Below are 57,671 nucleotides of genomic sequence, written 5' to 3' on the forward strand. Positions count from 1 at the left end.
TTTCTGTCCGCGGTAGAGTGCACGGCTACGGTTTTGATGCCCAGTTCTTTACAGGCACGCAAAATACGTAACGCGATTTCTCCGCGGTTAGCTATGAGTACTTTATCTAACATATCGGCCGCCTGATTATTCGATGATGAACAGAGGCTGATCGAACTCTACCGGTTCCTGGTTTTCAACCAGAATAGCTTTAACAACACCCGCTTTGTCAGCTTCAATCTGGTTCATCATCTTCATTGCTTCGATGATACAAAGGGTATCGCCAACGTTTACAGACTGACCGACTTCAACGAATGACTTGGCAGTAGGAGAAGAAGCGCGGTAGAACGTACCAACCATCGGAGATTTAACCTGATGGCCAGTAGGCCCTTGCTCGGCAGCCGGTGCTTCAGCAACAGGCGCAGCGGCAGCAACAGGTGCTGCAACAGGTGCTGCTACAGGAGCAGACGCTGGTGCAGCATAGTTGTAAGCCATTGGTGCAGCAGCACCAGTAGGACCACGGTGGATGCGTACAGATTCCTCACCTTCAGTGATTTCCAGTTCGGCAATACCGGATTCTTCAACCAGTTCGATGAGTTTTTTAATTTTTCTGATATCCATTGTCATTTCTCGTTTTTAATTCAGTTTTTCAGGTTCAGGGCTGCCGTCAATGCGAGTTCATAACCAATGGCACCTAAGCCAAGGATGACACCTGCAGCAACGTCAGATAGATATGAATGATGGCGGAAAGGTTCCCTTGCATGCACATTAGACAAATGCACTTCAATGAAAGGGATGTTTACACTTAACAGTGCATCACGAAGGGCGACACTGGTATGTGTAAATGCCGCAGGATTGATGATGATAGCATCGACCTTTCCCATGGCATCATGAATGCGGTTGATCAATTCGTGTTCTGCGTTAGACTGGAAATGGCTCAGCGATGCACCTGCCGCGCTGGCTTTTTCTACCAGATTATCGACAATGTCCTGAAGCGTCTGGTAACCGTAGGTTTCCGGTTCACGCTTGCCCAACATATTCAGGTTGGGGCCATTAAGTAACAAAATTTCCATAAACTTGCTGCTATCTTTCTTAAAATGATTGCTTACAACGCATTTCAACAGAAAATAACTCTGCTTGCACGAATTTTGGACCATGAATTGTGGATTTCCACCAGGTTAACGGCAGATTATAGAGGATGAGATAGTTTTCGCAGCAAAATACTGGTCTAATCAGGGGAAATAGACGCAAGATTAGATGATAATCTATGGTTTTTTAACACTCTCTATACCAGCTAGACGCTTTTCCATTCTTCCGCGAACATTTGTTTGCACTTAATGTCGTCACCGGCACTTTATTCCCGGCAGCCACGTGTACCTACCTGGTTATTTGTTTCTGCGCATCTTGCCGGTACGGTTAATTTTGTTAGGGAAGATGCGATTAAGTCCCCGATGTTAGATCATATCTGCATAGTAGATCAAAGCCGTCGTCACGTGTTCAAGATGTATGGTTCATATGACGTCACTGAAGACTTCACTGTGGGCTTTAACTCTACGCTTTCAAGCGGTCGTCCGCTGTCTGCGTTTGGTCAGGGCTACCCGGATACAGATCCGAATGTATACGGCAGCTACGGCGATACGTTCTACATCTATCAGGGCTGTGCTGTAGAGGGTGATACCTGTGCACAGGAAGACAAGCTGTACCGCTATGCACCACGTGGCAGTGCAGGTCGTACACCGTGGACCTTCAAGGTTGACTTGTCAGCAGCTTACGCATTCTCTTACGAGGGTGTCGATATGCGTACGTTCATTAACATCTTCAATGTGTTAAATACACAGGAAGCGCTGGCACTGAATGAGCATTACGAGAGTAGTGAAGGTACAGTTAACCAGTGGTATGGCGCAGCTTACAGCTGGCAGGCTCCGCGCTCAGTAAGATTAACGTTCGAGGCGCGTTACTAAAATAACGTCTCACCCGGACCCGAAGCCCCTTCTCCCAAGGGGCTTTTTTTATGCTTGCGGTTTAGCGGGCTGTTCTGCTATTGATTGCCCAGTGCGCGGTTCACGTGGTCAGCAAATGCGTCTGCTCTCATAAACCCCGTTACCCTGGACTGATTGATTTCTTCACCGGCAGTATTGAAAAACAAAATAGTAGGTAATCCCAGTACATCAAACTCGTCCTGGAAAGCCAGGTTCACCGGCGTGTTCTCTGTGAGATCGATTTGCATCCATACCGTGTTTGAAAGCGCAGAGATGACCGCCTCATCGGGAAAGGTGTACTTCTCAAATTCTTTACAGGCCACACACCAGTCGGCGTACAGGTCGACCATCACCGTTTTGCCTTCGGCATTTGCAGCAGCCAGCTTCTGCTCAAAGTCATCCAGGTTTTTAACGACCATAAATTCCGGATGACCCGCATCATTCCCGTGCTGACCACTTTGTTGCGCAACCGGCGATGACGTGCCGCCAAACAGCGTGACATAACCGGTCATGGCGCTGGCGAATAAGCCCAGTGAAACAAGCAAGGTGCGTACACCCTTCATGAAAGACGGCTGTGTGGGCTGATTGACTACGCTATAGTAAGAGAAGGTAGCAAGACCCGTTAATGCCCATAGCAGATTAGTCCAGGACGAAGACCACAGGCGCTCGATAAACAGAATCGCTACGGCCAGCATCATAAAGCCGAAGCTCACCTTCACCACGTTCATCCAGTTACCGGCCTTCGGAAGCAGTTTTCCGCCAGTCATACCAAACAGAATAAGAGGAATACCCATTCCCAGGCTAAGTACGTACAGTGAAATGAAGCCCAATGTCATGTCGCCGGTTTGTGCGATAAACAATAAAATACCGGTAAGTGGTGCGGTGGTGCAGGGAGAAGCCACCAGACCGGACAGCACACCCATCACAAACACGCCGGCAAAATTGCCGCGTTTCTGATTATTGCTTACATCGTTAAGTTTACTCTGCCAGGACGACGGCAACTGAATTTCATACACGCCGAACATGGCCATAGCCAGCGCAATAAACAGCACAATAAACACGCCCAGAATGGCCGGGTGCTGAAGGGCTGCCTGGAACTGTACGCCCGCCGAAGCAACCACAAGACCTAAAATGGAGTAGGTGATCGCCATGCCCTGCACGTACACAAAGCTTAAGGTGAAGGCGCGGCTTAAGCTCATGCCTTTACCCTGACCCAGCACGATGCCGGATAAAATGGGGTACATGGGGAATACGCATGGAGTGAAGGCAAGGCCAATGCCCAGTGCCAGAAACAGTAATAGAGTCACAGGCAGATTGTCTTTGTCAGCCAGCCTTTCAGCCAGCCCGAACTGCTCAGATTTTACCGCTTCGCCGCTGGCTTCTGAAGACGAGCTGTCCTGCTCAGCGGGTTCTGCATTACCCACAGCAGACAGATAAATCACTTTTACGGTCGGGGGATAACACAGGCCGGCGTCAGCACACCCCTGGAAACGGACCTTCACCACGCCATCCTCTTTGGACTGGTTTACCGGAACGGTAAAGGAAACATTGTGGTAGTACACTTCGGTGAGACCAAAAAACTCATCTTCTTTTTCTTTGCCCTCAGGAAATACCGGCTCACCTAATTCGACGTCTTTCCCCACCAGTTTGAACTGGTGCTTATAAAGGTAGTAATCATCTGCAATAGTAAAGTTAAGGGTGAGTTCATCGTCGTTTTGCTGAAAATCAAACACGAAAGCGTCATCAACAGGCAGAAAGTCAGGCTCTTCCTGTTGCGGGAAGGCGTCTCCCTGATTGAAATCCGGAATTTGTGCTGAGGTCTGTGCGGGCAGCAATAAACACAGGCAAATAAACAGCAGGGACGAAAAATACTTCATAACAAGCTTATCCTTCAGAAAAAGCGCAATATCGCGGATGGTGGCTCAGCCGTCCCGATCCGGATACTGCATTATCAGGGTGCAACGGACATTTCCCATAACTGACCGTGGCAGTAGCGGTATTCTTTCAGATTTTTCTGTTCAGAACGAATCCCTTACCGTGAAAACTGTCGTACTCATAAGAAATAACTTGTGTTTAAAGTGAGCAACCCCACTTTACCCTTTCAGTTTGCTGGTAACAGTCTACGAAAATTTGTGCTGCAGCCGGCATTAAACTTAAGCAACGAGGTTTAGTTTTGCGACTTTTATTTTTGCTGTTCGCCATTATGCCCATTATCGAAATTGCCTTACTGGTAAAAGTTGGCGGCATCATCGGCGGATGGAACACCATTGGAATTGTGTTATTAACCGCCTTCATCGGCGCTTACTTTGTGAAGCGGGAAGGCATTCACACCTTACAGATAGCGCAGGAAAAAATGCAGCGCGGTGAAATGCCGGGCAAAGAAATGGTAGAGGGCCTGATGCTGGCCGTGGCCGGTGTGTTAATGGTAACGCCGGGCTTTATCACAGATATTTTCGGTATTTTACTGGTGTTGCCCGGTACCCGTCACCTTATCGCCGGATTTGTCAGCAAGCATATGAAGATGCGTGTGGTCACGGCAGGCTCGTTTCAGCAACAGGGACCTTTTGCCGGTGGCGCCGATCCATTCGGTCAGCGTCCTCAGGGTGGCCAGTACAATGCTGACGGCGATGTATTTGAAGGTCAGTACACCGACAAATCAGCCGGTGAAGATAAGCCCCGCCTTAAATAAGCTTCTGCGGCCGCACGCTCCGTCGTGTGGCCTGATTGTTCTGTTCTTCAATTATTTATCCCGCTCCCCCTGAGAAAAGTAAAAAAATTTGCATTTTTTTCACCAAATCCCCTTGAAGTTGTAGGGTGACTCCCCCATCTATCCACGCAGAACACGATTTGAAGGCAGGAGACTGCTTTCTTTATACAGTAAATGGCGTACACAAGACCGTACGTCCTTGTTAACTAACATTTAGATAGTTGGAATTTTCAGGAGACTTGAAAATGGCAATTCGTCCTTTACACGACCGCGTAATCCTTAAGCGCGCTGAGCAAGAAACTAAATCTGCCGGCGGCATCGTGCTTACCGGTTCTGCTGCAGAAAAATCTACCCGTGCGAAAGTTATCGCTGTGGGTAACGGCCGTATCCTTGAGAACGGTGAAGTTAAAGCTCTTGACGTAAAAGTTGGCGACACCGTTATTTTCAACGACGGTTACGGTGTAAAAACCGAGAAGCTGGAAGGTGAAGAAGTGCTTATCGTTAGCGAAAGCGACATTCTGGCAATCGTTGAGTAATAGACGTTTAACGTTTTAACCGTATTTAGAGGAATTTAAACATGGCAGCTAAAGAAGTACGTTTTGGTGATGACGCCCGCACGAAGATGCTGAAAGGCGTTAACATTCTTGCAAACGCAGTAAAAGTAACATTAGGTCCTAAGGGCCGTAACGTAGTACTGGATAAGTCATTCGGTGCCCCTACCATCACTAAAGATGGTGTATCTGTAGCCAAAGAAATCGAGCTGGAAGACAAGTTCGAGAACATGGGCGCGCAGATGGTTAAAGAAGTAGCGTCTAAAGCAAACGACGAAGCGGGTGACGGTACTACTACTGCAACTGTTCTGGCACAGGCTATCGTAACTGAAGGTCTGAAATCTGTTGCTGCAGGCATGAATCCGATGGATCTGAAGCGCGGTATCGATAAAGCTGTTGCTGCAGCTGTTGAAGAATTAAAAGCTCTGTCTACTGATTGTGCCGACAGCAAGTCTATCGCTCAGGTAGGTACTATCTCTGCTAACTCTGACTCAGAAGTGGGTCAAATCATTGCTGAAGCAATGGAAAAAGTAGGCAAAGAAGGTGTTATCACTGTTGAAGAAGGTCAGGCTCTGCAAAACGAGCTGGACGTAGTAGAAGGTATGCAATTCGACCGTGGTTACCTGTCTCCTTACTTCATCAACAACCAGGAAAATGGCACTGTTGAATTAGACAACCCGTTCATCCTGCTGGTTGACAAGAAAGTATCAAACATTCGCGAACTGTTGCCTACACTGGAAGGCGTTGCTAAAGCCGGTAAGCCTCTGCTGATCATCGCTGAAGATCTGGAAGGCGAAGCGCTGGCAACTCTGGTTGTTAACAACATGCGCGGTATCGTGAAAGTAGCTGCTGTTAAAGCACCTGGTTTCGGTGACCGTCGTAAAGCTATGCTGCAGGACATCGCAATCCTGACTGGCGGTACTGTTATCTCTGAAGAGATTGGTCTGGAGCTTGAAAAAGTTCAGCTGGAAGACTTAGGTACTGCGAAGCGTGTAGTTATAAATAAAGACAACACTACGGTTGTTGACGGTGCAGGTGACGAAGCCGCTATCGAAGGTCGTTGCGCTCAAATCCGTGGTCAAATCGAAGATTCTACTTCTGACTACGACAAAGAGAAGCTGCAGGAACGTCTGGCTAAACTGTCTGGCGGTGTTGCGGTGATCAAAGTAGGTGCTGCTACTGAAGTTGAAATGAAAGAGAAGAAAGACCGCGTTGAAGATGCACTGCACGCTACCCGCGCTGCGGTTCAGGAAGGCGTAGTCCCTGGTGGTGGTGTTGCTCTGGTTCGTGCAGCCGCTAAACTGGTAGACCTGACTGGCGAAAACGAAGACCAGACTCACGGTATCAAGCTGGCTCTGCGCGCGATGGAAGCGCCTCTGCGTCAGATCTCTATCAACTCTGGTGCAGAAGCATCGGTTGTTGTTAATGAAATCAAGAACGGCGAAGGTAACTACGGCTACAACGCAGGTAACGACACTTACGGCGACATGCTGGAAATGGGTATCCTTGACCCGACTAAAGTGACCCGTTCTGCGCTGCAATTCGCCTCTTCTATCGCCTCTCTGATGATCACCACAGAAGCGATGGTAGCTGAGCTGCCTAAAGAAGAAGCTGCTGGTGCACCTGATATGGGTGGTATGGGCGGAATGGGCGGCATGGGTGGAATGATGTAATCATTCTCCGCTTCAGCCACTCGTTGTAATTCAATGAGTTAGAAGCCTATTGAAACTAACTGTGGTACGATTTGTATCACGGTTAGTTTCACACTTTTCCCTTAATCTTTTCCCACGATATTCCATCAGCTTCCCAATAGCTGTCTTTTATTTCCTCTACCCTAAAAATTAAGCCCTGTGTTGCTCTTTGAGATTGCGGAACTTAATCGCAGGTTACTGCTTTATCACAAATTCATTTTTCACATCATTGCTGGAGCACCTTTTCATCCCGCACTAAATGAGTTTACAGAGCCGTAAACCGGACACTTTCATAGAAAATTGCTACCTGTTTGATTTGATGTTTTATCGAACACTAGAAAGCTGAAAAATTGGACTTCATAATAAAATATTCTTGAATTTGTAATTCATATGAGATAAAAAATTGTTATGTGGTGGTGGTATTGCCTCAGACAAAACTTCCGCATCTCAACTTTCTGCTCTCTGCGCTGATACCCGGCTGTAGCGTCGACGGGCCAAACCGATTTTCCGAACACACAACCCGGAGTTTTTATGACTATGAACACGGATGTAAGGCCGAATCGCCGCTTGACTAAGCTGGCGCTCACAATCAATCTTTCGTTATTCGCGAGTCTGGGCTCTGCTGGCGTATATGCGCAGGAAGCTGCCAGTGATGATGCAGCAAATGTTGAAGTGGTCAGCATCACAGGTACGCGAATCCCCAGAGCAGAGATAGTGGCTACCAGCCCTGTGACCTCCATTGATGAATTCCAGCTTCAGCTCGACCGTGCAGTAAACGTTGAAGACATTATTTTCAAACTGCCCCAGGCGCCGGGTGACGGTGCCAGTGGCAGTTCAGCCACCACCATCGACTTACGTGCATTGGGCCAGAACCGGACGCTTGTTCTGCTGGATGGTACCCGGGCAGTGCCTTTCGGCTTCCGTAATGCTGTAGACGTGAATGCTATTCCGGCCGGACTTATTAAGCGGGTAGACGTGCTGACCGGCGGCGCGGCAGCCGTATACGGCGCAGATGCCGTGTCTGGTGTGGTTAACTTTATTCTCGATGATAACTTCTCCGGGATGGAGTTCTCTACCAGCTACGAATTTCCCGATGGCGGCGCGGAGCAGTTCAATGCTGAAGCGGTATTTGGTGGCGATATACTCGATGGTAAAGGTCACCTGACTGGCTTTGTCAGCTACTCCGACCGGGATGCCCTGCTGGCCGGCGAGCGTGATTTTGCCATGCTCAACAGCACCAGTGTGGTTAACACCGGCGGTTATTACACCGATGTGGCCAGCGGCAACAGTTTCGGCATTGCCGATGACGGCAGCATCACCGGTGAGATGAACACCAACGATGTGACCGCAGCGTCGTACCTGGTATCGCCCATGACCCGTAAATCAACCGGCTTATTCTGGGACGTTGATCTGTATGACAATGTGACTTTCTACGGCCGCGCTATGTACTCCCGGGTTGAGGTAATGTCGGCAGGCAGTGTAGGTCAGACGCCGGTTTCCGTGAATGAGACGGTTACCCTGACCACGGACAACCCTTACATTACTGACGATATCGCCAGCCGCCTGACCTTTGATGACAATGGTGAGGCTCAGGTGACGGTGAACCGTAATTTGGGTCTTGGCCTTCAGCGCACCCGGACTATGCGTGACACGGTGCAGTTCCAGGCGGGCTTTAAGGGTGATATCACCGATTATCTGCGTTACGACGTTTATGCCCAGCATGGCAAAACTGAAGAAACCGATAAGGTTTACGGTAGCGGTTATGACACCAGTGCCTCGGGCAGCAGTACTTTTGCCGCCATCGCCAACACTGTAGATTTATTCGATCCGTCAGTAGCGCTCAGCAGTCTAGAGACCACTTTGATCTACCATGATCGCGAGCGCACGCAGAACGTTGCTGCTATCACCTTCTCCGGTGAATCAACGCCGCTGTTTGAATTGCCGGCAGGGCCGGTAAGCTACGCTATCGGCTATGAATATCGCCGCGAAGCCGGCGTGCAGATGCCGGGCGACGCGTTCCGCCTAGGCACCACTTTTTCATCCAGCAGTTCAGCAGAAATAGACGCCAGCTTCTACAGCAGAGAAACCTTTGCTGAGGTGCTGGTACCCCTGCTTGCCGACATGCCCTTCGTGCAGCAGCTTGATTTTGAAGGCGCATACCGCATCTCCAGCTATTCCAACACCGATGCTGACAACACTCACAAGCTGGGTCTGAACTGGACGGTGAATGATGACTGGCGTCTGCGCTGGACTCGTCAGTCCGCCTTCCGTGCGCCTAACCTTGGCGAATTCGCAGGGCCGGTTTCCGGATTGTCTCTGGCATTGTTTGACCCGTATAGCGACCAGTTTATCAGCCGTTTAGCGGGGCGTTTTGAGGGTGACCCCTGCTTGTTAGGTACCGGCGATGCCGACCAGTGTGCCCGCTACGGCGCACCGGCAGTGGGCACTGAGTGGGATTCCTCTACCGCGCTGTATACCTACGGTGGTAACCCGGATATCAAACCGGAGAAAGCGGATTCCACTACCATCGGTGTGGTTTATACACCGGAATACGTTGACGGCCTGGACGTGACCATTGACTGGTACAGCATTGAGATTAATGATGCTATCTGGGTTATTCAGCCAGCAGCGGCGCTGCAGAACTGTTATATCGATAACCCTGTTGCGGGCAACCCGTTGTGTGGCGCAGTGCTGCGTGATGAGGAAACTGGTTTTATCACTACGGCTCTGGTCAATGACTTCAACGTCAGTACCTTTATTCAGGAAGGTCTGGATATCTCTGCTCAGTATCAGTTTGCAGCGCCGGAAGCGATGGGTGGTGATTTTACCCTAAACTACTCAGCTAACCTGGTTACTGAAGCTAAGAAAAAGCTTGATCCGACCCTGCCATTTGAAGACTGTAAAGGCACCTACGGTACGGCCTGTACCGGTGACTACGCCAGCTCACTGCAGGCGGACTATAAGCATCGTCTGTCACTCGGCTGGGGGCTGGATGCCTGGAACGTGCAGGTCAGCTGGCGCCGGATTGGTGATGTGGACTATGCCAGCGACCGCAGTATCGGGATTTCCGCACAGAATTACATCGATGTGGCGGCCTCCTGGCAGGCAACCGGTGAACTGGAGCTGAGCGCCGGTGTGGACAACCTGTTCGACAAAGAGCCACCAGTTCCGTCTGCAGGCGCAACCCGCTTCAATACTGTCAGCGGTTATGATGTGGTGGGTCGTTCCATTGGGGTATCGTTGCGATATCGTCCGTCGCTGTAAGTCAATAGGTTGTCTCAACCGTTAAAAGGCGCGCCCAGGTGCGTCTTTTAACGTGTTGTGCGTTCCTCCCGCAAGCCTTCGCCTGAAAAAGGTCGCAGCCGATAGCATCAGCACCATGCCGATAATTGATACAAAATAGGCGCTGTCTATTAGAAAATGTACCCAGCTCACATCGCCTTCGAACCCACTTTTAAATAGTAATATCGCCACGCCTCCTGCATAGCCTGCTGCATCGGCAATGTAAATGAGGAATCCAGCATTGGCTCTCACATTGACCAAACAAACCAGTCGCTCAAAAACAATGCAGTTGAAAGGCACATAGGCCAAATAAATACTGACGGTCAGGCTTATCATCCAGCTAAGCCCTGAAAGTATACCTTGCTGGAAAAGCAACGAACTGACCCCCATGCCAACAAAGCCTGCAACAACCATGATGTGGTTCACCATTAACGCTCGAAAGTGATTGTTTATCCACATTACACAACCAAGGAGTATAAGCACAACCAAAGAGGCGTAGATTGAGGAAACTGCGAATATGCCCGGTGCATCTCCGTATCCCAATTCTTGCCATAACTCAGTGGCAAAATTGTCACTGAAGTCGCGAATAGCAGAAAGTAACATGTAGGCCAGAGTTAAGCAGGCAAGGCCGGTGAAGTAGTAACTGATTAATGTTAAGCGATCATGGTGGGACATGGGCTGGCGTTTGCGTCGTTCACCAATATCTCGTATTGACGGCGCTGGGGTGCTGGCCAGCCATCGAACGGACAAAAAAAGTGGCACAGTAAATAACAGACCGGTTGCTGCGGGCATCCAGTATTCGTTTACGCCAAGGTGGAGCATAATAAACAGTCCAGCCGATTTAACTACTCCCGTCGACACGATGAAGCTTACCGATAAAATGGCCGCAAGGATCTCTGTGGTGCGTCGACCTTCCAGGTAACTAAAAACGAGTCCCCAAATCATTCCTAGTGGTAGTCCGTTGAAGAACAGCGCCACCCATTTAACGTCATCCGGGAGAAGGGCGAATGTAATGAGCGCGACTTGCGATGCCATGACTAGCAAGAGAATAGCTTTGCCCCGGTGGGCTGTGCTCATTTCTGCAATAACGCGAATACCAATAAATTTTGATACTGCATACCCCACCACCTGAGCAATAATAAGCACGCTTTTAAAGTCTAGACCGAATAATTCTTCTGCTTGTGCGTAATTCGCCACCGTAAAGGGTTTACGAAAGGCATACATACAAAAATAGGTACTGAAGGCGGCAACAGCAGTACTTAAAATAAAGACGATCTGTTCCTTTTTCCAACGAGGAAAAATGCGCTCACACATAAAAAGCGACCCCTTCTTACATTTCTGACGACAGGGTAACGGTAAAGTGTGAACAATTTATTGAGCCAGTAATTATCCTGTGCAAATTACCTCTACTTGTGAAGACGCTAGTGCTTTAATTAATATGTTTGATGGCTGTTGTTCACAAATGAGCGTGTCGACTTGTTCAAGCTGCGCAAATTGAACGGTGCCCGCAGCGTCAAACTTTGAGGAATCTGTCAGTACGATCTTTTTTCTGGCAAGCGTGAGTAAGGCACGCTTAAATTCAGCTTCTTCCGTACTGAAGTCCAGCCATCCACCTTCTGCACTCACTCCGCCCGTTGATAAAAAAAGAATGTCTGGAAAGTGGCGTTGAGCCTGACAAATTGCATCGATACCAAATGCGGCTCGATAATCCATATTCACCACACCGCCAATAATTACCAGGTTGAAGTCGGGCTTACCGGCAATTTCTCCAGCGACTTCTAAAGAATTGGTAATAACAGTGAGGTTCTTTTGTTTTGCGAGTGATTTTGCCAGCCAAAAGCTGGTGGTGCCGCTGTCTATAAATATTGTCATTCCGTCAGTGATGCACATTGCCGCCCTCTCGCCAATTCGCTTTTTACTCTCGGCATTGCGATTTACACGTTGGTAATAGGGCGGTTCCAACTGAGACGCAGGTAATCTTACTCCGCCATGAATTTTCTCAACCCTGCCAGCCGATTCTAATTGGCGTATGTCGCGGCGAATGGTTTCTTCTGATACATCAAACTGACGTGATAGCGCAGTAACGGTAAGAGAACGGTGAAGTTCTACTAATTCTAGAATTGCTGTTTGCCGGTCTGTCATGGTGTTGTCTCGAGTTTTTATCGAAGATAAGTATATGCACTTCCTTGACGTACTCAAGTGAAAACCACATTAATCCACAAAATGTCACATCAATTCACACAAATTGTCACATTATTTCCTTACTCTCAGCCTCATCGACCTATCGGGCTTGTCTTGCCCGACGTTCGCTTTTCACATAAAACCACACACAAGGAAACGAAATGAAAAAGCTTAACTGCTTTGCCCTTTCACCATTAATGCTCGCAATGGCAGGTCCTTCAGTACTTGCAGAAGAAGCACCAGAAAAAGAAAAACAGCAAACCGAAGAGATCGTTGTCATTGGTCAGAAGCAAACCTTTGCATCTAATACCGTCTCGATGGACATGATTTCCCGCCGTCCAGCCAACGCTTCAGTGAATACTGTTGTGCAGGAGTTACCGGGCGTGATCGTTCAGGAAGCGGACACATTTGGGTCATCTGACTGGATGACCAACATTCGCATGCGTGGCTTTAATACCAGCAATGGACAAATTGGTACCACTTTAGATGGTTTACCAAATGGCGGCTCCGGCTACGGTGGTGGTAGCAAAGCGAATAAATTCATCGACGTATTCGATTTAGAAACCGTTGAGGTAAGTCAGGGAACTGCTGATATCAGTTCGCGCTCAAATGAGGCGCTAGGCGGTACGCTAAACTTCATCACAACTGATCCACTAATGGATGAAAATGTTAGTGTTTACTACATGGCCGGGGATCAGGATGCGCGCAAATATCGCTTCCGTTACGATTCAGGAGAGGTGTTTGAGAATACCTATTTCTTTATCAGTGGTTCATCTGCAGAAAACAAAGATGTGTGGGACAATGAAGCGGTTACTGAAAAAGATTATTTAACAGGAAAGCTTATTAGCGATATCAACGGCTATAACCTTACTGCCTTTGCCACTTTTAACGACTCTAACGAAAACGAATATGAGTATGTATCGCTGGAAGATTACTATGAAAACCCGCGTCATGATGCACTTCATGCTAACTGGACGGGCATTCCTGGACTAGATGAAAACAACAGAAATGGCTGGCGAGCACTACGAGAAAATAAATTTTACAGCCTGAAGTTAGACAAAGACTTTGGCGATTTCGCTTTTACTACATCTGCTTATTTCCATCGCATGGATGGTCGTGGTGATTGGATCCCGCCTTACGTCACTGATGTGGATGGCGATGGTACATTAGACGCCGAATTATCAGGAAATACCATTTACGGTGATTACGAAGGCGATGATATCTATTATGTCAATGCTGGTACCACTACACCAGGCACTTTGATTGATAGTTGTGAAGGACGTTATGGATTAAGTGCAGCACAAGATCCCAACTGTTATGAAGGCAATGTAGAGCCGGTGAGTTCGTATCGTACTTCAAACTATAGTAACCGTCGCTTCGGTTTAAATGGGGATATATCTTACGATTTCGTAACGGGTTCGGTGGCGCATACCGTGCGTGCGGGTATTTGGTATGAATATTACGATGCCGACGTTACACGACAATGGCACCTTATTAATAATCCTGAAACCAGTGTTGAATTTAGTCAGACTCCTTACTGGGTGCAATACAAAACAGAATCTAACACCAAAGAGCTCATGTATTACATTCAGGAAAACCTGGAAGTCGGGCCTTTGGCTGCCAGTGTCGGTGTGAAGCAATATCAGGTTGATACTCAAGTCGACCATTTCTACAACGATGATCGCACCGCGAATTTGGATAACACGTCAGACCCTCTGCTGTACGTTGGCGCGACATACACTACGCCCCTTGATGGTCTGGAAGTTTTTGCCGGTTACTCAGAAAACTACAAATCAATCACGCCGGGGATCATTGACTCGGGATTATCGAACAATGAATTGGGGACTATCGACCCTGAAACCTCCGACAATATTGAAGTGGGTTTTCGCTATAACAACCGCGACTTTAATGCTGCTGTGACCTTATACGACATCAAGTTTGATAACCGCATCGTACAACTGGATACCAGTGTGCTTGATGGCATAGACTACAAGGAAGAAGTGGATGGCTCGTACATAAATGCAGGTGGTCAGAAAAGCAGAGGTATGGAACTATTGGCTTCTTATCAGCTAACCGGAGCACTGCGGTTGTCTGGATCTTACACATATGACGATTCCGAATACCTGGGGACAGGGGATGCAGGTCTGGATGCTGACTCGGGCATTGTGGCGGGCAATCAGGTGTACGGTGGCCCTGAAACCTTCTACTCGTTAGCACTTGATTATATGGGCGATGCGATGAGTTCGGGTTTGTCATTAAGACATATCGGTGACCGGTTTATTAATTTTGAAAATAGTGCGTCCGCGCCAGCTTACGATGTTGTAGATGCATACATTGGCGCAGATTTTGTGAATGTAACGCCACAACTTAAAGAAGTGCATGTTCGCTTGAACGTTAATAACTTACTCGATCGCGAGTACATCATAGGCGTAGGCACGAACAGCGTTTATCCTGGATCTCCGCGCACAGTGTCCTTGACAGTTGGTGCAGACTTCTAATTTTTAGCATCAATGCTGTCATAAAGCATGACCACTATGCCCCTGTTTACCCCGCGGGGGCATATTTCTTCACTAATTATCAAGGTAATTTCATGGCCGACTTTACTCGCCGTCAGTTTATTGCCGCCGCTGGCGCCACCAGCTTGTTCGCTGCTTTTCCATCAATCGCACGGGCGTTGTCTATTCCTGCCAAGGTAAAAACCGGTACCATTATGGACGTAGAGCACGTTGTCATACTGATGCAGGAAAACCGGTCATTCGATCATTACTTTGGCACATTATCTGGTGTTCGAGGTTTTTCTGATCCGTATCCTGCCCCAGCCAAAAACTGGGAAAAACAGCAGAACAGGAATGTTTTTCTACAACGGAACACAACAAAAGAAGGGCCTGAATGGGTTACACCTTTTCCTCTAAATACCCGCCAGCATTTTGCTCACATGCGGGTACAAGGTACGCCGCACTCCTGGCCTGATGCACAAGATGCCTGGGACCATGGGCGCATGAGTCATTGGCCCGATGCCAAGTACTTACATGCTATGGGCTATTATGAGCGCGACGACATGCCGTTTCAATTTGCGCTGGCTGAGGCATTCACATTATGTGATGCGTACCACTGTTCATCGCAGACGGGTACTAACACAAACCGGCTATTTCTGTGGTCGGGAACGAACAATGGTGATGGTGATCAGGGTGGGCCCGCTATTGGTAATTCCCACGATAATTTGCCCGAAAATGGTGGGTATCCAGAAGCCTATACCTGGACAACTTACGTCGAACGACTGCAAGAAACTGGTATTAGCTGGACCATTTATCAAGACATGGCGGATAACTTTACTGATAATCCGTTGGTAGGATTTCACGCGTTTCAGGCCTCATATTCGGGCGCTGACGACAGTGAACCGGCGCTAGCACAGCGCGCACTCACCACAAGAGCGTTGGACCAACTACGCAAAGATGCCTCTAACGATAGTTTGCCTGAGGTCTCGTATATTATCGCTACAGCACAAGGGTCTGAGCATCCGGGTCCGTCAAGCCCGGCGCAGGGCGCTGCCTATATTGCAGATGTGCTGGATGCATTAACCGCAAACCCAGAGGTCTGGGCAAAAACTGCGTTATTTATCATGTTTGATGAAAACGATGGTTTTTTCGATCATATGCCTCCGCCGGCACCCCCTTCAAAAGAGCGCGATGGTACTTATGCCGGCCATTCTCAGGTTTCCACTGAAGGTGAGTACCATTTGCACTTTTCTCAAGCTGACAAAGATCTTGAGCGTGAGGATTTAATGGGTAACCCATACGGATTAGGCCCTCGTGTACCTGCATATGTTATATCGCCCTGGAGTCGGGGTGGCTTTGTATGTTCTGAGGTCATGGATCACACTTCTGTCATTCGTTTTCTTGAACAACGATTTGGTGTTAGAGAACCAAATATTTCGACGTGGCGACGAGCAGTTTGCGGTGATTTCACCAGTGCTTTCGATTTTGAAACGCCCAATAAATCGACACTTCCGACAATGCCAGATCCCAGAAGCGAAGCCCGCTTGGCTGCCGCACTTCCCGAGCGTACGGTGCCCATCATGCCGAAAGAATTTACAATACCAGTACAAGAAAAAGGCTTCCGTCCACAGCGGCCTAATCAGTACCGGCCTGCAGTATCACTCGGTGAGCAGGACAGTAATCTCCGCCTAACTTTTATGAATGAGGGAAGTAAAGCGATTGTTTTTCATCTTTACGATCGCTACAACTTAGATGCCGTGCCCAAGCGGTATACTATTGACCAGCATCAGCAGTTTACTGACACCATAGCGGCATCGGATGAACGTATTGATGTTCAGGTAATGGGACCAGAAGGCTTTCATCGTAGAATTAAGATGAAGAAGCAGCATTGGGCGCTATTTAGTCAACTCGTATTTGATGTGACGGCTGAAGATTGTGCAGTTACAGCGAAGGTTGACGGTATGACATTAACGCTGAATCATACTCAACCGTCAGCCCAGTCGCTTCCCCGGGACATGAAAGTGACTGTGCCGGTTGATAGCAACGGGCGGTACGATGTCACTGTATTTTTAGGTGGCAATAAAACTAGTTATATACAAATGGCGGGACGGCTTCCCGCCTGATAGTTCGGATCCAATATGCCCCAGTCTGAAATAGTCGTATTTGATTTAGATGGCACGCTCATCGACGCTGATTGTGCGCAGGAATGGTTGATATTTTTGCGGGAAAAGACATTTCCAGGAGCAGTTGAAGCCGAATTAAGTTGCGCTGCAATTATGAAAAACTACGACTCAGGTCGCATGGACATGCATGAATACATGCGTCATTGGGTAATGCCCATCAAAGGGATGTTGGTGTCAGACATTAATGACCTCGCCATAGAATTTGCTGAAACCTCCATTCGACAGCGACTCTTTCCTGAAGGCGTCGCGCGGGTTTCACATCACCGGAAGGCGGGGGATACGGTTTTACTTATTTCTGCAAGTCCTTCACTTATTGTTCACCCCATTGCTGCAATGCTTGGCATAGAACATGTCATCGGTTTAAACGTACACATTCAACACCAACAAATTCAAAGTATGTTGATTGAACCGCTTAGTTACAGAGCGGGTAAACTCACATGCTTACAAAAATGGCTCTCTCAACATGGCCTGACGGGCTCGTCGCTGACTTATGCCTACAGCGATTCTATTAACGACAGATCGCTACTTGAATTTGCGCATACGCCGATTGTAGTAAATGGTGATAGGCATATCGCTGGCCTCGCTGAGCAGAATGCATGGCGCCAAGTTCATTGGCAGGTCCCAGCATTGGATTAGCAACATTTATAGAGAAATACGAGCTACTTAGCGAGAGATAGCGGCTTATTAGTCGAAAGATTAAGTCTTGACACATCCTTTACATTTTTCTCGACCGTCCAAATAAAAGACGCTAAATTAGCCGAACTTTGTAGTTGTAGTATCTAAAGTTCAAGGATGAAAACATGAATAACGTTGTACGTGTCTTTTCTCTTTCTGCGTTGGCGCTGGCTGTGTCTGCATGCGGAGGCGGCGGTGGCTCTGACAGTACTTCCGGCGGTGGCACACAAACGCCTTCAAAAACCCCTGTACAGATCATTTCTGACGCACAATCTCATTCCAAATCACAGTTAACCACAGCTGCAAAAACGCAGGCTGATACCCGTTATAGTGGTGAGTCCGCCAAGGCAGAAATAGATATTGCCCTGGCTCAGCATGTGTACAGTGTATTGTTTGACGACAATATTCTCACCGTGCCCGATATCGGTGAACATGATATTGAAAATGAACTCAGCAGTGACGGTTCAATTAACAGTACTCTTCAGTGTGATGAAAGCGGCACTGTGAAATATACCGGTAAGTTTGATGATAACGGTACCGGTAAGTTGTCCATGGATTTCAGTGACTGTCAGTCTTACTACAACAGCTTTGCGTTGTCCGGAGTGGCGGCGGTTTCTATTGATGTCGTCACCGACAGCAAAATGGAATACACCCTGTATTTCTCCAATCTTAACTGGGAAGACGACGTCCCGGTGTCTATGTCAGGCCTGATCACCTTCAGTGATTCATTTTCAATGCAAACCGGTGTGACGACGTCGGTCAGTGAGCAATACGTGAGTGCTACGGTTGGCGATGAAAGCTATCTGATTGATGCCAGCATGACCACCAAAGATGACTGGGAGTCGCCAGAACTCAGGATTGAAGGCCGTGTCAGTGTGGGGTCTGAAGGTTATGTAGATGTGTCGCTGGATACTGACGAGCTGGATATGCCGTACTTTTACGGCAGTACCGTTGTGTTCAACGACGGTGAAGCACAGCTGAAGTTCTTGCAGGGTATGGTGATGTACACGCAGGATCTCGATAATGACGGCGAGGCGGATGCCGGTAAGTACTTTGAAAGTGTATACGGCTTCGTTACAACACCGGTAAGTGATACTGATTTATATAATCTCACTGAAATCTCTTTAACACCCTATGTAGAGTCGCCTTATCTGCAAAATTCTGAAGGGCTGTCTGTGGCACAGGAAATTGTTGTGCTGCCCGGTAACTATTATGACCTCGATACCCCGGATGAAGATCTGACGGTCAGTTACAACTGGTATCTGAACGGCAGGTTGCTTGAAGGCGTTCACGGTAACACCCTGCCCGCATACTCAGTGACGGTTGATCAGTGGCTTGAAGTGTCCATGGTGGTGTCTGACTCAATCAACACGGTGGAATCCTATCCCATCAGCATCTATGTGGAAGATACTCCTGCGGTTGTTACGGTTAGTAATGTGCCGGAAAACATCCGTGCTGGCGATACCATTACTTTCTCATTATCACTGACCGATGCAGATGTACCTGGTAATGAAAACCTGGCGGCACTGGCGAGCGCACCGGAGGGAGCAACGTTAGCTTCGGATGGTACTGTGACCTGGGTTGTACCGGACAATCAGCTTTTCAGTCAGATGGTGTATTCCTTCGGTGTGAGCAACAGTCAGAACCCGAATGACACCATTGAGGAATACTTTGATGTGACGGTGAACGCTGATGAAGCGCAGCCGTTGTTCCGTTCCGGCGTAGAAGTGCCTCACCGGAATAATTCCCAGTGGGTGGCCGATTTTGATGGCGACGGTAGCAATGAATTGTTGGGAACAGACAATGGCTCACGGGTATTTTTACTGACGCTGGTTGATGGTAAATATCAACAGAAATGGGCATATCCCTACGCGCTGTCTGATGAACAGAATATTCAGCAGGTATTGCCCGCAGATATGGACCAGGACGGTACACCTGAAATTTTAGTTATCACTGAAAAAACCTTCTGGCTGATTGATGATTTAACCAAAGATGCACGGGTTTTACTGGAAACCGACGATTATTTCAGTGAAGCGTTACTGGCTGATACCGACAACGACGGTGTGAATGAACTGATTTATTCTGTTAAGAATGCGGATTACGACGCCAGTGAAACAACCATTTTTGTGAGTGAGTTGGGAAGTGAGTTGGTTACAACACTCAGCTTCAGCACTAACAGCTTCCAGACAATCGCTGCCGGTAACGTGGATGCCGACAGTAATGTAGAGCTGATTATGAACACCGGTCTGGTGTACGACCTGACCACTGGTGCGAATGAATGGTTTTTCGGCTCCGGATTTGGTAGTTCATTTGTTACAGTTGGCGACCTCAACGGGAATGGTATCGATGAGATCATTGGTGCCGGTGCCTGGGATGCGCTTTACGTGTATTCCGCTGTTGATAAATCTCAGCTGGCGTCATTGTCGCTTGACGATACCTGCGATATGCATGCATACAATCTCTACGATGATGCGACAGATGAGATCGTGGTGAGTGATTGTCAGTGGGGCAATGTAACTGCGTACACTCTTAACGGCAGTAATCAGCTGGATACTGTATGGCAAGTCGGGCTGCAGGACCATGGTTCCTCATCGCTTACCATGGGTGATATCGACAACGACGGCAGTGCGGAAATCTTATGGGGTTCGGGCACCAGTAGTTCCGGTGCAGACCGCCTGATCACTGCGGACTACACTGCCGGTGGCGCAACGGTAAAAGAAAATACCACCGGTGTTCAGCTTGACCATTTCTATGCTGCGGGCTGGTCTGAAATCACTTCCGGTGATGAGCGCGCCGTGTTCTTTGTGCCCAGTACTGAAAGCGGTTATGACGGCTCCGTTATCGTTACGCTCACCGGCGATGGCACCATAACTGTGGGTGAAGAGCTGTCTACTAACTGGGACCACAGTACTCAGGCGGTGACAACTGATTTCAATAACGATGGCGCGGGGGATATTTTCCTGCCTCTGACTTCCCTGTATGACGGCGCATTCGGTGCGGTGCAGTTAAGCGATATGTCAGTTCAGTATTCCATTGACGGTGACTACGACAGCACTATCGGCAAGATAATGGCCATAGACGTCAACGGCGACGGCTATGAGGATGCGGTCTATCAGGACGGGTCGGCGATTAAGGTTGTTGACATTCAGAATCAGCTGCTGGTGGCATCGTATACCAGCCCTCAGGGAGTCAGTGATTTTGATGCGGTATTTATTGATGATGTACTGAATCTGGTCGTGACCAGCGGTTACCAACAGGTACAGTTGCTGACGCTGGGAAGTAATGCATTTATCACCGGCAGCTCGTATGACATTGAATGTCCGCAGGTACTGTTTACCGGCGGTGAAAACAGCCGTCAGTTTGTTTGTTCCGGTGGTAACGACGAGGAAATGAACATGCTGGCATTTTCAGACAGTGGTGTGGAACTGGTGGGGGAATACAACTTCCCGTTTGAGATCACCGGTATGATTGTGGACCCTGTTACCCCGTCTAACATTCTGGTGGTAACCGGCGATGACAGCAGTTGGTACAGCTCTCATTCTGTTCTGCGCAGCATCGCAACTAATGGCAATATTGTCTGGTCCGGTCCGAAATTGAACGGCAGAGCAGGCAAAGGTGCGCTGCGTGCCCGACGCTCTGAATCCGGCGATTTAGAAGTTATGCTTGGTACGTCAGCAGGGATGTACTTGATCCACTGATTGATGAGGGCGTTCAGGTGAATTCAGATACCTGTTTTCACCTGAGTTCAGATCATCCCGGCTGTGAGGAAGTTGCCACGGTTATTCCGTGAACCCTGCCGGAGCGCTCCTGCTTTATGCTGCGCCGTAAACAGGTAAGGTCAGCGTAAATTCAGTACCGGTATAGAGCTCGCTTTCAACGCTGAGCATTCCTTCGTGCTCTCTCGCAATTTCATACGAAATGGAAAGGCCCAGGCCAGTACCCGTATCTTCGTCTTTGGTGGTGAAGAAAGGATTGAATATCTTCTGCAAGTTTTCGTCTGAAATCCCGCAGCCATTGTCACGGACGATAAGTTCTACGGTGCCGTTGCTGTTTGCTCTGGTGCGCACTTCCAGCTTACCTCGCCGCCCGGTTTCTTCAATTGCCTGCGCGGCGTTAATCAGCAGGTTGGTAATAACCTGAGAAATTTTGCCAACGTTCATCATAACGCGGGGCAATTGGTCGTAATTAATGTCTACATCGCAGGCATATTTGAGCTTATTGTTCACCAGCGCTAATGTGGTTTTCACACAGTTATTCAAATCAAAAAGTTGCTTCTGATCCGTGTCGATTCTGGAAAATTGTTTAAGGCTGCTGACAATTTCTTCCACTCTCTGTAAACCGTGTTCAGATTCTTTGATGAGATGGGAAACGTCATTGCTTATGAAATCCATTGACTGGTAAGCCTGAGAATTCTTCAATGCAGCTAACTTTTCCAGTGCAACTTCATTGGCAGGTGCTTGTGTGACTTCCATCAGATCTCTGTAGAGTATTTCAAAACTGGCTAAATACTCTTTCAGCGTGTCGAGATTACTGCTGACAAATCCCACAGGATTATTGATTTCGTGAGCTACACCGGCAGCAAGCTGACCCACTGACGACATCTTTTCTGCCTGAAGTAACTGCTGCTGGGTTTCTTTCAGCGATTTGTTTGACTGTGACAGCTCTTCATTTTTTCTGTTTAATTCATTGGTGCGTTCGCGGACTCTGTATTCCAGAGACTGATTCAGGTTATGTATAGCATTTTCCGCTTCGGCTCTGCGGATATGTTCTTCTTCAAGGTGCGAGATTAAATGATTGAATACTGTTGCCAATTCTTCGAGCTCATCGTTGGTACGCACATTTACTTTAATATCTTCATATTTGTTTTCTTTTGAAGCCTGAATGAGCCTGCGGGCACCCTGTTGAAGAATGTTGATCTGCTTAGTCAGATAACTTCCGAGAAAATAGGAAAACAGCGCAACAAGAACCATTTCAATGACTGCGATGGTATAAGCCCACTGCTGAATGTCGCTCAGCGACGCTTTCACCGCCGCAATATCAATTCCAAGATCAATATAACCGTACAAGGTATCATCAACCATGATCGGGCGGCGGATATCGTAAATCCCGTCACTGGCCAGGCTGACAGACGTATCGGCCTGAAAGTCTGCGTTCAGTGATTGTTCGTTGCCACCTGATGCGAAGACTCTGCCGGAGGTATCAGTTATTTTGACGTAATGAATGTCGGAATCAGTAAGCAGTTCGTTGACATCAGCCTCAATGCCGGCCAGATCGAATGACAAAAATGCGTTTTTAGTTGTTGAATAAAACAGGTTAGCCGTTGTACTCGCGCGCTTTACCACCGCATCGTTAACCAGGTTGGTCAGCAGGTTAAAGGTTGTCGTCAGCAGCAGTGCGAGCAATGTTGCCTCTATTAAGGCCACACCCAGTATTGTTTTTAATTTTAATGATATTCGCATAGGAACTACGGGTTCTCTTGCTGCAGTAAGTCTATGTTCAGCGCCCGGACGTCATCCCAGTCTGCAGAAAATGCTTCCGAGAATCCTTTCATTTTGAGACTGTTTAATGCGTCATTGCCTTTTCCGCCTGGCGTCATGGTTGTGAGAACATTCAGTAGTTGTCCGCGAACTTCCTCTGACAGCCGGGGATGCGTCGCTATGGCATGTGGCGTATAGGCCGGGCTTGACCAGAGCACTTTCAGGTTCTCTTTAACGTCGCCGTCTGTGGCTTGCAGAGACCGGAAAATCCCGCCTCCGGCCTTAAAGAATCCCCTCTTTACATTCAGATAGACGGAATCATGGGAATGCACATAAACGGGTGTAAAGTTGATACCTTCTTTTTGCATGGTCGCACGGGGAATAATACTGGCGGCAAAAGCGGCAGGGGCCGGAAAGGCGATTTTGGTGCCATTAAGATCAGACAATTGTGTAAAAGGACTGTCACGCGGCACAACGATGATGCCCTGAATGGTTTGATCTTTCTGGCGGACCAGCGCGCGGTAACCGGGATTTTTCTGAAAAACGACAAAGTGATAAGGGTTCATGTAAGCAATGTCGTATTTGCCTTCTGACAGTGCTTTTTCAAATGTCGGAATATCTTTCGCGGTTTCAAAGTGAAAAGTGTGTCCGGTCTCAGATCCGATATAGCTGAGCAAAGGTTGCCACGCCTCAGCGAGCTTTTTCGGCGAGTGCTGCGGAACAATGCCCACAGAAAAGGACTCAGCAGCAGCGGAATGTGATATGAGCATTAATAGTATTGCAACGACCCGCCTGACCAACAATTCAGACATATTTTTTCTTCTCCCACCCCGTAACGTCCACTCGTGCCGTCATCACCATCGTCTTTCTGTAATTCTATAACAAAATATGATGATAGGGCATTGTGTGCAGAAATGCCTTTTTCGCCCCGCTTTCGTTATAATTCTCTGCATCACTTTTTATAAGAACATCTGTTATGGCTACCGCATCTGCTCTTCATATTCTGGTTAAGACCGAAAAAGAAGCCCTTTCCATTCTTGAACAACTGAAGAAAGGCAAAGATTTCGCCACACTGGCAAAGAAACACTCAACGTGTCCGTCGGGAAAGCGGGGCGGAGATTTGGGTGAATTTCGCCGCGGACAGATGGTGAAACAATTTGATGACGTAGTGTTTAAAAAAGAAGTGCTTAAAGTGCACGGACCGGTAAAAACAAAGTTCGGCTATCACCTGATCAAAACCTTGTACCGCAGCTGATTTCAATTCAAGGTCTTCCCGAACCGGAAGACTATCCATTCCCTCAGTCGCTATCACATAATAATTGCAGACGCACCATTCATGAGCAAAATGCTGAACCACAGGTGTGCATTTTGTTTGACAGTTGGTTGTTTTTTATTCTCCTCTGATCTGTTTCGTGTCATTTTCCCTGTTTAAAAGTTCCACAATTGAATGCTTTTATTGATTCTGTGAATGAGCATTATCTCGTCAATCATTTCACTTATTGGCAGGATCATAAATAGTCTGTTCACATCATAGACTTAGATATAGTCAAATTTTTATATAGCATAACTTATTGTATTTAATAATTTTCCGTTCTTTAAGCTCAAATTTTTCATTCGATAGTGTGTTTAAAATTTCTAAATATACAGGGAAGTTTGGCTAAACATTCAGCGCTAACTGACCCCTTGTATATTCCTTTTTGATATAAATATGCATATTGCCACCGGTGGCAATAGATATTAGATTTGGTTAACAATAAAAATTATAAATTAACAATGCGAGCACGCATGTGTTCGGATCATGAGTCTCAGTATCCCGTGCCTGAGGAGAACACATTGAAAGTACTGATATTAAATGAAGGACTCGAACAACAAGGTTACACAGAGAAGCGATGTGCGGTTTCGCCATCCAGTGTGAAGCGAATGGTGAAGCGAGGTATGACCGTGGTCATGCAACAGGGCGCTGGTGTTCTGTCAGGTTATGCGGACACAGAGTTTACTGAAGCTGGTGCTATGGTGGTTGAAGATGCCGGCGCTGCGCTTGAGGAAACGGATGCGTTATTGTGCGTGAATCGTCCTGTCGAAGCGGTATACGCCCGACTGAAACCGTCTGCCCTGGTGATTGGACACATTGACCCCTTTTTCCAGCAGGAATTAGTGGAATCACTGGCGGCGAAAAAACTGACCACTTTGTCGGTAGAAATGATCCCGCGTTCTTCCCGCGCCCAGAAAATGGATGCGCTGAGTTCGCAGGCGAGTCTGGCTGGCTATGTCATGGTGATGCAGGCTGCTACGCATCTGCCGGGCATTCTGCCAATGATGATGACGCCTTCGGGCACCATCAAGCCGGCGAAAGTTTACATTATCGGTGCCGGCGTTGCCGGTCTGCAGGCCATTGCAACTGCAAAGCGCTTAGGTGCCAACGTACTGGCATACGATACGCGCCCGGTGGTAGCCGAGCAGGTTGAGTCGCTGGGCGGTAAGTTCCTGAAAATTGATTTGGGTGAAACCGGCCAGACGAAAGACGGCTATGCCAAAGAGCTCACTGAAGAACAAAAGCAGAAGCAGCAGGATGCCCAGCGCGATGCCATTGCTGATTCTGACATTGTGATTACCACAGCGCAGTTGTTCGGACGCCGTCCGCCGCAGTTGATCAGCAAAGATACCCTTGCGCTGATGCGTCCGGGTAGCGTGGTTGTCGATATGGCTGCCACATCCGGTGGCAACGTGGAAGGCTCTGAAGCCGGTAAAGTGGTGACCGTGAACGGTGTCACTGTTATTGGTACCGGCAACTGGAGTCAGGCTGTGGCGAAAGATGCCACCGACATGTATGCCAACAATGTGTACAACCTGCTGGATGAATTTTTTGATGATGAATCGAAGCAATTCAACCTTAATCTTGAGGATGAGATCCTGGCAGGCTGCGTGATCACCCACGACGGGCAAATCACCAACGACATGCTTAAAAACGCTTATCAGGGGGCCTGATCATGGAAAATATCTATTTGATTTTTATTGTGCTGCTGGCGGCATTTTTAGGCTTCGAGCTTATCCGTAAAGTACCGGCTACGTTGCATACGCCGCTGATGTCGGGCTCTAACGCAATTTCAGGTATTACCCTGGTTGGCGCGCTGGTGGCTTCCGGTGCAGATAACGACGTGCTTACCACTGTGCTGGGTACCGCTGCGGTGGCACTGGCAAGCATTAACGTGGTGGGGGGTTACCTGGTAACCGACCGCATGCTTGGCATGTTTAAAAAGAAAGACAAGAAGTAAGGGGTCAGGGAGATGGAATCTGTAGCATTGATTATCAATCTGGCTTACGTACTGGCTGCCGGACTGTTTATTACCGGACTTAAATTACTGAGTCATCCTTCTACTGCCAGAAAAGGTAACCTGGTGTCTGCGGTGGGTATGCTGGTGGCGGTGGTGGTGACACTGCTTGATCACCAAATCATTTCGTACCACTGGATATTACTGGGCTTTGTGATTGGCGGCGCTTATGGTGCCTGGAAAGCAAAGTCGGTAGAAATGACGCAAATGCCGGAAATGGTGTCGTTATTTAACGGCTTCGGTGGTCTGGCATCGCTGTTGCTGGGCTGGGCGACCATCAGCCAGCTGGCCACGTTTGGCTTCATGGGGGCCACGCACTTTGTGCTGATTACGGTGATCCTCACGATTCTGATCGGTGGTGTTACGTTCTCCGGCTCGGTGATTGCCTGGGGCAAGCTGTCTGGCCGTATGGGCGCCAAAGCGGTTATTTTCACCGGTTTGCGTGAACTCAGTATTGCTCATCTGATTGGCTTTGTGGTGGTAGGTTATTTGTTCGTTACCGATCCGACAAATCTGATGTGGTTGTACGTGACTATCGCACTGGCGCTAAGCTTTGGTGTACTGGCGACCATTTCAATTGGTGGTGCCGACATGCCGGTGGTGATTGCATTGTTAAACAGCTACTCGGGTGTGGCAGCATCTGCGGCTGGTCTGGCCGTGGGCAACACGATTCTGATTGTTACCGGTCTGCTGGTTGGTGCATCGGGTCTGATCCTCACTAACATCATGTGTAAGGCGATGAACCGCTCGCTAATGAATGTACTGCTGTCAGGCTTCTCTAAGCCTGTGGAAGCGGCAGAGAAAATCGAAGGCGAAGTGAAAATCATGGCGGCGCAGGATGCATTCTATGTATTAGAAGCGGCTCAGGCTGTGCTGGTGATTCCGGGTTATGGTATGGCGGTTGCTCAGGCGCAACACGCGGTACGTGAACTGCAAACCTTGCTGGAAGAAAACGGCTGTACGGTGGAATACGCTATTCACCCTGTGGCGGGCCGGATGCCTGGTCACATGAACGTACTGCTGGCAGAAGCGGATGTGCCTTACGATCAGCTGTATGAAATGGATGATGTGAATCCGCGTATGGAAAACTACGACGTAGCGATTGTTATTGGTGCTAATGACGTAGTAAACCCTGCTGCGAAAGAGATGAAAGGCAGCCCGATTTACGGCATGCCGGTAATCGAAGCTTATCGCGCAAAAACTGTGTTTGTACTGAAACGTTCAGCCAACGCTGGCTTTGCCGGCGTCGACAACCCGCTGTTCTTCAAAGACAACACAAGAATGGTACTGGGTGACGCCAAAGACACCATCAACACCATCATCCGCGAATTCGGCGACGACTAAACGCTTTCGTGCGAAGGGCTGCTTTCCTTCGGAACACGCCGTAAACACATCCATGTGGGCTCGGCTGCCGCATCCCTGCGGCAGACGGTTCCGAATGAAAGCAGCCCTTCGCCCTGCGCGTTTAGGTTGTTAACAAACACGCTTTAAACTTATCCATGGGAGCTCGGCAGCCGCGTCCCTGCGGCAGACGGTTTGGAAACGGAAGAGACTTAACCGCTTTCGGGGCACACTTTGTCTTACAGCCATCAGAAACACGCTGTAAACCCATCCCCAGCTCACTTTTCCCATCAACTTCCCGTGAATATTGTAAGAAACGCGTAAGTCCTGAGATTCCTGCGCTGAATAGCGGTCAATGAAATAACACCGTGACATTGTTCAGAACTGGCAGGGGGCGAGATGATCATTTCTCACAAGTACCGCTTTATCTTTATCAAAACCCGCAGGACGGCTGGGAGAAGTATTGAAACTTATTTATCCTCTTTGTGTGATTGCTGCGATGTGTTTACGCCGGTCTTTCCGCCTGAACCGGGCCTCCGGCCGCGGAATTATAAGCGTCGCTGGGATATCCGGTCTGAGTTGGGAGCTGCCGGGTACGCTGGCAAAGTACAGGCTGTGCTGGACTGGCTTGGGAAACGTCCTTTCCGGAATCACTCTACGGCAGCGGAGATTAAAGCCAGGGTTAATCCGGAAATCTGGCGGGAATACACGACGTTCTGTGTAGAGAGAAATCCCTGGGAGAAAACGGTTTCGCACTACAATACCTGCAGGCATTACCGCAATCCGCCGGGCGATTTTGAAGATTACCTGTCACGGGAAGAATATTGTTTTAACTACCCCAGCTACTGTGACCGTTCCGGGAATGTGCTGGTCGACAGAGTGTTGCATTATGAAAACCTGGAAGATGAACTGGCGGATCTGTTTGCCGCTCTGGGTGTGCCTTTCAGAAGGGGCGTGATTACTAACGCCGGCAGGATAGTCCGGCAGAGCAAACCGGATTACCGGGAGATATATACGGACAAACAGAAGGCCTTGATTGAGCGTGTATTTTCGCGGGAAATCGTATTGAACGGTTACCGGTTTTGATTTCCACTGCCGGCAATAAGCTTAAGGTGCGCAATCATTGCGTCTGGCGGAGACGCAGTTTAATGCTCTGATTATCGTCATTTACCGGACATTCAGGGCAAAAGTATTGCATGTTATTTAATCAAAGAGATATGCTGGCATTTAAGCTGGCAAAGAACAGCATGCTCTGAAATTCAGATATATTTCAATTTATTATCAATCTTTCCCCGGGACACGTTAATTTGGAGCAGCTATGCAAAGAAGACGTTTTCTACAGGGATCTGCGGGTTTAGCATCAAGTGTTGCGCTTGGCGCATGTGTTTCGTCCTCCCAATCTTCATCAGGTAAATTACACACCGGCTTACCGGTACAAATGCCACCACTTAAGCGCATTGAAGCCCGTCCTGACCGCATTATCACTATGAATGTGTGTACCCGGCCATTCCGCGCTCAGGGACCGAGAATCGAGCTTGAAAAGGCGGGTGCAAAGTCGATTGTTCATAACTACGGGCACGGCGGCAGTGGCTGGTCGCTGTCCTGGGGGACTGCTGTACTGGCGGAATCACTGGTCGCTGAGGCAATGAACAAGGAAGTTGCGGTTATCGGCTGTGGTGCGATTGGCTTAACCACCGCAATCCAATGTCAGCGCGCGGGCTACAAGGTTAAAATCTACGCCAAAGAACGTCCGCCTTATGTGCGCTCGTCATTTGCAACGGGGATCTGGTCGCCGGACTCCCGCATTGTTGATTTAGCCCATGCGGATTCGTTTGCACAAAAATGGGAAATGATGGCAAGAATTTCCTTTCGTCGGTATCAGACCTTATTAGGGCTTACAGGTACGCCGGTGGAATGGACGACTATATTCCGTGCTTCAGATACGCCATTTTCAGAAACGGGGCACTACGAGGCGAAAGGTGAGCCTGCGTATCCGACTTTTGAACGGGATCTCATTGGAGATATCACGCCTCAGTCTTGGGATATCCCGGCGCATATGAATCCGTTCCCGGTGCCTTACGTTCGTCGTTACCCGTTACTGATGTTTAATATCAGCGAGTATTCACGGGTACTGATGAGCGAATTTATTCAAAATGGCGGTGAAATTGTGACGCGGGAACTGACCAGCCCGTCAGACTTTGCCAACTTCGATGAGAATACGCTGGTAAATTGCACAGGTTTCGGTGCCAAAGCCCTGTTGGGTGATGACAGTATCACGCCGGTCCGGGGACAAACCTGTAAGCTGATCCCGCAGCCGGAAGTGAAGTACGGCATTCAGTATTTCAATAAGCATGTATCTGTTTATCCGCGGCGCGACGGCTTACTGGTGCAGGCGGGTGGTGATCACGACTTTGGTAATCCGGCAGCCAATATCGATCCTGAAGAGTCGCTGAGCGCAGTGGCGCGCCTTGCAGATTTCATCGCCGCCATGAAAACGGTGTGATCTTATCCTGTTGTCCGGAAAGCGTGCAAAGAGAGCGTAACGGTGAAGGGCAGCAGGTGACCACTTCACCGCTGTCAGATGGTTTTCTCACGGGATTCACTGTCATTCAATCTGGCGCGGATGCGGCTTAATGCTACCGGCGTTATTCCCAGATAAGACGCAATTTGTTGTTTGGTGAGTACGGTGTTCAGCTCGGGAAAATCGCTGCAAAAAGTCACGTAGCGGTGTGTTGCTGAGTGCTTCACCATCATGCTTTCTTTTTCTTCCTTACTGATAAAAATATCGGTAAGGAACAGCGCATAAGCCTGCATAAACGCCAGGTTATTCTTCATACTTTCAAAGAAAGATGGCCAGTGAAACGAAATGGCCACAGAGTCCTGCAGTGCTTCTATGGAAAATTGAGCCGGTAAACCCATTGTCATTGCGCGGGTCGAACCAACGATTCTGGGAGCTTTAGCCAGCGTCTGGGTATACTCCTTTCCCTCCTCTGACACACTGTAATAACGCACCAGGCCGGTGTTAAGAAAATAAACTCTGGTTGAACAGTCACCTTGTCTGAATAAGGTTTTACCTTTGGGAAGTACATGTACTTCCGGCGTTAAGTTTAAGCCCGACCAGTCTATGCCGGACTGATAACGTCCAAAGAAATCCTCAAGCTGTTTTTTCAGGCATGCTTTGTCCATTTACGGCTCCCTTATGATTAAAACCGTTGTCGATCAGCACTAACGCAATGACAACCAGGCTACTGCCAGCAACAAATCCCGGTGATAAAAATAACGCTGCCGGTGCGTTGATATTTTCATAGCAGGCCACCCAGACCGGAATGGTATAACTGATCCCGAGCAGACACCGCGCACCGCCCTGCGCCACAATACGCTGTTGCAGTACAAACGTTAAGAGCGTGGTAGCGATAGTAAGGTAACTAATCATCTGCCAGAAGGTGACGGCTTGCCATTGCACCTGAGACAAGCCTCCGGCAAGCAGTGTGAAGGGTAACAACCATAAGGTGCCGGCGAACATGATACGGTATGCGCCGCCAAATGCGGTGTACTGACCAAACCAACGCTGTACAGAGACAACATGTATTGCGAGCAGAATACATCCTGCCAGATAAATCGCATCCCCTGAATGCCATACCAGTCCGCCGTTGCGTGTAGACAGCAATACGATAATAGCGCCGGCTGCGCCGCAAAGGTAGCCGAACCACTGACGGGAGGTGGTACGGATGGAAAAAAAGAGTCCGGTAAGTGCGCCGAGAAACGGAACGAAGGTGTACATCACCGATGTGTTCAAGGATGTTGTGGTCTTCAAAGCGGTAAACAGGCAAACAAAGAATCCGGTCAGACTCCCGCTGACCAGGGCTAGTTGCGCACCTGCTTTCATTGACGAAATTAACGGGGCGGGATGACTTCTGCGGCCGGCAATATAAAATGGAGTCATTATGAGTAAAGCCATCAGAAACCGCAGAAATGTCACCGGTAGTGGTGAGGCATAAGCGGTCACCTGTGCAGAGACAACAAAAGAGGATGCCATCAACCACGACCAGAGGATAGCCGGAAGCAACGGAGACTTCATCAGGATTGCTCCGGTGCAGCGGGTTGCCCGTCCTGATATAAATGCGGTTGCACATAGCGCTCAAACAAAAAGTGGCATATCGCGGTATCCACCGGCAGCGTGAAAACACGCTGCAGAATATGGGTGAGCTGCTCTGCTGATGTCACCCGGGTTTCTTCTTGTCTCCCCTGAAATGTGCTGGTCAGGGTGTAATTAATCAGCGCATGAGTTTGATCAGGTTTATTGATACTGACCACTAAATTATTGACAAAAACGGCCTGCGGATGGGCGATGGAATATAAGTGGCCAGCAGTGCAATCCGCTTCCGAATAGACGGCGGAGTCAATACGGTAGAGCACGAAGGGGCTGCCGTCTTTAATCAACACCACGTCGTATTCTCCGTTGGGGAGTGGTTTAATCGTGTATTGTCTGTTTCCGGCCTGCTGAATACCCTGTTCACTCAATTTAAGTGGCGCCTGAGGAACGGACGCTCCGAATCCGCAGTCAATCAGATAGTCTTCACCGTCGAGGGTTACCAGTGTTACCCGGTGAGTACGGGGTACATCGCGGATATGATTATTGAAGACGCGTCCCATCACCAGCCGGGTGTCGTAACCCAGCGAATCCAGACAATGCATAACCAGTTTATTGTGCTCAAAGCAGAAGCCGCCGGCTTTACGTGTCACCAGTTTGTGGAGAATGGCGCTGAGCTCCAGTGACAAAGTCTCGCGGAGCAAAACACCGGTATTGTTAAACGAATAAGTGGCGACGTGACGTTCAACCAGTTTATTGAGGAAATCAACATCCGGCGTTTCCGGCGGGATTAAACTGAGTTGTGAAAGATAGACATCGAACATTGTGAAGTACCTGTTTAAAGAGAGTAAGCCGTACTCTAAGGTATCGTTCAGATGATGAAATTAACCGGTGTTAAGTGTAACGAAATAAACATGGCTGCCATTCAAAACAAATTTCTGTGTTTTTAACTAATGTTAATTTCATCTTGTCGCTAACCGGTTAAAGTAGCCCCATCATCTACTTTACGGAGACACACCTGTGAGCTTAATTCCTGCACTTTCCCAACGCTTTTCGTTAAAACAATTCTCGTCACAAAAAGTCAGTGATGAGGACATCAACGGCATGACTGAAGCGGCCCGTCTCTCGGTGTCTGCTTTTGGCCTGCAACCTTACCGTCTTATCGTGATTGACGACAGAGACACGCTGAATGCACTGGCAGCGCACACCTTTGGTCAGACTCAGCTGCCAAGCTGTTCTCATTTGTTTATTTTTGCCAACGAAACTGAGATTACTGACAAAACGGTGGATGCATACTTTGACCGCATCTATTCTCAGACCAGCGCAGAAGCAGGTAGTCAGGCGGGCTATGCCGATTACATTAAGTCTTATTATGCGGGTCAGACACCTGAGCAAAAGGTACAGGTAGCGCAGCAGCAAGCTTTCATCGCACTGGGTTCGCTGATTGCTGAAGGTGCACTCCGTGGTGTGGACACATGCCCGATGACAGGATTTAGTCCTGCCGGGATTAACAAGGCACTGGGGCTCACTGAGCGCGGACTGAATGCCTGTGTCATATGCGCGGCCGGTTACCGCCTTGAAGATGCTGTGGTGCCTGAGAAGGTCCGGGTGCCGGCAGATGAATTTACGCTGCGCGGTTTAGAAGCCGTTTAAAAAAGAATGGCCGGTATCGAAGGATACCGGCCATTTTGTTTTACGTTAGTGATGTATTACATCAGAACTTCACGTTAACGCCTACCCACAGGTTACGCGCGCGGTCTTTGATGTTGTAGTCGTCGAGGAATACGACTTCACTTACCACACCACGGCCGGTGAGATACTCGTAACTGCCGTCACCATTCAAATCGTTGTATTCGGTGGTGTAAGACGTGAAATCTTCGTCCAGCAGGTTGTTGATACGGGCATTAACCGACACGTATTCAGTAATACGGTAACGGGCACCCAGCGTCATCAGCTGATAGTTTTTGTAGTACAGCGGCTTATCCAGTGTGCTGTCCCAGCCACGGTAGCGGTCTGAACGGATTTGCGACTGCAGATAAACACTGAAGTCTTCGGTCATATCCCAGTTTACGGTAATGTTCGCCATGTGCTCTGCAGTGTTGGTCAGTGGCTGACCGGCTTCAGGACCACTTTTCTGTTCGCTGTCAGTCCAGGTGTAGTTAGCGGTAACGAACCATTCCGGGCTGATCTGTACGCGGCCGGCCATTTCAATACCTTGCAAATCAACTTTATCAATGTTGATTTTCTGGCTGTAAGTCTGATAACCCAGCTGGTCGTAATCACCTAAGTTAACACAAGGACGCACGCCGCCGGTGACTTCACAGCTGTAAACCGTATCACCGCTGGCAATTTTGTCTTCAAACTGTGTATTGAAGTAAGTCAGGTTGAAGTTATGGCCTGCATCGCTGTTCCAGTAAACAGCAATTTCACTGTTTACACTGGTTTCAGGTTGTAAGTCAGGGTTACCTGCGAACGGTGAGGTACCCTGGCCACCGAAACCGGTGATACCGTCGTAAAGATCTGTGGTGTTCGGCGTTTTATAACCGGTGCTCACACCACCTTTAACGGTCCAGTTATCATTGAAGGTGTAAACCGCATAAATACGCGGAGAAACCTGACTGCCAAAGACGTCATGCTCGTCATAACGGGCACCGGCCGTCAGTGTCAGATAGTCATTCGGGCTCCAGTTGTCTTCTGCAAACAACGACCACATTTTTTGTTCCTGAACACCACCTGCATTGCTGTCTTCAAGGCCAAATACGCCGTCCAGCAGTTCCCCGTCGATTACCTGACCGCCAAGCACGATATTGTGGTCGCCCATAACATCTGTTACAGGAATATCGACGCGCACATCAAGCGTATACTGGCTGCTTTCCAGCGGACGCTCCGGACGCGGCAGGAAAGTATCTTCTGCCAGTGCTTTACGTTCTTCTTCTGTCATGCCTTCGTAAGCACCTGTACCGTCATACATTTCCTGCAGTAATAAACGTTCTGCTACGCTCAACGGTAACGTACGGCCATCGTTTGTCGTGTCTACGTGAGACAAGGCTACCATTGATGAGAAGCCGTCAAACTGGCCCTGGTGAGTAATCGACCACCACTCACGGTTGAACTCCTGATCCGCAGCGTAACCGGCGCGGGGATTAACCACACCACGGCGGTCTGCCCAGATAGACTCGATGTTATCTTTGGTACCCAGAGGATAAGAAATTTCACCGGTATCGATGTTGTAAGTCGGGGTGTTGTCGTAGGTTTGATTCGAGTTGTCGTAATCAAACTTGAAGCTCTGGTTTTCAAACGGTGTGAAGAAAAGTGTAAAACCAAACTGTTTGCTGTCGCTGTCTACGGTTTTACCGCCGCTGCCGAAGCCCAGTTCACGGATATGGATATCGCCGTTAGGGTCCACATCAGGTGCAAATTCAGGATTGGATGCCTGACGCTCGTACATGCTGCCCCGTACACCCAGTGTCAGCAAATCTTTGATCAGCGGGCCTTGTGCAAAAAAGTCAGTGGTGATGTCGTCACCGAACTGGTCGTCAGTCTGAATGCTGCGGCCAAAGTTGATAGAGCCGGTCCAGTCTTCAGAGCGTTTTTTGGTGATGACGTTGATAACGCCGCCCAGTGCATCGGCACCGTAAAGAGTAGAAGCCGGACCACGGATCACTTCGATCCTCTCAATCGCTTCCATTGGTGGTACGTGACCGAACGCGTTACCGCCAAAGTTATTCGGGTAGATGTCACCGTGGTTGTTCATACGAACGCCGTCAATAAGCAGCAGCGTATATTCGCCGGTAAGACCACGCATACTGACTGTGCCCTGGCCAGTTTTGTCGCGGGTAGTACCAATGTCGATACCTTCCTGAAATTGCACGGCATCCAGCAGCGTAATGAACTGGCGTGACTGTAAGTCTTCCTGAGAAATAACGGAAATACTGGCTGGTGCTTCTGTCAGTTTTTGTTCGAAGCCGGTCGCTGAAATAACAATATGTTCGATATCGCTGCCGTCCGGTGTAGCCGGCGCTTCATCCTGTGCAAAAGAAGCGGTATGAAAAAAAGAGGCAATGATGGCAGAGGCGAGCAGGGTGTAACGTGTTTTCACAGTTCCAGGTTTCATTGAGTCATATCCCGATTGGCGGTAAATAAATAATCCGTAATATAAAAATCGGGACGGAGTCTACCAAAGTGATTATCTAAATGCGAAGCATTGTTATTCGCCTTTAGTCTAGTGCTTTTACGTATCTTTGCGTTTCTTTGAACTAAGACCAGCTGTTTCGTACAAAACGTACCAGTTAAAAGCTTGCTGACACGATCAAAAATATATGTAAATCAAACGGCTAATGTGAAGTGTGGAATATGCGAACTTTTGGCGGCGAAAGATCTTTAATGAAGGCGTTATCCGGCAAAGATTACCGGCAGGAGGTAGTTAAGCGTGGATTAGGGAAGATAGACAGGCGCTCAGGTATCACTGTAAGCGCCTGTGATAAGGCGGGTTATTTTTTAGACGCTTCCCGGGCCGCTTTAAAATCGGACTCTCCGGTCCATTCCGGCCAGTCGCCGTTATTCGCCAGTTGCGCCATGATTTGACCAATCAAATCCAAATCCTGCTCTACGCCACCTAAATCCCATTCCGGCAGGTAGTCGTCGGCTGCTTTGTGATAGCGCTGTGCAATAAACGACGGGTCAGTGTCTCCCAGACTCATAAACAGGTAAGACGGAATGCCCTGTTTTGCCGCGGCGAAGTGATCTGAACGGAAGAACAAACCATTTTGCGGACGGGGATCCGGTTTCACGAAACGGCCCTGTGATTTGGCTACTTTCGCCACATAATCTTCCAGTTCCGACAACCCTTCGCCGTACTGAAGAATATAGTCGGTGGCTGTATTCACGTTCATGCCGTCAATGTTCAGAAAGGCCACAATATTTTCAGCAGGCACCGGCGGATTCAGTGAAAAGTGCTCAGCCCCAATCAGGCCGGTTTCTTCGGCAGTAAACGCGCCGAACATCATGGTTCTGGCATTAGGACGTTTCTCGCTCATTCCTTTCATTACGCGGGCCAGACTTAGTACACCGGCAACACCTGAAGCATTGTCTACGGCACCGTTTAAGATCACTTCCTTGCCATTTTCAGTGCCTTTTCCTAAACCATCCCAGTGTGCGTGCAGAGCAACCCACTCATCCGGTGTAGTGTGTCCGGGCAGGATACCGGCAACATTCTGCGACTCCGCCATTTCGAATGTGCTGTGCAGTTTAAGCGTGGCTTTAGCGTTTAAATCAACGGCTTTGAAACCCGGTGCTGAAGCTTTAGCTTTCATTTCCCGGTAGTTAAGTCCCGCTGCTTCAAATACTTTTTCCGCAGCACGCAGATGCATCCAGCCCATCACACCCACTTTTGACTGGTTATCGTTGTCATCAATTAACGAGTATTTGGTGGTGGTGCCGCCAGCCTGTACGACTCCCCAGCCATAACCCGCCGGCATGGTTTCATGCACAATAAATACGGCTTCAGCACCCTGACGGGCTGCCTCTTCGTATTTGTATGTCCAGCGGCCATAGTAGGTCATGGCATTACCGTTAAAGAAGTCTTTGCGTTGTGAGGCGAAACCGGGGTCATTAACCAGCACGATAACGGTTTTGCCTTTTACATCAACGTCCGCGTAGTCATTCCAGTGGTATTCCGGCGCGTTAATACCGTATCCCACAAACACAACGTCGTCATTCAGCGTGATATCAGCAGATATGCGCTCGGTACGGGCCACAAATTCAGCCCCGTTTTCGAAAGACTGATCGCCGATGGTCAGTGTCATATCCTGGTCAGCACTGATTTTCGCCAGCGGGACCTTCTGGATGTAACTGTCGCCGAATGCCGGAGCCAGCCCGATATTCTTAAACTGAGTGACCAGATAATCGATGGTTTTTTGCTCACCGGCAGAAAGCGGTGCGCGGCCTTCAAAGGCATCGCTGGCCAGAATTTTTACATCTTCACGATATTTATTCAGATTCACCGCTTCACCCACAGGTGAAACCGGTGTGGCGGCAAAAGCGCCGGTGGCAGTGAGAAGTGCACTGCCGAAAAAGAGCTGTTTTAACATGATTCCCGGAAATATTGTCTTTATAAGAGGAGACCAACACTACGCAAATCCCCTGTTTTGTACAAGCCGGAACAGGCTAACGGAGCAATGGTATAGACAAATGCTTATTTATTCCGATAGCACACTCTCTGCTTTTGCCATCATCAGCGTGGCTTTCACCGCTGCCTGCCAGCGGGCTTTACGTTTTACTCTTAAGGCATTGTTTGCCGCAGGCGTAAATGCAGAATCGCAGGGGTTCATACCTGCAAATGCATGTAAATCTGATTGCCATCCGGCTTGCAGGGCGGCCAGAAATGCAGCACCCAGCGCGGTGGTCTCCATGATTTCGGGCCGGTTCACCGGAATGTACAGCGTGTCGGCAAGAAACTGACAGAACCAGCTGTTTTGTACCATGCCACCATCCACGTTTATTGCCGTCGTGCATATGCCGTCACTGTGTATCGCGTCAACCAAATCCTGTGTCTGGTAAGCCACGGATTCCAGCGTAGCGCGAACAATATGAGCATCGGTGGAACCACGGGTTAAACCGTAAATCGCGCCCCGCGCCATCGGCTCCCAGTAAGGTGCGCCCAGGCCGGTAAACGCCGGTACCACCACAACCTGATGGTCATCTTCTACCTGACTGGCCAGTGCTTCTGAGTCTGCCGCATGCTTAAGAATACAGAGACTGTCCCGAAGCCATTGTACCGCCGCGCCAGCCACAAAGATTGACCCTTCCATGGCAAAACAGGCTTTACCGTTAATGGTGTAGGCTACGGTGGTCAGTAAATTCTGGCCGGAAAATACCGGTGAGTCGCCGGAATTCACCAGCGCGAAACATCCGGTGCCGAAGGTAGTTTTTGCTTCACCGGCCTGAAAACACCCCTGACCAATCAGCGCAGCCTGCTGATCGCCTGCCACGCCGTAAACAGGCACTGCACAGCCGAACTCGCTTTCATCAAGACAGCCAAAATCACCGGCGCAATCTTTTACTTCGGGAAGCATAGAAGCGGGCACACCGAATAAATCCAGTAATTCGTTATCCCAGGTCAGAGTATTGATATTAAAAAGGTTTGTGCGACTGGCGTTGGTAGTATCGGTAAGGTGGTGTTTTCCGCCGGTTAAACGCCAGATAAGGAAGCTGTCTATGGTGCCAAAAGCCAGTTCGCCCCTATCTGCTTTTTGCTGTGCACCCTCCACGTTATCCAGAATCCAGCGGATTTTGGTGGCAGAAAAATAAGGGTCACAGCGAAGGCCCGTGCGCTGATGCAGCCATTCTTCTTTGTCTTTCATTTTATTGCATTGGGATGCTGTGCGCCGGTCCTGCCATACAATGGCCGGATATATCGCTTCTCCGGTTTGTCTGTCCCATACCACGGTGGTTTCCCGCTGATTCACCAGGCCAATACCGGCAACGTGATAGCCTTCCTTGTCACTGAACGTCAGTGCTTCTTTCACAGCACTCAGCGTGGTTTGCCAGATATCTTCCGGATTGTGCTCGACCCAGCCCGGTTTCGGATAATGTTGAGGGTATTCTTCCTGCGCCGTGAAGACCGGTGAAAATTGCCCGTCAAACACGATTGTGCGGGTGGATGTGGTGCCCTGATCAATGGTTAAAATGGCGGGGCGTTGCGGATTAACTGCAGGGGCACTCATGCTACTTTCCTCTTGTTATGTCTGACAGGCTTACGCTGAGCCTTTTCTATAACAATAGCTTACGGATGAGAACGGGAAAGCGATTTTTCTTAACATTTGCGCTTCAGAGAAATGTCGGTATGGTGAGAGACCGGCAGTTTGTTTTTTGGTCTGCAGCCAGTGTGCTTTGCCTCATAATGCCAGTGAATAGATATTCGTTTTTTGTGACATAAAATTATGACGATTTTCATAGCACTGACTTGCAAGACGATTATAATGGCGCTCCAAAATATGACGAATAATCCACAACTCGCCTTGTCCAGTATCTGAGAAAGGGCGTTTGATTTTTTAAGGTGAAAACAATTGGCTGAGTGGAGCATCGAAGAAGCGGAAAAATTGTACGGCGTCTCACGTTGGGGCGGCGGTTACTTTACCATTGGTGACAACGGTAACGTGCATGTTACTCCTGTCCCCTCTGATCCCAGTATTCGAATTGATTTTAAAGCGGTAATTGACGAAATCCGTGAAGAAGGCGTGCAGTTTCCTGTGGTTGTGCGATTCCACGATGTGCTGCGTTCGCAGGTTGCGAATTTAAACACTATCTTCCGTAATACCATTGCTGAGGCTGAATATAACGGTGAATACCAGGGCGTTTATCCGGTAAAAGTAAACCAGATGCGCGAAGTGGTAGAGGAAATCGTTGATGCCGGCGAACCTTTTAATTACGGCCTGGAAGCCGGCTCAAAAGCTGAGTTGATCACCGTACTGGCACTGAATACTAACGAAGATTCACTGACCGTACTGAACGGCTATAAAGACGAAGAGTTCATGAAGCTTGCACTGCTTGGCCGCAAGCTGGGTCGCCGCGTTGTTGTGGTGATTGAAAAGTATTCAGAACTCACATTGCTGGTTAAAACGGCCAAAGAGCTGAATATCGACCCGATAATCGGTATGCGCTCAAAAATGACCGTCAAAGGCCGGGGCAAGTGGGAAAGCTCCGGTGGTGAAAGAGCCAAATTCGGCCTGACCATCGCTGAAATCTTAAAAGCAGCCCGTTTCCTGCGGGATGAAGGTATGGAGCATTGCTTCAAGTTGCTGCATTTCCATATCGGCAGCCAGTTAACAGACATCCGTTCTGTAAAAGAAGCCATGACCGAAGGCGCACGGATTTATGCTGAACTGCACAAGTTAGGATTCCCGCTGGATTATGTTGATGTGGGTGGTGGCTTAGGTATCGACTACGACGGCAGTGCATCAACCAATGAATCATCCCGTAACTACAACATGCAGGAATATGTCTCTGATGTTGTATACGGTATGAAAGAAGTGTGCGACCTGGAAGGCGTGCCGCATCCGAATCTGGTGAGCGAAAGTGGCCGGGCGATTACTGCGCACCACAGCTGCGTAATTACTGAAATCGTGGGTGAAATCCGTTCAGATATGGCAGAAGTGGATGTGACTCCGGTAGAAGGTGAGCATGTATTTGTCAGCAATATCCGCGAGCTGTCAGAAACCTTCGATGAACAAAAGAACATGCAGGAAGTCTTCAACGATGCTTCCCAGTGGAAAGAGCAGGCAATGGATGCGTTTAAACTGCGCGTACTGACTCTGGATGAACTGGGTAAAATCGAAACCCTGTACTGGCGCATCATGACGCGCCTGAAGGCTCACTATTCCACAGCGGAGTATGTGCCGGAAGAAATTCAGGGTCTGGATTACAGCTTGTCTTCCCAGTATCTGGCTAACTTCTCGGTATTCCAGTCAGCAGCCGATACGTGGGCTATCGACCAGTTGTTGCCTGTCGTGCCGGTAACGCGCATGGGCGAGAAGCCGGAGGTTAACTGTTCGCTGGTGGATATTACCTGTGACAGTGACGGTAAGATTGACCAGTTCACGGCAGGTCGTGAAATCACCGATATTCTGCCTATGCACAAGCTGAAGAAAGACGAGCCTTATTACGTTGGTCTGTTCTTAACCGGTGCGTACCAGGACGTAATGGGTGACATGCACAATTTGTTCGGTCGTCTGAACGAAGTGCACATCTTCAGCTACGACGATGATCCACAAGACTTCTACATCGAGGAAGTGGTGAAAGGATCGTCGGTGCAGGATGTACTGGAAATCATGCAGTACAACCCCCGCGCTATGGCGTCTGATGTGAAGCGTATGATTGACCGTCAGATTTCAAGCGGCAACTTAAACCCCCGTGAAGCGGTGAAATGGACTGACTTCTACGAAAATTGTTTAAGTGGTTATACTTATATGAAAACCCGCTCGTAAACAGCGCGGCATTTTAAGTAGATAAAGAAAAGGCAATGTTCCGGTGAACATTGCCTTTTTTGTGAGTGTTGTTTTTTCGCGGCTTACTGGCCGGCTGCCGGCCTGTTTTCTTCTGTCTGTGCGAGCGCTCTCTTCTCATCAGCCTGCTCAAAGTACCGGTCCCAGAACTCCGCTGTGGTGGAGTTAATCATGTTGGATTCGGCGTTCATCAGCATTACATAGCCGGCTTTGTATTCCGGTGAGAACGCCACATCAGCGCGGTAACCTTTTACCCAGCCACTGTGATAATTCAGGCGTTTGCCGTCAAAGTCGTAAATTCGCCAGCCTTTTCCATACCACGCGCTGTTAAGATGCTCCCGCCAGCCGCGACGGTAAACCTCGCGGGTGGTTTTCACCACCGGCGTGGTTATTTCTTCAATCAGCTCCGGCGGAACAACAGTGGGGAATTCCCCCAGCATAGCCTGCAGATAGATGGTCATGTCTTTAATGCTGGCGTTAACACCTGCTGCCGGTGCGAACCGGTAGTAATTGCTCTCAACCATGCCTTCACGCCACTTATCGCGTGCAATGGCAATGTGCGGTCTGGCCCAGCTTTCTGATGCCATGAGTGCAGCTTTGCCGGCACTGGCCGTTTTCATTCCAAGGGGAATAAACACCTGTTCATCCAACTGGCGGTGATAAGACGTATTTTGCATACCGAGATAATAGGCAATCGCTCCGAACATGGCGTTCTGGTAGGTATAACAGGCACCCGGAGCACACAACGGGTCGAGAATGGCGAGCTGTTGCAGTACCCGCTCCAGTGAGTAGTCGGCTTCTATTAAATTATCATAGGCGTTGGGCATAAAGCCGCTGGACTGACTGACAATATGCTGCAGTTGCAGCGTATCCATGCCCTGACCGGTGAACGGAATATCCGGTACCAGTTCGCTCACCGGCATGTCCCAGCGCATTTTCCCCTGCTGTACCAGCTTTGCAGTGAGCAGGGCGGTAAAAGATTTCGATACAGATGCGAGCCGGAACACCGTATCGCCGTCAATCATCTCACCGTTTTTCTTTGTGCGGCCGAACACGTATACCTTGGGTGTTTCTCCTTGCTGATAATACACAAAGGCATAGCCCGGCACGTTGTATTTAATGGCTTCCCGTTTCACATAGCGGGCGTAGTCGTCCAGCCAGGCTTCATTTGCAGCCACGGCGACAACACATGAGCACGCCAGCATCAATGCCATGCATGCGCGGATAACCAATTTTGACAGGCCTGTAGACAAGTAAAACTCCGTCGTTTTATATGACAATTTCGTTCCGTGAAACTGCGCTATTATTTGCGCTGTATTATGCGTACGGGCAAAGATTTTATCAACTTTGACAAAATACCCTGCCACAGTTTGCGCGCTTTTACCCCATGGATTATGTTTAAAAGATAACCCATGCCCTGATGCCCGGTGCCGTGTTTATGCAGTTTAAAACCTTCGCGCTTACCTTAGCCGCTTATCTGTCATTGATTACCTGCGGCGTGCAGGCGAAAAATCTGACCATCGTCGACCCGGCTGGCAAGCCGGTGGTCAATGCCGTGGTCAGTGTGACTTCTGACAGCACTCCTGCAGCAGGCACAGCGGTCATGGATCAGGTCGACAAACAGTTTGTCCCTCACGTGCTGGCCGTACCTGCCGGTACGTCTGTTACGTTTCCAAACAGCGACAATATCCGCCACCATGTATACAGCTTTTCACAGGCGAAACCTTTCGAAATTAAGCTGTATAGCGGGTTGTCAGCGGATCCTGTGGAGTTTGATAAACCTGGTATCGTCGCGCTTGGATGCAATATTCATGACCAGATGATTGGGTACGTCTATGTTTATGAAAATGCCCGGGTATTTATCACTGGAAACGATGGCAGTGTTGTGATCCCCGACGGCGTTCAGTCCGTCACGTTATGGCACCCGGAACTGGATATTGTGCAAAGCCGGCAGGAAACGGTCAGTTTGGATGAGTCTGCCGGAAGTGAAAGCATTACCCTGACGCTTAAAGCTGCCATTCCGGCTGAGCCTGTGAAAAAGTCACGCACTTTCGGTAGTAAGAAGTTCGGAAACTGATGATGAGATCGTTGTCTCTGCGGCACAGCCTGTTTCGCATTCTGCTTGGCAGCACCGTGCTGACCGCAGGGTTAATTCTGCTGTCTGTCTGGAATGCCACTGACGACCTGGTTCAGCAGAATCTGGAAAAAGAACTCGCCATCGACACTAACATTTTGCAGCACATTGTTGAGGAACGCACCAAAGCCCTTTACGCATCAACCAAAGCGTTATCCACGGCCTATGAATTCAGAGCCGCATTTGCCAGTTACGATCCGCCCACCATCAACAGCGCCCTGCAGACTATGGATGCCAGACAGGACTTCGATTTTCTGGTGATGCTGAATCTTCAGGATGAAACGATTACTTCCTTTCCGGACGATATTCTGGTGTCAGGTGACCGCTCCTTTGGCGAACGGTACCGCAATATAGATCCGGGTGAAATAACCCGTGATTACGTGTTTATGAATGACACCTTGTACCACGCCGTGGTAGCGCCGGTGGCGGCACCCAGAGTTATCGGATATCTGGGGGCGGCGTTTGCACTGGACGACAATTTCCTCGCCCTGTTAAGCGAAGTGGTGCAGGCCGAAGTGATCATTACGTCCGTTGACAACAGTGCCCGTGTGCTGAACAGCAGCCTTTCCCATGATTTTGCGGCAAGGCTTATTGTGCGCAGCGACCGGGAAATCAACTGGTTCCGGATCATGGCGCAGGATGAAAGCCTGTATGAAGTCAGAGAACTGGAATTGCCGGGAATTGACCATATCCCGGTCAAAATTCGCATCGCGCTGGATGTCAGTGAACAGTACCTGAGTGTGCTGGATCTGCAGACGGTGGTGATTGTGATTGCTCTGGGCATTATTGTGTTGTCGCTGGCTATTTCGATGGTTTTAGCCAAGCGGGTCAGCACGCCGGTAAACCATCTGGTGACTGCTGTTAATGAGATAGCAGAGGGCCATTATCAGGAGCCGGTAAAGTCGGACGACAGAGTGTCAGAAATCGGCGAACTGGCCCGTGCATTTAACACCATGCAAGCCCGTATCCGCTCACGGGAAGATCACATTCTGTTCCAGGCTCAGCACGACATGTTGTCCGGGCTCTATAACCGGCATTTTGTTGAAGAAAAGCTCAATCTGCGCCTGGATGCAGGCGAGACACTGCAAATCCTTGGTATCAATATTATGGGGATCCGTACCATCAACGATTTGTATGGTTATACCACCGGAGACTTCTGCATAAAAACCATGGCGCAGAGAACCCTGTCATGGCCCGGCATGGCGGCCAGACTCGCTGGCGGTGATTTTCTCTTTGTCCCCGATGTGCCGCTGGATGAAACTGCTATCGATGCCTTTCGTCAGCAACTGGAAGCGCCGGTGGAGTTCGACGGTCTGGTGATCCCCATGAAAGTCTTCTTTGCTCATTTAAGTTGCCCGTCAGACGGAGATACCACCGAAGAAGTCTTCAGGAAAATTAATATCCTGTCGGATGAAAGCAAGCAACATGATCACTGGCTCATTGCATTTAAAGAAGAAATGCAAACCAAGTATCTGCGCCGGCTTACTATTATCACCGAACTGAAAAAAGTGCTTACCGGCGACCAGACAGAGCTCTCCATGGTTTATCAACCCAAAGTCCACTTACAAACTAACCGGGTGTGCAGCGTGGAAGCACTCATCCGCTGGAACAGTGCAAGTTTGGGACTTGTGCCACCGGATGAATTTATCGGCATTGCCGAACAGGCTGGTCTGATTGAGCAGGTGACCACCTGGGTACTGGACCGCACTTTAGACGACCTTGCGGGATTCCGGCAGCAGGGCTATGTTTTTTCTGTGGCGATTAATTTATCCACTCAGGATATTCAGCGCCCTGAGTTGATGCAGAGTCTGGCTGAAAAGATTGCCGCTAAAGGGCTTACTCCTTCTGATGTGGAACTGGAAATTACAGAAAGTGATTTAGTGGAAGATGCGGCGCTGGCAATCAGGAATCTGAATACACTTAAAGCCATGGGCTTTCATTTCGCTATTGATGATTTCGGCACGGGATATTCGTCACTGGCTTATTTAAAAACCTTACCGGTGCAGACCATCAAAATTGATAAGAGCTTCGTGCTCAAACTGGCCAGCGACGACAGCGATCAGCAAATTGTGCGTACCGTGCTGAATCTGGCAGCGGTTTTTCATCTTTGTGTGGTGGCAGAAGGGGTAGAGGATGAACGCTCATGGCAAATTTTAAAAGACGGTGGCTGTGACATTGCACAGGGCTACTTCATCAGCCGGCCACTGACTGTACCCGCTATGTACGAATGGCTGGGTTCCACGCACTACGGTATACAACGAACGGAGACAACATGACATTGCTGCAACGGGTTTGTGTTTTGTTATTGAGTGTGTCACTGCCGGCGCTGGCCGGTTCCGGCAAACTCACCGGTACTGCCGGTCTGAATCAGGTTGAGGGCAGCGGCGGAGGCGGTATTGTGCCCTGGGCCACCTTGTCCGGCTACGACACCGATAGCGAAGTGTCAGTCAATGCCTTTCTCACCCGCGTGAATCTGGACGATTACCGTTTACAGGTTGCCGGCGCCAGTGTGTCACTGTATGACCGCGCTGAGTTATCTGTTGCCAGACAAACCTTCGACCTGACCACCATCGGCGGAGATATTTCGCAGAATATCTACGGTGCAAAAGTCAGGCTGTGGGGAGACGTGGTGTATTCTGATTTACCGCAAATCAGTGCCGGTGTGCAGTTCAAAGAATTGCAGGATGATGCTATTGCCTACGCCCTCGGCAGTGCTGACAACAGTGGTACCGACTTTTATGTGTCGGCTACTAAAGTGCACCTTGGCGCTGTGGCAGGTTATAACCTGGTGTGGAATCTCACCGCCAGAATGACAAATGCGAACCAGATGGGGTTGCTGGGCTTCGGTCACACAGCGGATGATGACTATGAAGTGATGATGGAAGGTTCGGTAGGGGTGCTGCTTAACCGCCATGTTGCTGTGGGGGCCGAATACCGGCAGAAACCAGATAACCTGGGATTGGGAGAAGAAGACTGGTGGGACGTATTCGTTACCTATATTCCTTCTAAATCTTTCAATGTCACCCTGGCGTGGGCAGAACTTGGCAGTATCGCCGGCGCACCGGATCAGAATGGCATTTACTTATCTCTCGGAGGCCAGTTATGGTGAAGTTGCTAACCGGTATTTTTACCCTGCTGCTTTTAAACGGGTGCGCCAGTCACAATCAGACACTGTATTCAGAGCTTGGCGGAAAACAGAAAGTTGAGGAGATTGTAAATAACTTCGTGACAGAGATTGAGTATGACCCCGTTATCCTTCCTTATTTTGAAGGCAGTGATATTGACCGCTTCCGCGCCAAACTGGAGGAGCAGATTTGTATGGTCAGCGGCGGTGGTTGCAGTTACACCGGTGACACCATGGAGCAGGTTCATGCCGGTATGAACATTACCGAAACCCATTTCAATCACACCGTCGATTTGCTGATTAACGCCATGGACAAATCCGGCGTCCCTCACCCCCTGCAAAACCGTCTGCTGGCTGAACTGGCAAAGATGCGGGGTCAGATGCTGTACCGCTGAGTTGTAAACCCGGCGCCACACCGTTTATCAGTGAGTGCCGGTTTCGTCGCACCCGGATGATGAAAATACTATACACTGCCTGCTATTGAAGATAATGGCAGGAGCACCGGCTTTGACCGCCACACCGATACAACCCGAAGATACTGAACGTTTCCGTCAGGCCCGCCTGTCACGGGACAGCCGCTTTGACGGCCAGTTTTTCGTTGCGGTGAAATCCACCGGTATTTTCTGCCGTCCGGTATGTCCCGCGCGGCTGCCTAAAGAAGAAAATGTGGATTACTATTACCACGCCGCACAGGCAATGCACGCCGGATTCCGCCCCTGTTTACGCTGCCGCCCCGACAGTGCGCCTTTATCGGGTGCATGGAATGGTGTGAATACGACCGTAAAACGTGCAGAAACCCTGTTGAGTGCCATTCCCCCGCAACCGGTTACGACAATTGCTGAACGGCTGGGTATTTCAGAGCGTTACCTGCGCAAACTCATCAGTTCACGGCTTGGCATGCCACCGGCACAGTGGCAGAAATATCAGCAACTACTGTTCGCTAAACGGCTGTTACAGCAGTCTGATATGTCTGTGGAGTCTGTTGCCGCTGCCGCCGGTTTTGGTTCTGCCAGACGCTTGCAGGCTGCTATGAAGCAAACCTGGTCTATGTCACCCGGCCAGATACGGGGAAGCAAAGCGTCAGGCCGGGATGTCACGCCGGTAATCAAGGTTATGTTGTATTATCGTCCGCCTTACAACTGGGAGCATGTTCAGCATTTTCTTTCCGGCCGTGCTTTAGGCGGTACAGAATCAGTGACTGATAATACTTACCGGCGGGTATTCAGCGGCCCTGATGGCAAAGGAACCGTGGTGGCAGAGCATCAGCCGCAACGCTCTGCCTTTGCAGTTACGCTGGTCACTGATTTTCTGCAGGGAGCCAGAGCTGTTCTGGATAACCTCAGCCGGGTGCTGGATTTACATGCCGACCCGCATTTAATCAATCAGGCACTGATTGCGGCAGGGATCCCTTCCTGCGACATTGTTCAGGGGTTACGGCTGCCCGGCGTGTGGAGTGAGTTCGAAGCAGGTTGCCGTGCGGTTTTAGGGCAGCAGGTATCGGTTAAAGCGGCAGTCAACAACGTGGCGCTACTGGTGAACGAGCTTGGAGAGACTGCCGGAGAAGGCATAGCATTTCCTTTACCGCAAGCGGTAGCCAGTAGCGAGCTTGCTTTTTTGCGGATGCCCGGTGCCCGAAAGCAGGCGCTGCGAAACCTGGCCGGCTTTTATGCTCAGGAGGACCGCTTAACCGGCGCTCAGGGTGACAAGGAAAGTACTTTACTGGCATTGAAAGGGATTGGTCCCTGGACCATTGACTATTTGATGATGCGGGGCGTGAGTGATCCCGACCGTTACCTGAGCGGTGATCTGATTGTCCGTAAGGTGGCAGACAAGCTCAATCCCGAACCGCAAAAAGCAGCGCCCTGGCGCAGTTACCTGACGTTACAACTTTGGCACATGGCCGATCAGCTAAAACAGGAAAAACCGGATGCATAATGAAACCCGCATGTATAACGAAACAACAAACAGCCCTTGCGGAGTGGTAGAGGTTACAGCCTGCGAAAAGGGGATAACCGCTATCCGCTTCACAGAGTCTGACGACATCGCAGAAACACCCTCTGCACTGACATCGCAGGCTTGTGCCCAGTTGCAGGAATACTTTGCCGGTAAACGGACAACCTTTGATTTACCCTTGGCCGCAGCCGGTACCACCTTTCAGCAACAGGTCTGGCAGGCATTACTCAACATTCCCTATGGCAAAACCTGCAGCTACGGTGATATTGCCAGAGCAATCGGAAATCCCAAAGGTGTGAGGGCTGTGGGACTGGCCAATGGCAAAAACCCGCTGGCCATCGTTGTGCCCTGCCATCGTGTGATAGGTGCTAACGGTAAACTTACCGGCTATGCCGGCGGACTGAACAGAAAACAACAACTATTAGCTTTAGAAGGAGCGCTGTAACGCATGTCAGCCAGAGATACGTTCGCCCTGGTAATACTGGGGGCGATTTGGGGTGGTTCATTTATCTTTATGCGGGTGGCTGCACCTGAGTTCGGTGTATTTGCGCTGGTGGAAGTCAGAACCGTAATGGCAACGCTGATCATGTTACCGTTTTTGCTGGCCGCAGGAGGATGGCGGGATATCCGGGCTCACGGCTGGAAAATTGCTTTTATCGGCTTAACCAATACGGCAATACCCTTCGTGCTGTTCAACTATAGCAGCCTGTATCTGGAAGCCGGAATCAATGCCATTTTGAATGCCACTGCGCCTATGTTCGGTGCTCTGGTGGCACTGCTGTGGCTGGGAGATAAATTGCGCCTGTCTTCTCTGGCCGGACTGCTCACCGGATTTATCGGCGTGGTGGTATTGAGCGCACATAAAACCGGTAGCGGTGACGTAAGTATTGTGCCAATTCTGGCCGCCTGTTCCGCTACTGCCTGCTACGGTGTGGCAGCCTGCGCCATGAAAAAATGGTTAAGCGGTGTGCGTCCCCTGGTCGTTGCCACCGGCAGTCAGATATGGGCATCCCTCTTCCTGCTTCCGTTTTCCCTGGCAACTCTGCCCGAAGCCATGCCATCTGCCATTGCCTGGGTGAATGCGCTGGCGCTGGCAGCAGGCGGTACCGGCATCGCTTACCTGCTGTATTTCCATCTCATCGCCAGTGCCGGTCCGGCCAAAGCCATATCTGTCGGCTATCTGGTCCCCTTATTCGGCATCATCTGGGGAATATTATTCCTCAACGAAACCCTGTCCCTCCAAACCATGACAGGTGGTGTGCTTATACTATTCGGGGTTGCGTTGACTACCGGTGTGGCAGGACGGCTGGTCCTGAACGGGGCGTTTTTGCTAACTGATTAACTGCTTACACACACGGTTACTGCCGTCGCGCCGGGCCTGATACAAGGCATCTTCTGCGTTGGCTGTTAATTCGTTCAGCGGCTTACTGGATGCCGAGAAGGACACGCCAAATGAACCGGTCAGCTGGATTTGCGGTTGCATGTCGCTGGTGTCCATACTGGCAATGCCCGAACGTAAGGATTCAGCAATATCCATGGCTTCGTGGGGGCCGGTTTCCGGTAGCAGTATAATAAACTCTTCGCTGCTCCAGCGGCCCAGAATGTCTTTTGTGCGGATACTGGTCAGCAGATGGCCTGACACTTTGTCCAGCACCTCATCACCGGTATTGCGGCCGTAGGTATCGTTGATTGTCGGGAAGTTATCCACGCCCACTATGATGACACTGACAGATGAGTGATTGTCGAGGAGGGTACGGTACTCCGCTTCCATTTTCTGACGATCCGGCAGGCGCTGGGTGTTACGAATGACCATATCCGGCTGCATGTCTTTGCGGAAATAATACAGCAGGTGATAAATCATCAAAAACAGTGAGAACACCACAACCAGCAGGGTCACTACGCTGATGACGAACGCTTGTGAAATATCCGCCTGCCGTTTATTCAGCGGGCTCAGCAGGAACACGGTCCAGTTGAACTGGTTGAGTTTAACCTCTGCAATCAGGTACTCCTGCTGATTGATTGTCACCAGCCGGTTATTCAATGCACGCTGATCTTTTACGTCAACAGGCAGACTGGCGTACCAGGTCAGTTCATTCAGGTTGGTAAAATCGGAATATTCAGCCATCAGGTTGGCATCTGACGACAACATGATATCGCCTTTTTCATCCACAAACAGAAAGTCGTAGCCATACTGCTGTTTGTAGGAATCGAAGATGCTGACGAAGCTCTTCAGGCTTTTCCCTACACCGAAGAAGCCGAGAAATTCTTTCTTCTCGTTATAAATTTTAATATCGATATAAAAATGGGTGTCTTCCCACTTACCGATATCCGCCACACGGTCTTCCGGACGTTCTTTGTATTTGAAATACCAGCTTACTTCACCTTTCACCAGAGGAATGGTGGAGCCGTCTGAGTTGTACTGCATGCGGGCTTTTTCGCTGGCGATAAAGAAGTACAGGCCGAACTCCTCCTCAAGGCGGGAGAGCGCTGTGAAAATGTCTTCTTCGTTCACCTGATCTTTATCCATCAGTTCTACCAGTTCACGTGAATGGCCCAGAGCCTCAGACACATGAAGGGGTTTAAGTAACTGATTAACGATAAGAGAAATTGCGGGCGACAACGATTGCTGTTGCGCACGGCTTTGTTCCGCCACAATTTTATTTACACTGAAGTGAACGAGCGTCACGATGGCTATCACCACCACTGCAAATAACAGTAAAATACTGCGGTGAAGTGTCCTGAACGTTTTCACAGACTACCTGCTCTCCCTGGCCTGTTTCTGTATAGATAGATGACTAAGATATGAGCGCGCAGTATACCTTTTCACCAATGAAACTACTACCCGGATTCGTCGATTCCGGGCTGCCCGATACTAAAGAATAACGCTTCCCCTGCGAAAATAACTGACGATGTCGCTGACTTGTCACCAGCATGTGGTTACACTAGAGCGTCAATTTTTATGTGCAGCATTGTTTTAAGGATAATCCATGGCTTTTTCTGTAGTCGTCCTCGCCGCCGGTAAAGGCACCCGTATGAAGTCCTCATTACCTAAAGTCCTCCATCCTGTCGGTGGGATCCCGATGGTTCAGCGTATAATCAATACGGTTGAGGCGCTTAATGCCAGTGCGGTACATCTGGTTTACGGACATGGCGGCGATCAGCTTCAGGCAGCGGTAACGGGCAACAATCTGAACTGGTGTTTGCAGGCAGAACAACTGGGTACAGGTCATGCGGTTCAGCAGGCTGTGCCCCACATCAAAGACGACGAAGATGTGCTGGTGCTGGTAGGTGATGCGCCATTAATTCAGAAAGCGACGCTGGAGCGGCTGGCTGCGGTGAAAGCAGAATGCGATCTTGCTTTGCTGACCGTTGAACTCGACGACCCTACAGGTATGGGGCGTATTGTTCGCGAGAACAACAACATCACTGCGATTGTTGAGCACAAAGATGCCACTGATGTTCAGCGTGAAATTAAAGAAATCAATACCGGCATGATGATGATGGCGGGCAGTGATTTAAAACGCTGGCTGGGTAATCTGAGCAACAATAATGCTCAGGGCGAATATTATCTTACAGACGTCATTGCCATGGCGGCAGCGGAAGGCAAACAAATTCAGTCTGCCCAACCGGATGCTGTTGAAGAAGTGGAAGGCGTAAATAACCGTGTACAGCTGGCAGCTCTGGAAAGAGCCTTACAGGCCCGTCAGGCACATGCGCTGATGATGGATGGTGTGACGCTGGCGGATCCTGCACGTGTCGATATTCGAGGCGAAGTGATTACCGGCAATGATGTGGCGGTAGACGTTAACGTAATTTTCGAAGGCAAGGTAACGCTTGGCAGCAACGTAAAAATCGGTGCGAATTGTATTTTACGGAATTGTTCGGTAGCTGACGGTGCGGTAATTGAAGCTAATTCAATCATTGAAGAAGCGGAAGTAGGTGAGCATTGTACTGTAGGGCCTTACGGCCGTTTACGCCCGGGCGCAGTGATGAAAGCTAACGCCAAAGTAGGTAACTTTGTGGAAATGAAGAAAGCCGTGTTAGGAGAAGGTGCGAAAGCCAACCACCTGACTTACCTTGGCGATGCTGAAGTCGGAGCCGGTGCGAATATCGGTGCAGGTACGATTACCTGTAACTACGACGGGGTAAATAAATCTAAAACGATCATCGGTGAAAATGCTTTTATCGGGTCTAATTCAGCGCTGGTGGCGCCGGTTACGATTGGCGAGGGAGCAACGGTAGGTGCCGGTTCAACCATCACGTCAAACGTAGAAGACAAAGCGCTGGCAATTGCACGCAGCAAGCAACGTGTGATTGCCAACTGGCCCAGACCGGTCAAAAAGTAAGTGCTTACTTTTTAGCCTGTCCTATTCTGTGGCAGGCTAAATCCAGCCCTGCTCAAGGGCTTTCAGGACAGCGCGGGTACGGTCTGGCACGTTGAGCTTGGACAAAATGGACGACATCTGATTCTTTACCGTGCCCAATGATTTAAATGTCACCTCAGCAATTTCCTGATTAGACAATCCCGCAGCAACCAGCCTCAGTACCTCTGTTTCTTTGTCTGATAACGGTTCGGCATCCTGTGAAAGCTCTGAATTCTGTTTGCCAGCCTGCAACTGAGTAAGTAATGTGTGAGATAACGAGGGCTGAAAGAGGTTGCTGCCTGCAGCCAGCCGTTCAATGGCGTCTACCAGTACATCCAGTGACACATCTTTCAGTAAATAACCTTTAGCACCATTTTTCAGTGCCCGGATCACGGTTTGATGGTCATCGAATGTGGTCAGCATCAGAACCGGTGGCATGTCCGGCAATCCGGCCATTGCTTCCAGGGTACTCACGCCGTCCATTTTTGGCATTCTGATGTCCATTAAAATAACATCCGGCTTTTCCCCCCGGTTGAGGAGCTCAAGTACTTCTTCGCCGTTGGCGGCGTTTGCAATTACCTTAATGTGGTCGGTAAGGCTAAGAAGACTGTTTATTCCCTGACGAACCAGGATCTGATCATCTGCCAGCATGACACGAATCATTTTGCATCTCCCGGCAATGACAGTTTTACCTCGAAGCCGTGTTCAGAACTGTTAAATGCGATGTTTCCGCCGACAGAGACTGCCCGTTCTTTCATTCCTTTCATCCCGTTTCCGGCAACCGGTGCGCTGCTGCCGGTACCATTGTCACATATGGTCAGCTCCAGCCCTGCCTGTTTTCCGGTGTCAGCTGTCACCGTGATATGTGAGGCTCTGCCATGCCTGAGGCTGTTGGTAACGGCCTCCTGCGCAATTCTGAAAACCGGTTCAATCAGAGGTGCAGGTAACGCCGGTGCATGGCCTGTGTTTACTGTTACCGTGTAGCGTTCTGTAGAGGTTGCCAGCAGTGATAAAGCTGCATGGAGGGACAGAAAGGTGTCTGTGCGGATATCTGAAACCGCCTGGCGTACATCACTCAATAATTCCGCGGCGATGGTTCTGCACTGACCAATCACCGGTTTGAGTTCAGGGCAAGATTTATGCTCTGCAACCTGTAAATGAATTGCCAGTGCCGTCAGGTGATGCCCGGCCACATCGTGTAAGTCGCGGGCAATGCGGGTACGCTCTGCTTCCTTCACCGACAAGGCCAGTAATGATTGAGTTGCCTGCAGCTCGCGGTTCAGTGATTCAGCCTCTTCTTTTGCACGCAGAGCCTGCTTTCTCGAATCCGTCATCAGCATGGCAAACAGATTAAATGACCAGAACAGAATAGCGGTCAGCCAGCCCTGAGATTGTTCCCACACGATGGTCAGACTCAGTGCCTGCGGTACCGCCATGAAAGGGGACAGATACAGTGCCGTTCTGATCGGGAGTATCAATACCAGCAGGGAAGACAGCAGCACCAGATAAATCCCTGAAAAACCAAACGGCGAAACGAGACAAATACATACATAAAGCAGGTACAGGCAAGTGAGCAGTAAACCGAAACGACGGCCGTCAGCTGCATCCGGAACGGTTGCCATGAAAAGGATTGCACCGAAAAGCAGTTGCAGCGTGAGCAACGGCCACTGAATGGCAGCATCGCCGGTGAACACATGAACATGGCTGAGCAAGGTTACCAGTGCCCAGGTTGCCAGTGCGAAAGCCTGTAAAGTGGAAAAAGAAAATATGCGGTTCATTACATTACTATTCCCTTTTTCCACTTCCGGCTCAATAGGCCGGAAGTCACTTTTGACAACGTGACTTCCGGCACTACCGGCAAAACCAGAGAGAAGGAACAATGGTTGTGTCTTCATTAAAGGGAAGGAGAACACCATGACTGAGCTGATGCTAACACTCTACCGGACAATCATTATTTGCCATATTGCGGCCGGTGCCGTATCACTAATATTGTTCTGGGTGCCTGTAGTCAGTAAAAAAGGAAGCCGCCTGCACATACAGGCGGGAAAAGGCTATGTATGGTTCCTGTACTTTCTTACCGCCACAGGATTCATTTCATCCTTAATGGTTATTACTGATCCGCAACTATTTAAACCGGGTCACTTTGCCCGTACTGACGATGTAGCAGGGATGACAGAGGCCGTCAGACGGTTCTGGTTGTTTCTGATTTATTTGTGCTTACTGGTACTGACTAACGTGCGTCACGCTGTAATGGTGCTGAAAGCAGGTAAAGAGACACGTAAGTTACTGACCAACGGGCACGTAATACTGCCGGTAACACTGACACTGGCCAGTTTCTGGCTGTTTTACAGTGGTATGGTTGCAGATATGATCCTGTTTAAAATTTTTGCCTGCATCGGCGGGTTCAGCGGGATCAGAACCGTACTTTATTGTCTTTCCCACCAGGCTGAGCGCCGTGACTGGATGAAACAGCATATCAGTCACATGCTGGGTTCAGGTATCGGTATTTACACTGCATTCCTGGCTTTTGGTGGACGGGCATTACTGGACGTGCTGGCTCAATGGCAGGTGGTGTTCTGGGTATTACCGTCCGTGGTGGGAACTTTCGGTATAGTTTACGCCGTACGACGGTTCACCGGGAAATCTGCCCGCCGGTCTGTGCAACAATAGCCGGCGCATCATGCACCGGCAGTCAGCCGTAAAGCGGTTTAGCTTATTCCAAAGTAGCCAACGTATTCGACATTTCCTCGTGAATTTCAGTACGCATTTTGGCAAGACGGATAGCGTAATCCCTCAGATAAATATCCCGTTCCGTTTCCGGTTTCCATTCCGGGACCGGAGCCGGCTTTCCGTTTTCATCAACGGCCACCATGATTACAATACAGTGTGTCGTCTTCGCGTTATCCTGCTCTTTGGGATCTCTGGCACTGACATCAATGGAAAGATGCATTGACGTGGTGCCGGTATAGATAATTTTCGCTGTCACTTCTACCAGGCTGCCGACAAGGATAGGTTTAACAAACCGGATCCCGCCTACATAAGCAGTAATACAGTATTTTCCACTCCAGCCTGCCGCGCAGGCGTAGGCCGCAAGGTCAATCCAGCGCATAACTGCGCCACCGTGTACTTTTCCGCCAAAATTCTGATCACCCGGTTCTGCCAGAAAACGCAAGGTTACTTCTCTGCTGCTTGCCATCTACTTCTCCTCAGGACGGTATCAATCCGTCTGCCTGTTCTTTTCTATTTATTAGCTTTTTACTATTGCCTTGTTTTTCAACGCTTGTCATCATTTTTTGTTACGTAACTACGGTGTTTATCGATGAAACGCTGTTTACTGTTACCGCCATCGGGCATTGTGCTTTGTGGCTTCGGGCTGATTAAGGTAAGGTGCTTCCACTGACAGATTCACAGGACTTTTCATGATCCGCACTCTTCTGGTGGGCTTCGGTTTTTCCGCCACTACATTTCATCTCCCTTTTTTAAATCAGTTATCTGAATTTACCGTAAGCGGCGTAGTGTCATCCCGTCCGGACGACGTTGCTGCCGTGTTACCGGGCGTGCCGGTGTATGCCTCAATGGGAAAGGCGTTCGCTGATCAGCGCTTTGACCTCGCTGTCATCACCACACCGAATACCTATCACGAAGTGCAAAGCCGGCAGGCGCTGATGAACGACTGTCATGTGCTAGTAGAAAAGCCATTTACCTTGTCCGGTGATGAAGCTGAAGCGCTGGTTGCACTGGCAGCGCAGAAACAGAAAAAACTCTGCGTATTTCATAACCGCCGTTTTGACGGTGACTTTCTTACGCTGAAAAAACTGATCAGCGACGGCAGTGTGGGCGACGTTAAGCGCCTGGTTTCCCGGTTTGACCGGTTCCGCCCGCAACCACGGGACCGCTGGCGGGAAAACGCCGGCCCGGGTGCAGGCATCTTCTGGGACTTAGGTCCGCATCTTATCGACCAGGCGCTGCAACTGTTCGGTGTGCCGGAACAGATCCACGGTGTTGTTCAGATTGCCCGTGAAGGCGGACAAAGTGACGACAGTTTCGACCTCACTCTGTTTTACAACAACTTGACTGTACAGTTGGGCAGTTCGCCATTTCAGGCCAACCGTACCTTACGTTTTGAATTACAGGG

Annotated in this window: 46 protein-coding genes (2 of these 46 running past the window's edge); 27 read left to right on the forward strand and 19 right to left on the reverse strand. The window is 49.4% G+C overall.

The genetic code is table 11. The features are described from left to right. The 3 genes in view from accC to aroQ are tightly spaced (at most 20 nt apart) and all read right to left on the reverse strand, a layout consistent with a single transcriptional unit that may run on beyond the window. A protein-coding gene (gene accC / locus ACXAH4_RS01125) for an acetyl-CoA carboxylase biotin carboxylase subunit (RefSeq protein ID WP_474842057.1) crosses the window boundary here: on the reverse strand, positions 1-113 show its 5' end (the start). The gene continues 1,231 nt to the left of window position 1, outside the view; the window shows 113 of its 1,344 coding nt (coding positions 1-113); it begins with the start codon at positions 111-113; its stop codon lies off the left edge, out of view. A 13-nt stretch (positions 114-126) separates the two neighbouring features. Further along, a complete protein-coding gene (gene accB, locus ACXAH4_RS01130; RefSeq protein WP_474848565.1) occupies positions 127-600 on the reverse strand; it encodes an acetyl-CoA carboxylase biotin carboxyl carrier protein in 474 nt (157 codons plus the stop codon). A 20-nt stretch (positions 601-620) separates the two neighbouring features. Continuing rightward, positions 621-1,052: a type II 3-dehydroquinate dehydratase gene (gene aroQ / locus ACXAH4_RS01135; RefSeq protein WP_303572374.1), complete on the reverse strand. Its 432-nt coding sequence runs from the start codon at positions 1,050-1,052 to the stop codon at positions 621-623. Between the two features lie 255 nt (positions 1,053-1,307). Here aroQ and ACXAH4_RS01140 point away from each other — a divergent pair, with 255 nt between their 5' ends. Then, a complete protein-coding gene (locus ACXAH4_RS01140) occupies positions 1,308-1,940 on the forward strand; it encodes a hypothetical protein (RefSeq protein ID WP_474880346.1) in 633 nt (210 codons plus the stop codon). A 77-nt stretch (positions 1,941-2,017) separates the two neighbouring features. Here the strand turns inward: ACXAH4_RS01140 and ACXAH4_RS01145 are convergent, their stop codons facing one another. After that, positions 2,018-3,835 carry a protein-disulfide reductase DsbD gene (locus tag ACXAH4_RS01145; protein ID WP_474880348.1) on the reverse strand — a complete coding sequence of 606 codons (1,818 nt, stop codon included), beginning with the start codon at positions 3,833-3,835 and terminating at the stop codon, positions 2,018-2,020. A gap of 296 nt (positions 3,836-4,131) precedes the next feature. Between ACXAH4_RS01145 and ACXAH4_RS01150 the strand changes: the two genes are divergently transcribed. From ACXAH4_RS01150 to ACXAH4_RS01165, 4 genes are all read left to right on the forward strand, one after another. Next, entirely contained in the window at positions 4,132-4,647 is a 516-nt protein-coding gene (locus ACXAH4_RS01150) for an FxsA family protein (RefSeq protein ID WP_119503060.1), read from the forward strand. A 263-nt stretch (positions 4,648-4,910) separates the two neighbouring features. Continuing rightward, positions 4,911-5,201 carry a co-chaperone GroES gene (locus ACXAH4_RS01155; RefSeq protein WP_349590566.1) on the forward strand — a complete coding sequence of 97 codons (291 nt, stop codon included), beginning with the start codon at positions 4,911-4,913 and terminating at the stop codon, positions 5,199-5,201. A 41-nt stretch (positions 5,202-5,242) separates the two neighbouring features. Next, on the forward strand, positions 5,243-6,889 hold the full coding sequence (gene groL / locus ACXAH4_RS01160) for a chaperonin GroEL (RefSeq protein WP_474842047.1): 1,647 nt from the start codon (positions 5,243-5,245) through the stop codon (positions 6,887-6,889). Between the two features lie 549 nt (positions 6,890-7,438). Beyond that, positions 7,439-10,171, forward strand: coding sequence for a TonB-dependent receptor domain-containing protein (locus tag ACXAH4_RS01165; protein ID WP_474880350.1), 2,733 nt, complete (start codon positions 7,439-7,441; stop codon positions 10,169-10,171). 21 nt (positions 10,172-10,192) lie between these two features. Here the strand turns inward: ACXAH4_RS01165 and ACXAH4_RS01170 are convergent, their stop codons facing one another. Continuing rightward, the gene (locus ACXAH4_RS01170) at positions 10,193-11,503 is read right to left on the reverse strand and encodes a DUF5690 family protein (RefSeq protein ID WP_474848559.1); all 1,311 of its coding nucleotides are present in this window, start codon (positions 11,501-11,503) and stop codon (positions 10,193-10,195) included. Between the two features lie 72 nt (positions 11,504-11,575). Next, positions 11,576-12,331, reverse strand: a complete 756-nt coding sequence (locus tag ACXAH4_RS01175; protein ID WP_474842035.1) for a DeoR/GlpR family DNA-binding transcription regulator — start codon at positions 12,329-12,331, stop codon at positions 11,576-11,578. Between the two features lie 200 nt (positions 12,332-12,531). Between ACXAH4_RS01175 and ACXAH4_RS01180 the strand changes: the two genes are divergently transcribed. The 4 genes from ACXAH4_RS01180 to ACXAH4_RS01195 all read left to right on the forward strand — a co-directional run bounded on the left by ACXAH4_RS01180 (position 12,532) and on the right by ACXAH4_RS01195 (position 21,421). After that, positions 12,532-14,868 (forward strand): TonB-dependent receptor, encoded by a 2,337-nt coding sequence (locus ACXAH4_RS01180; protein WP_474848557.1) that lies wholly within the window; start codon positions 12,532-12,534, stop codon positions 14,866-14,868. A 92-nt stretch (positions 14,869-14,960) separates the two neighbouring features. Continuing rightward, positions 14,961-16,988 carry a phosphocholine-specific phospholipase C gene (locus ACXAH4_RS01185; RefSeq protein ID WP_474842031.1) on the forward strand — a complete coding sequence of 676 codons (2,028 nt, stop codon included), beginning with the start codon at positions 14,961-14,963 and terminating at the stop codon, positions 16,986-16,988. Positions 16,989-17,003: 15 nt separating this feature from the next. Next, positions 17,004-17,684 (forward strand): HAD family hydrolase, encoded by a 681-nt coding sequence (locus ACXAH4_RS01190; RefSeq protein ID WP_474848555.1) that lies wholly within the window; start codon positions 17,004-17,006, stop codon positions 17,682-17,684. A gap of 164 nt (positions 17,685-17,848) precedes the next feature. Beyond that, the gene (locus ACXAH4_RS01195) at positions 17,849-21,421 is read left to right on the forward strand and encodes an FG-GAP-like repeat-containing protein (RefSeq protein ID WP_474848553.1); all 3,573 of its coding nucleotides are present in this window, start codon (positions 17,849-17,851) and stop codon (positions 21,419-21,421) included. A gap of 114 nt (positions 21,422-21,535) precedes the next feature. On the opposite strand, the gene ACXAH4_RS01200 is transcribed toward ACXAH4_RS01195, so the two are convergent. Together ACXAH4_RS01200 and ACXAH4_RS01205 are read right to left on the reverse strand one after the other, a co-directional pair. Further along, positions 21,536-23,182, reverse strand: coding sequence for a sensor histidine kinase (locus ACXAH4_RS01200; protein ID WP_474880351.1), 1,647 nt, complete (start codon positions 23,180-23,182; stop codon positions 21,536-21,538). A gap of 5 nt (positions 23,183-23,187) precedes the next feature. Further along, entirely contained in the window at positions 23,188-24,012 is an 825-nt protein-coding gene (locus tag ACXAH4_RS01205; RefSeq protein ID WP_474848549.1) for a phosphate/phosphite/phosphonate ABC transporter substrate-binding protein, read from the reverse strand. Between the two features lie 164 nt (positions 24,013-24,176). Here ACXAH4_RS01205 and ppiC point away from each other — a divergent pair, with 164 nt between their 5' ends. The 6 genes from ppiC (at position 24,177) to ACXAH4_RS01235 (ending at position 30,373) form a co-directional block, all read left to right on the forward strand. Further along, positions 24,177-24,455, forward strand: a complete 279-nt coding sequence (ppiC, locus tag ACXAH4_RS01210; RefSeq protein ID WP_070123477.1) for a peptidylprolyl isomerase PpiC — start codon at positions 24,177-24,179, stop codon at positions 24,453-24,455. 578 nt (positions 24,456-25,033) lie between these two features. Continuing rightward, entirely contained in the window at positions 25,034-26,185 is a 1,152-nt protein-coding gene (locus tag ACXAH4_RS01215; protein WP_474848547.1) for an NAD(P) transhydrogenase subunit alpha, read from the forward strand. A gap of 2 nt (positions 26,186-26,187) precedes the next feature. Next, positions 26,188-26,472, forward strand: coding sequence for an NAD(P) transhydrogenase subunit alpha part 2 (locus tag ACXAH4_RS01220; protein WP_119503053.1), 285 nt, complete (start codon positions 26,188-26,190; stop codon positions 26,470-26,472). A gap of 12 nt (positions 26,473-26,484) precedes the next feature. Further along, positions 26,485-27,873 carry an NAD(P)(+) transhydrogenase (Re/Si-specific) subunit beta gene (locus ACXAH4_RS01225; RefSeq protein ID WP_119503052.1) on the forward strand — a complete coding sequence of 463 codons (1,389 nt, stop codon included), beginning with the start codon at positions 26,485-26,487 and terminating at the stop codon, positions 27,871-27,873. A 396-nt stretch (positions 27,874-28,269) separates the two neighbouring features. Further along, positions 28,270-28,956: a hypothetical protein gene (locus ACXAH4_RS01230; protein ID WP_474880353.1), complete on the forward strand. Its 687-nt coding sequence runs from the start codon at positions 28,270-28,272 to the stop codon at positions 28,954-28,956. A 232-nt stretch (positions 28,957-29,188) separates the two neighbouring features. Beyond that, entirely contained in the window at positions 29,189-30,373 is a 1,185-nt protein-coding gene (locus ACXAH4_RS01235) for an FAD-dependent oxidoreductase (protein ID WP_474880355.1), read from the forward strand. A 74-nt stretch (positions 30,374-30,447) separates the two neighbouring features. Here the strand turns inward: ACXAH4_RS01235 and ACXAH4_RS01240 are convergent, their stop codons facing one another. From ACXAH4_RS01240 to ACXAH4_RS01250, 3 genes are read right to left on the reverse strand one after another with little or no spacing between them, the layout of a single operon-like run. Next, positions 30,448-31,056, reverse strand: a complete 609-nt coding sequence (locus ACXAH4_RS01240; RefSeq protein ID WP_474880357.1) for a Crp/Fnr family transcriptional regulator — start codon at positions 31,054-31,056, stop codon at positions 30,448-30,450. Beyond that, entirely contained in the window at positions 31,025-31,948 is a 924-nt protein-coding gene (locus ACXAH4_RS01245) for a DMT family transporter (RefSeq protein ID WP_474880359.1), read from the reverse strand. Before ACXAH4_RS01245 ends, ACXAH4_RS01240 begins: the two co-directional genes overlap by 32 nt. Continuing rightward, positions 31,948-32,784 (reverse strand): arylamine N-acetyltransferase family protein, encoded by an 837-nt coding sequence (locus tag ACXAH4_RS01250; protein ID WP_474880360.1) that lies wholly within the window; start codon positions 32,782-32,784, stop codon positions 31,948-31,950. Before ACXAH4_RS01250 ends, ACXAH4_RS01245 begins: the two co-directional genes overlap by 1 nt. A 196-nt stretch (positions 32,785-32,980) precedes the next feature. Between ACXAH4_RS01250 and ACXAH4_RS01255 the strand changes: the two genes are divergently transcribed. After that, a complete protein-coding gene (locus ACXAH4_RS01255; RefSeq protein ID WP_161599193.1) occupies positions 32,981-33,613 on the forward strand; it encodes a nitroreductase family protein in 633 nt (210 codons plus the stop codon). Positions 33,614-33,674: 61 nt separating this feature from the next. Here the strand turns inward: ACXAH4_RS01255 and ACXAH4_RS01260 are convergent, their stop codons facing one another. From ACXAH4_RS01260 to glpK, 3 genes are all read right to left on the reverse strand, one after another. Beyond that, positions 33,675-36,074, reverse strand: a complete 2,400-nt coding sequence (locus ACXAH4_RS01260) for a TonB-dependent receptor domain-containing protein (RefSeq protein WP_474880362.1) — start codon at positions 36,072-36,074, stop codon at positions 33,675-33,677. A gap of 376 nt (positions 36,075-36,450) precedes the next feature. After that, complete coding sequence (locus tag ACXAH4_RS01265) at positions 36,451-38,049, reverse strand: M28 family metallopeptidase (RefSeq protein WP_474880364.1); 1,599 nt, start codon at positions 38,047-38,049, stop codon at positions 36,451-36,453. A gap of 108 nt (positions 38,050-38,157) precedes the next feature. Further along, positions 38,158-39,684, reverse strand: a complete 1,527-nt coding sequence (glpK, locus tag ACXAH4_RS01270; RefSeq protein ID WP_474880366.1) for a glycerol kinase GlpK — start codon at positions 39,682-39,684, stop codon at positions 38,158-38,160. 342 nt (positions 39,685-40,026) lie between these two features. Between glpK and speA the strand changes: the two genes are divergently transcribed. After that, positions 40,027-41,943, forward strand: a complete 1,917-nt coding sequence (gene speA / locus ACXAH4_RS01275; protein WP_474880368.1) for a biosynthetic arginine decarboxylase — start codon at positions 40,027-40,029, stop codon at positions 41,941-41,943. 83 nt (positions 41,944-42,026) lie between these two features. Here the strand turns inward: speA and ACXAH4_RS01280 are convergent, their stop codons facing one another. Further along, positions 42,027-43,175, reverse strand: a complete 1,149-nt coding sequence (locus ACXAH4_RS01280; protein ID WP_474842389.1) for a serine hydrolase domain-containing protein — start codon at positions 43,173-43,175, stop codon at positions 42,027-42,029. 224 nt (positions 43,176-43,399) lie between these two features. On the opposite strand from ACXAH4_RS01280, the gene ACXAH4_RS01285 reads away from it, so the two are divergent. From ACXAH4_RS01285 to ACXAH4_RS01315, 7 genes are all read left to right on the forward strand, one after another. Next, positions 43,400-44,038, forward strand: coding sequence for a methylamine utilization protein (locus ACXAH4_RS01285; protein WP_474880370.1), 639 nt, complete (start codon positions 43,400-43,402; stop codon positions 44,036-44,038). After that, positions 44,038-46,371: a putative bifunctional diguanylate cyclase/phosphodiesterase gene (locus ACXAH4_RS01290; protein ID WP_474880371.1), complete on the forward strand. Its 2,334-nt coding sequence runs from the start codon at positions 44,038-44,040 to the stop codon at positions 46,369-46,371. Before ACXAH4_RS01285 ends, ACXAH4_RS01290 begins: the two co-directional genes overlap by 1 nt. Then, positions 46,368-47,204, forward strand: coding sequence for a DUF3034 family protein (locus ACXAH4_RS01295; protein ID WP_474880373.1), 837 nt, complete (start codon positions 46,368-46,370; stop codon positions 47,202-47,204). The genes ACXAH4_RS01290 and ACXAH4_RS01295 overlap by 4 nt, the downstream gene beginning before the upstream one ends. Then, positions 47,198-47,614, forward strand: a complete 417-nt coding sequence (locus tag ACXAH4_RS01300; protein ID WP_349590528.1) for a group I truncated hemoglobin — start codon at positions 47,198-47,200, stop codon at positions 47,612-47,614. Before ACXAH4_RS01295 ends, ACXAH4_RS01300 begins: the two co-directional genes overlap by 7 nt. A gap of 112 nt (positions 47,615-47,726) precedes the next feature. Beyond that, complete coding sequence (locus ACXAH4_RS01305; protein WP_474880374.1) at positions 47,727-49,154, forward strand: Ada metal-binding domain-containing protein; 1,428 nt, start codon at positions 47,727-47,729, stop codon at positions 49,152-49,154. Further along, positions 49,147-49,617: a methylated-DNA--[protein]-cysteine S-methyltransferase gene (locus ACXAH4_RS01310; RefSeq protein ID WP_474864806.1), complete on the forward strand. Its 471-nt coding sequence runs from the start codon at positions 49,147-49,149 to the stop codon at positions 49,615-49,617. Before ACXAH4_RS01305 ends, ACXAH4_RS01310 begins: the two co-directional genes overlap by 8 nt. A gap of 3 nt (positions 49,618-49,620) precedes the next feature. Beyond that, positions 49,621-50,514 carry a DMT family transporter gene (locus ACXAH4_RS01315; protein ID WP_474880376.1) on the forward strand — a complete coding sequence of 298 codons (894 nt, stop codon included), beginning with the start codon at positions 49,621-49,623 and terminating at the stop codon, positions 50,512-50,514. Here ACXAH4_RS01315 and ACXAH4_RS01320 read toward each other — a convergent pair. Continuing rightward, the gene (locus tag ACXAH4_RS01320) at positions 50,503-51,924 is read right to left on the reverse strand and encodes a sensor domain-containing diguanylate cyclase (RefSeq protein WP_474848515.1); all 1,422 of its coding nucleotides are present in this window, start codon (positions 51,922-51,924) and stop codon (positions 50,503-50,505) included. The genes ACXAH4_RS01315 and ACXAH4_RS01320 overlap by 12 nt on opposite strands. 235 nt (positions 51,925-52,159) lie before the next feature. Here ACXAH4_RS01320 and glmU point away from each other — a divergent pair, with 235 nt between their 5' ends. Beyond that, complete coding sequence (gene glmU, locus ACXAH4_RS01325) at positions 52,160-53,518, forward strand: bifunctional UDP-N-acetylglucosamine diphosphorylase/glucosamine-1-phosphate N-acetyltransferase GlmU (RefSeq protein WP_474880377.1); 1,359 nt, start codon at positions 52,160-52,162, stop codon at positions 53,516-53,518. A 36-nt stretch (positions 53,519-53,554) separates the two neighbouring features. Here glmU and ACXAH4_RS01330 read toward each other — a convergent pair whose 3' ends face one another. Continuing rightward, a complete protein-coding gene (locus ACXAH4_RS01330; protein WP_474880379.1) occupies positions 53,555-54,199 on the reverse strand; it encodes a response regulator transcription factor in 645 nt (214 codons plus the stop codon). After that, positions 54,196-55,314, reverse strand: a complete 1,119-nt coding sequence (locus ACXAH4_RS01335; protein ID WP_474848509.1) for a sensor histidine kinase — start codon at positions 55,312-55,314, stop codon at positions 54,196-54,198. Before ACXAH4_RS01335 ends, ACXAH4_RS01330 begins: the two co-directional genes overlap by 4 nt. Before the next feature lie 136 nt (positions 55,315-55,450). On the opposite strand from ACXAH4_RS01335, the gene ACXAH4_RS01340 reads away from it, so the two are divergent. Continuing rightward, entirely contained in the window at positions 55,451-56,206 is a 756-nt protein-coding gene (locus ACXAH4_RS01340) for a hypothetical protein (RefSeq protein WP_474848507.1), read from the forward strand. A gap of 43 nt (positions 56,207-56,249) precedes the next feature. Here ACXAH4_RS01340 and ACXAH4_RS01345 read toward each other — a convergent pair whose 3' ends face one another. Next, on the reverse strand, positions 56,250-56,732 hold the full coding sequence (locus ACXAH4_RS01345) for an acyl-CoA thioesterase (RefSeq protein ID WP_303572320.1): 483 nt from the start codon (positions 56,730-56,732) through the stop codon (positions 56,250-56,252). Positions 56,733-56,955: 223 nt separating this feature from the next. On the opposite strand from ACXAH4_RS01345, the gene ACXAH4_RS01350 reads away from it, so the two are divergent. Further along, positions 56,956-57,671: the 5' portion of a Gfo/Idh/MocA family oxidoreductase gene (locus ACXAH4_RS01350; RefSeq protein WP_474880381.1), read on the forward strand. Its footprint extends 331 nt past the window's final position; the window shows 716 of its 1,047 coding nt (coding positions 1-716); the start codon lies at positions 56,956-56,958; its stop codon lies beyond the right edge, outside the window.

Source organism: Alteromonas sp. ABV2_168, from assembly GCF_056161165.1.

What these genes read in the sequence shown, in the direction of transcription:
- accB (WP_474848565.1), bottom strand. Translation starts at nt 600, where the DNA reads ATGGATATCAGAAAAATTAAAAAACTCATCGAACTGGTTGAAGAATCC.
- aroQ (WP_303572374.1), bottom strand. Translation starts at nt 1,052, where the DNA reads ATGGAAATTTTGTTACTTAATGGCCCCAACCTGAATATGTTGGGCAAG.
- ACXAH4_RS01145 (WP_474880348.1), bottom strand. Translation starts at nt 3,835, where the DNA reads ATGAAGTATTTTTCGTCCCTGCTGTTTATTTGCCTGTGTTTATTGCTG.
- ACXAH4_RS01155 (WP_349590566.1), top strand. Translation starts at nt 4,911, where the DNA reads ATGGCAATTCGTCCTTTACACGACCGCGTAATCCTTAAGCGCGCTGAG.
- groL (WP_474842047.1), top strand. Translation starts at nt 5,243, where the DNA reads ATGGCAGCTAAAGAAGTACGTTTTGGTGATGACGCCCGCACGAAGATG.
- ACXAH4_RS01165 (WP_474880350.1), top strand. Translation starts at nt 7,439, where the DNA reads ATGACTATGAACACGGATGTAAGGCCGAATCGCCGCTTGACTAAGCTG.
- ACXAH4_RS01170 (WP_474848559.1), bottom strand. Translation starts at nt 11,503, where the DNA reads ATGTGTGAGCGCATTTTTCCTCGTTGGAAAAAGGAACAGATCGTCTTT.
- ACXAH4_RS01175 (WP_474842035.1), bottom strand. Translation starts at nt 12,331, where the DNA reads ATGACAGACCGGCAAACAGCAATTCTAGAATTAGTAGAACTTCACCGT.
- ACXAH4_RS01180 (WP_474848557.1), top strand. Translation starts at nt 12,532, where the DNA reads ATGAAAAAGCTTAACTGCTTTGCCCTTTCACCATTAATGCTCGCAATG.
- ACXAH4_RS01185 (WP_474842031.1), top strand. Translation starts at nt 14,961, where the DNA reads ATGGCCGACTTTACTCGCCGTCAGTTTATTGCCGCCGCTGGCGCCACC.
- ACXAH4_RS01190 (WP_474848555.1), top strand. Translation starts at nt 17,004, where the DNA reads ATGCCCCAGTCTGAAATAGTCGTATTTGATTTAGATGGCACGCTCATC.
- ACXAH4_RS01195 (WP_474848553.1), top strand. Translation starts at nt 17,849, where the DNA reads ATGAATAACGTTGTACGTGTCTTTTCTCTTTCTGCGTTGGCGCTGGCT.
- ACXAH4_RS01200 (WP_474880351.1), bottom strand. Translation starts at nt 23,182, where the DNA reads ATGCGAATATCATTAAAATTAAAAACAATACTGGGTGTGGCCTTAATA.
- ACXAH4_RS01205 (WP_474848549.1), bottom strand. Translation starts at nt 24,012, where the DNA reads ATGTCTGAATTGTTGGTCAGGCGGGTCGTTGCAATACTATTAATGCTC.
- ppiC (WP_070123477.1), top strand. Translation starts at nt 24,177, where the DNA reads ATGGCTACCGCATCTGCTCTTCATATTCTGGTTAAGACCGAAAAAGAA.
- ACXAH4_RS01220 (WP_119503053.1), top strand. Translation starts at nt 26,188, where the DNA reads ATGGAAAATATCTATTTGATTTTTATTGTGCTGCTGGCGGCATTTTTA.
- ACXAH4_RS01225 (WP_119503052.1), top strand. Translation starts at nt 26,485, where the DNA reads ATGGAATCTGTAGCATTGATTATCAATCTGGCTTACGTACTGGCTGCC.
- ACXAH4_RS01230 (WP_474880353.1), top strand. Translation starts at nt 28,270, where the DNA reads ATGATCATTTCTCACAAGTACCGCTTTATCTTTATCAAAACCCGCAGG.
- ACXAH4_RS01235 (WP_474880355.1), top strand. Translation starts at nt 29,189, where the DNA reads ATGCAAAGAAGACGTTTTCTACAGGGATCTGCGGGTTTAGCATCAAGT.
- ACXAH4_RS01240 (WP_474880357.1), bottom strand. Translation starts at nt 31,056, where the DNA reads ATGGACAAAGCATGCCTGAAAAAACAGCTTGAGGATTTCTTTGGACGT.
- ACXAH4_RS01245 (WP_474880359.1), bottom strand. Translation starts at nt 31,948, where the DNA reads ATGAAGTCTCCGTTGCTTCCGGCTATCCTCTGGTCGTGGTTGATGGCA.
- ACXAH4_RS01250 (WP_474880360.1), bottom strand. Translation starts at nt 32,784, where the DNA reads ATGTTCGATGTCTATCTTTCACAACTCAGTTTAATCCCGCCGGAAACG.
- ACXAH4_RS01260 (WP_474880362.1), bottom strand. Translation starts at nt 36,074, where the DNA reads ATGAAACCTGGAACTGTGAAAACACGTTACACCCTGCTCGCCTCTGCC.
- ACXAH4_RS01265 (WP_474880364.1), bottom strand. Translation starts at nt 38,049, where the DNA reads ATGTTAAAACAGCTCTTTTTCGGCAGTGCACTTCTCACTGCCACCGGC.
- glpK (WP_474880366.1), bottom strand. Translation starts at nt 39,684, where the DNA reads ATGAGTGCCCCTGCAGTTAATCCGCAACGCCCCGCCATTTTAACCATT.
- ACXAH4_RS01280 (WP_474842389.1), bottom strand. Translation starts at nt 43,175, where the DNA reads ATGGCATTGATGCTGGCGTGCTCATGTGTTGTCGCCGTGGCTGCAAAT.
- ACXAH4_RS01285 (WP_474880370.1), top strand. Translation starts at nt 43,400, where the DNA reads ATGCAGTTTAAAACCTTCGCGCTTACCTTAGCCGCTTATCTGTCATTG.
- ACXAH4_RS01290 (WP_474880371.1), top strand. Translation starts at nt 44,038, where the DNA reads ATGATGAGATCGTTGTCTCTGCGGCACAGCCTGTTTCGCATTCTGCTT.
- ACXAH4_RS01295 (WP_474880373.1), top strand. Translation starts at nt 46,368, where the DNA reads ATGACATTGCTGCAACGGGTTTGTGTTTTGTTATTGAGTGTGTCACTG.
- ACXAH4_RS01300 (WP_349590528.1), top strand. Translation starts at nt 47,198, where the DNA reads ATGGTGAAGTTGCTAACCGGTATTTTTACCCTGCTGCTTTTAAACGGG.
- ACXAH4_RS01310 (WP_474864806.1), top strand. Translation starts at nt 49,147, where the DNA reads ATGCATAATGAAACCCGCATGTATAACGAAACAACAAACAGCCCTTGC.
- ACXAH4_RS01315 (WP_474880376.1), top strand. Translation starts at nt 49,621, where the DNA reads ATGTCAGCCAGAGATACGTTCGCCCTGGTAATACTGGGGGCGATTTGG.
- glmU (WP_474880377.1), top strand. Translation starts at nt 52,160, where the DNA reads ATGGCTTTTTCTGTAGTCGTCCTCGCCGCCGGTAAAGGCACCCGTATG.
- ACXAH4_RS01330 (WP_474880379.1), bottom strand. Translation starts at nt 54,199, where the DNA reads ATGATTCGTGTCATGCTGGCAGATGATCAGATCCTGGTTCGTCAGGGA.
- ACXAH4_RS01335 (WP_474848509.1), bottom strand. Translation starts at nt 55,314, where the DNA reads ATGAACCGCATATTTTCTTTTTCCACTTTACAGGCTTTCGCACTGGCA.
- ACXAH4_RS01340 (WP_474848507.1), top strand. Translation starts at nt 55,451, where the DNA reads ATGACTGAGCTGATGCTAACACTCTACCGGACAATCATTATTTGCCAT.
- ACXAH4_RS01345 (WP_303572320.1), bottom strand. Translation starts at nt 56,732, where the DNA reads ATGGCAAGCAGCAGAGAAGTAACCTTGCGTTTTCTGGCAGAACCGGGT.